Annotated in this window: 37 protein-coding genes (2 of these 37 only partly in view); 23 read left to right on the top strand and 14 right to left on the bottom strand. The window is 61.0% G+C overall.

Translation table 11 applies throughout. From position 1 onward, the window contains the following. The 4 genes in view from RAK1035_RS06705 to RAK1035_RS06690 are tightly spaced (each overlapping or abutting the next) and all read left to right on the top strand, a layout consistent with a single transcriptional unit that may run on beyond the window. A protein-coding gene (locus RAK1035_RS06705) for a branched-chain amino acid ABC transporter permease (protein WP_008281372.1) crosses the window boundary here: on the top strand, window positions 1-573 show its 3' portion. Its footprint begins 354 nt before the window's first position; 573 of the gene's 927 nt are visible here — the last part of the coding sequence; the start codon falls outside the window, past its left edge; its stop codon occupies window positions 571-573. After that, on the top strand, window positions 570-1502 hold the full coding sequence (locus RAK1035_RS06700) for a branched-chain amino acid ABC transporter permease (protein ID WP_008281371.1): 933 nt from the start codon (window positions 570-572) through the stop codon (window positions 1500-1502). The genes RAK1035_RS06705 and RAK1035_RS06700 overlap by 4 nt, the downstream gene beginning before the upstream one ends. Next, a complete protein-coding gene (locus tag RAK1035_RS06695; RefSeq protein ID WP_008281370.1) occupies window positions 1502-2224 on the top strand; it encodes an ABC transporter ATP-binding protein in 723 nt (240 codons plus the stop codon). The genes RAK1035_RS06700 and RAK1035_RS06695 overlap by 1 nt, the downstream gene beginning before the upstream one ends. Then, window positions 2208-2903 (top strand): ABC transporter ATP-binding protein, encoded by a 696-nt coding sequence (locus tag RAK1035_RS06690; RefSeq protein ID WP_008281369.1) that lies wholly within the window; start codon window positions 2208-2210, stop codon window positions 2901-2903. The genes RAK1035_RS06695 and RAK1035_RS06690 overlap by 17 nt, the downstream gene beginning before the upstream one ends. 167 nt (window positions 2904-3070) lie before the next feature. Here the strand turns inward: RAK1035_RS06690 and RAK1035_RS06685 are convergent, their stop codons facing one another. From RAK1035_RS06685 to RAK1035_RS20370, 3 genes are all read right to left on the bottom strand, one after another. Further along, complete coding sequence (locus RAK1035_RS06685; protein WP_008281368.1) at window positions 3071-18319, bottom strand: tandem-95 repeat protein; 15249 nt, start codon at window positions 18317-18319, stop codon at window positions 3071-3073. 1482 nt (window positions 18320-19801) lie between these two features. Further along, the gene (locus RAK1035_RS06680; protein WP_008281366.1) at window positions 19802-20581 is read right to left on the bottom strand and encodes an aspartate dehydrogenase; all 780 of its coding nucleotides are present in this window, start codon (window positions 20579-20581) and stop codon (window positions 19802-19804) included. After that, window positions 20578-20886, bottom strand: coding sequence for a hypothetical protein (locus tag RAK1035_RS20370; protein WP_157132406.1), 309 nt, complete (start codon window positions 20884-20886; stop codon window positions 20578-20580). The genes RAK1035_RS06680 and RAK1035_RS20370 overlap by 4 nt, the downstream gene beginning before the upstream one ends. A 427-nt stretch (window positions 20887-21313) precedes the next feature. Between RAK1035_RS20370 and RAK1035_RS06670 the strand changes: the two genes are divergently transcribed. The 8 genes from RAK1035_RS06670 to RAK1035_RS06635 all read left to right on the top strand — a co-directional run bounded on the left by RAK1035_RS06670 (window position 21314) and on the right by RAK1035_RS06635 (window position 30832). Continuing rightward, window positions 21314-21766 (top strand): hypothetical protein, encoded by a 453-nt coding sequence (locus RAK1035_RS06670; protein WP_008281364.1) that lies wholly within the window; start codon window positions 21314-21316, stop codon window positions 21764-21766. Between the two features lie 11 nt (window positions 21767-21777). Then, a complete protein-coding gene (locus RAK1035_RS20365; protein WP_008281363.1) occupies window positions 21778-22350 on the top strand; it encodes a hypothetical protein in 573 nt (190 codons plus the stop codon). Further along, window positions 22347-22961: an SCO family protein gene (locus tag RAK1035_RS06660; protein ID WP_008281362.1), complete on the top strand. Its 615-nt coding sequence runs from the start codon at window positions 22347-22349 to the stop codon at window positions 22959-22961. The genes RAK1035_RS20365 and RAK1035_RS06660 overlap by 4 nt, the downstream gene beginning before the upstream one ends. A gap of 285 nt (window positions 22962-23246) precedes the next feature. Continuing rightward, window positions 23247-24311, top strand: coding sequence for a DUF2793 domain-containing protein (locus RAK1035_RS06655; RefSeq protein WP_008281361.1), 1065 nt, complete (start codon window positions 23247-23249; stop codon window positions 24309-24311). Window positions 24312-24322: 11 nt separating this feature from the next. Continuing rightward, window positions 24323-24640 carry a hypothetical protein gene (locus RAK1035_RS06650; protein WP_008281360.1) on the top strand — a complete coding sequence of 106 codons (318 nt, stop codon included), beginning with the start codon at window positions 24323-24325 and terminating at the stop codon, window positions 24638-24640. Beyond that, a complete protein-coding gene (locus tag RAK1035_RS06645) occupies window positions 24630-24992 on the top strand; it encodes a hypothetical protein (RefSeq protein ID WP_008281359.1) in 363 nt (120 codons plus the stop codon). Before RAK1035_RS06650 ends, RAK1035_RS06645 begins: the two co-directional genes overlap by 11 nt. A gap of 196 nt (window positions 24993-25188) precedes the next feature. Continuing rightward, window positions 25189-28140, top strand: coding sequence for a choice-of-anchor L domain-containing protein (locus RAK1035_RS06640; protein WP_008281358.1), 2952 nt, complete (start codon window positions 25189-25191; stop codon window positions 28138-28140). 157 nt (window positions 28141-28297) lie between these two features. After that, complete coding sequence (locus RAK1035_RS06635) at window positions 28298-30832, top strand: calcium-binding protein (RefSeq protein WP_008281357.1); 2535 nt, start codon at window positions 28298-28300, stop codon at window positions 30830-30832. A gap of 21 nt (window positions 30833-30853) precedes the next feature. Here RAK1035_RS06635 and RAK1035_RS20635 read toward each other — a convergent pair whose 3' ends face one another. The 5 genes from RAK1035_RS20635 to RAK1035_RS06610 form a co-directional block, all read right to left on the bottom strand. Continuing rightward, on the bottom strand, window positions 30854-32764 hold the full coding sequence (locus RAK1035_RS20635; protein ID WP_008281356.1) for a glycosyltransferase family A protein: 1911 nt from the start codon (window positions 32762-32764) through the stop codon (window positions 30854-30856). 3 nt (window positions 32765-32767) lie between these two features. Then, on the bottom strand, window positions 32768-32983 hold the full coding sequence (locus RAK1035_RS06625) for a hypothetical protein (protein WP_008281355.1): 216 nt from the start codon (window positions 32981-32983) through the stop codon (window positions 32768-32770). Beyond that, on the bottom strand, window positions 32980-34284 hold the full coding sequence (locus tag RAK1035_RS06620) for a glycosyltransferase family 2 protein (RefSeq protein ID WP_112303065.1): 1305 nt from the start codon (window positions 34282-34284) through the stop codon (window positions 32980-32982). The genes RAK1035_RS06625 and RAK1035_RS06620 overlap by 4 nt, the downstream gene beginning before the upstream one ends. Before the next feature lie 132 nt (window positions 34285-34416). Continuing rightward, window positions 34417-36822 carry a YbcC family protein gene (locus RAK1035_RS06615; RefSeq protein WP_008281352.1) on the bottom strand — a complete coding sequence of 802 codons (2406 nt, stop codon included), beginning with the start codon at window positions 36820-36822 and terminating at the stop codon, window positions 34417-34419. Next, a complete protein-coding gene (locus tag RAK1035_RS06610) occupies window positions 36819-38405 on the bottom strand; it encodes an NADH-quinone oxidoreductase subunit L (protein ID WP_008281351.1) in 1587 nt (528 codons plus the stop codon). The genes RAK1035_RS06615 and RAK1035_RS06610 overlap by 4 nt, the downstream gene beginning before the upstream one ends. 99 nt (window positions 38406-38504) lie before the next feature. Here RAK1035_RS06610 and RAK1035_RS06605 point away from each other — a divergent pair, with 99 nt between their 5' ends. Next, window positions 38505-39380 (top strand): LysR family transcriptional regulator, encoded by an 876-nt coding sequence (locus RAK1035_RS06605; RefSeq protein WP_008281350.1) that lies wholly within the window; start codon window positions 38505-38507, stop codon window positions 39378-39380. Between the two features lie 88 nt (window positions 39381-39468). On the opposite strand, the gene RAK1035_RS20145 is transcribed toward RAK1035_RS06605, so the two are convergent. Next, complete coding sequence (locus tag RAK1035_RS20145; RefSeq protein ID WP_157132405.1) at window positions 39469-40839, bottom strand: hypothetical protein; 1371 nt, start codon at window positions 40837-40839, stop codon at window positions 39469-39471. Between the two features lie 228 nt (window positions 40840-41067). Between RAK1035_RS20145 and ttcA the strand changes: the two genes are divergently transcribed. The 5 genes from ttcA (at window position 41068) to yihA (ending at window position 46838) form a co-directional block, all read left to right on the top strand. Further along, window positions 41068-41937, top strand: coding sequence for a tRNA 2-thiocytidine(32) synthetase TtcA (gene ttcA / locus RAK1035_RS06600; protein ID WP_008281349.1), 870 nt, complete (start codon window positions 41068-41070; stop codon window positions 41935-41937). A gap of 45 nt (window positions 41938-41982) precedes the next feature. After that, a complete protein-coding gene (locus RAK1035_RS06595) occupies window positions 41983-43500 on the top strand; it encodes a putative bifunctional diguanylate cyclase/phosphodiesterase (RefSeq protein WP_008281348.1) in 1518 nt (505 codons plus the stop codon). A gap of 112 nt (window positions 43501-43612) precedes the next feature. Beyond that, window positions 43613-45448 carry a membrane protein insertase YidC gene (gene yidC / locus RAK1035_RS06590; RefSeq protein ID WP_008281347.1) on the top strand — a complete coding sequence of 612 codons (1836 nt, stop codon included), beginning with the start codon at window positions 43613-43615 and terminating at the stop codon, window positions 45446-45448. After that, window positions 45445-46188, top strand: a complete 744-nt coding sequence (locus RAK1035_RS06585; protein ID WP_008281346.1) for an MOSC domain-containing protein — start codon at window positions 45445-45447, stop codon at window positions 46186-46188. Before yidC ends, RAK1035_RS06585 begins: the two co-directional genes overlap by 4 nt. Beyond that, complete coding sequence (gene yihA, locus RAK1035_RS06580; RefSeq protein ID WP_008281345.1) at window positions 46188-46838, top strand: ribosome biogenesis GTP-binding protein YihA/YsxC; 651 nt, start codon at window positions 46188-46190, stop codon at window positions 46836-46838. Before RAK1035_RS06585 ends, yihA begins: the two co-directional genes overlap by 1 nt. A gap of 123 nt (window positions 46839-46961) precedes the next feature. Here the strand turns inward: yihA and ccrA are convergent, their stop codons facing one another. Beyond that, the gene (gene ccrA, locus RAK1035_RS06575) at window positions 46962-48248 is read right to left on the bottom strand and encodes a crotonyl-CoA carboxylase/reductase (RefSeq protein WP_008281344.1); all 1287 of its coding nucleotides are present in this window, start codon (window positions 48246-48248) and stop codon (window positions 46962-46964) included. 135 nt (window positions 48249-48383) lie between these two features. Beyond that, on the bottom strand, window positions 48384-49757 hold the full coding sequence (locus tag RAK1035_RS06570; RefSeq protein WP_008281342.1) for a 1-acyl-sn-glycerol-3-phosphate acyltransferase: 1374 nt from the start codon (window positions 49755-49757) through the stop codon (window positions 48384-48386). Between the two features lie 187 nt (window positions 49758-49944). On the opposite strand from RAK1035_RS06570, the gene RAK1035_RS06565 reads away from it, so the two are divergent. From RAK1035_RS06565 to RAK1035_RS06555, 3 genes are all read left to right on the top strand, one after another. Next, on the top strand, window positions 49945-51924 hold the full coding sequence (locus RAK1035_RS06565; RefSeq protein WP_008281341.1) for a protein meaA: 1980 nt from the start codon (window positions 49945-49947) through the stop codon (window positions 51922-51924). Beyond that, on the top strand, window positions 51921-52367 hold the full coding sequence (locus RAK1035_RS06560; RefSeq protein WP_008281340.1) for a GNAT family N-acetyltransferase: 447 nt from the start codon (window positions 51921-51923) through the stop codon (window positions 52365-52367). The genes RAK1035_RS06565 and RAK1035_RS06560 overlap by 4 nt, the downstream gene beginning before the upstream one ends. A gap of 114 nt (window positions 52368-52481) precedes the next feature. After that, entirely contained in the window at window positions 52482-53744 is a 1263-nt protein-coding gene (locus tag RAK1035_RS06555) for a sensor histidine kinase (protein WP_008281339.1), read from the top strand. 420 nt (window positions 53745-54164) lie between these two features. Here the strand turns inward: RAK1035_RS06555 and mepA are convergent, their stop codons facing one another. From mepA to RAK1035_RS06540, 3 genes are read right to left on the bottom strand one after another with little or no spacing between them, the layout of a single operon-like run. Further along, window positions 54165-55088: a penicillin-insensitive murein endopeptidase gene (gene mepA, locus RAK1035_RS06550; RefSeq protein ID WP_008281338.1), complete on the bottom strand. Its 924-nt coding sequence runs from the start codon at window positions 55086-55088 to the stop codon at window positions 54165-54167. Then, window positions 55073-56452 carry an MFS transporter gene (locus tag RAK1035_RS06545; RefSeq protein ID WP_008281337.1) on the bottom strand — a complete coding sequence of 460 codons (1380 nt, stop codon included), beginning with the start codon at window positions 56450-56452 and terminating at the stop codon, window positions 55073-55075. The genes mepA and RAK1035_RS06545 overlap by 16 nt, the downstream gene beginning before the upstream one ends. A gap of 56 nt (window positions 56453-56508) precedes the next feature. Next, window positions 56509-57054 carry an acyl-CoA thioesterase gene (locus tag RAK1035_RS06540; protein WP_008281336.1) on the bottom strand — a complete coding sequence of 182 codons (546 nt, stop codon included), beginning with the start codon at window positions 57052-57054 and terminating at the stop codon, window positions 56509-56511. A 129-nt stretch (window positions 57055-57183) separates the two neighbouring features. On the opposite strand from RAK1035_RS06540, the gene RAK1035_RS06535 reads away from it, so the two are divergent. Together RAK1035_RS06535 and recQ are read left to right on the top strand one after the other, a co-directional pair. Next, the gene (locus RAK1035_RS06535; protein WP_008281335.1) at window positions 57184-57471 is read left to right on the top strand and encodes a YggT family protein; all 288 of its coding nucleotides are present in this window, start codon (window positions 57184-57186) and stop codon (window positions 57469-57471) included. 79 nt (window positions 57472-57550) lie between these two features. Then, window positions 57551-57671, top strand: partial view of a DNA helicase RecQ gene (gene recQ, locus RAK1035_RS06530; protein ID WP_008281334.1) — the 5' end (the start) only. Its footprint extends 1916 nt past the window's final position; 121 of the gene's 2037 nt are visible here — the first part of the coding sequence; the start codon lies at window positions 57551-57553; the stop codon falls past the right edge of the window.

Below are 57671 nucleotides of genomic sequence, written 5' to 3'. Positions count from 1 at the left end.
GGCTACGGCCCGGATGCGCGCCCCGTCGAGGCACCGTTCAACACGCGGATTGCACTCCCATGGTTTGAACATGGGGCCGAGGGCTGGGCGATGATCTGGCCTTGGGGGCTGGGCACGACCACTTACAAACTGGCAGTGATCGGTGCAGCGGTGGTGCTGCTCTGCGCCGTCTGGGCCTTGATGACCCGCACCCGCATCGGGCTGGTCATGCGGGCCACGCAGGCGGATCGCGACATGGCGCTGGCCTTTGGCATCCCGGTCGAACGGGTTTATGCGCTGGTCTTTGGTCTGGGGGCGGCGCTGGCGGCGCTGGCGGGCGTGCTGATCGTGCCGATACAACAGGCGCATTACCTTATGGGCGCGGACCCGCTCTTGCTGTCGTTTATCGTGGTGATCATTGGCGGGCTAGGAAGCCTGCCTGGCACAGTGCTGGCGGCGGTGCTGATCGGCCTCAGCGACGGGATCATCTCGGTCTTTTTCTCGCCCACGCTGGCCAAGATATTGGCGACGCTGCTTGTAGGTCTGGTTCTGGTATTCCGCCCACAGGGTCTATTCGGGGGGCGCAGCACGTGAGGGTCTATGCCCTGCATGTCGGGCTGCTGGCTCTGCTCTTGGCGCTGCATTTCGTGCTGCCTGCCTATCACCACGGCAATCTGGCGCGGGTGATGGTGCTGGCGAGTTACGCGATGGGCTATAACCTCATGTTCGGGTACACGGGGCTGCTCAGCTTGGGCCATGCGCTGTTTTTCGCGGCGGGGATGTATGGGATGGGCCTCGGCGTGCAGCATCTGGGGCTGACACCGGCACCGGCGCTGATCCTTGGGGTGTTGGCCGGGGCGGCGGTGGCGGGCGTGTTGGCAGCGCTGGCGCTGCGCACGGCCGGGGTCGCCTTTATGATCGTGACGCTGATGTTCGCACAGGCGGGCTACCTCACCGTGCTCTATTTCGGGGCGCTGACGCGGGGCGATGAGGGGTTCGTGATCCAACAGACACAGCGGATGCTCTGGGGTATTGACCTGAGCGATGAGGGCAATCGCTATCTCGCGGCGCTGCTCTTGTTCGGGCTTTGCCTGATGCTTTGCCTCTGGCTGGTGCGGTCGCCCTTTGGCCGGGTGCTGGTGGCGATCCGCGAGAATGAAGAGCGGGTACGCATGCTGGGCTATGACGTCTTCGCCCATAAATTCGCGGTCATGGTGATTTCGGGGACGATGGCAGCGGCGGCGGGGGCGGCGTATGGCCTCTTGTTTGGCTATGTGGGGGCGACATTCGCCTCGGTGCAATATTCAATCTTTCCGCTCTTGTGGGTGCTTTTGGGCGGGGCGGGCACGGTGCTGGGGCCATTCATCGGCACGCTCTTCATGTTCTATCTGATTGATCTTAGCTCGGGCGTGACCACGGCCTATATGCTCATTGCCGGTGTGGCGCTGGTGGCGCTGACACTCTTTGCGCCGCAAGGGTTGATGGGCGACGTGCGGCGACGGTTCTGGCGGGGGATGCCGTGATGCTGCTATCCACGCGGGGGCTATCCAAGAATTTTGCCGGGTTGCGCGCAGTCGAGGATGTGGATTTCGACCTACCCAAGGGCGAGATTCGCGCCCTGATCGGCCCCAATGGCGCAGGCAAAACAACGCTGGTGGGCATGATTTCCGGGCGTATTCCCCCGACTGCGGGGCGGGTAAGCTTCGATGGGCAAGACATCACCGCCCTGCCCGCACATCGGCGGATGCAGTTGGGCATGGCCTATACGTTTCAGATCACCTCGGTTTTTGGCCGGCTCAGTGTGCGGGAGAACGTAGCCCTTGCCGCGCGTCGGCATCTGCATGGCGCGGCGGTAGAGACCGCTGTCGATCAGGCGCTGGCGCGGGTCGGGCTGGCAGAGCGCGCCGACCAAGAGGCGGGCGATCTGGCCTATGGGCATCAGCGCCTCTTGGAGATTGCGATGGGCCTTGCCCAATCCCCGCGCCTCTTGATCCTTGACGAGCCGACACAAGGCCTTGCCGAGGGCGAGATCGACAGCTTTCTGCGCCTGATCCGCGAGGTGGCGCAAGAGGCGACCATCCTGCTGATCGAGCATAACATGCGGGTGGTGATGGATCTGGCGGACCGGATCACCGTACTGGATGGTGGCCGGGTGCTGGCCGAGGGGACACCTGCGGAAATCCATGCCAACCGCGCGGTGCAGGCCGCCTATCTGGGGGGCGTGTCCGATGCTGCGGCTGGATAGGGTCTGCGCGGGCTATGGTCGCGCGCAGGTGCTGCGCGATCTGAGCCTAGAGGTGCAGGCGGGTGAAATCCTGTGCCTTTTGGGGCGCAACGGCGCGGGCAAAAGCACGACAATGCGCGCGATCATGGGGCTCTTGCCGCTTATCTCCGGGTCAATCTGGCTGGGACAGCAACAGTTGAGCACGCTACCCGCGCATCAGGTGCCCCGCGCCGGTGTGGGCTATGTGCCCCAGGGGCGGCGGCTCTTTACAGACCTGACCGTGGCGCAGAACCTTGAAATTGGCCTCATGGCGCGGCAAAGCGGGCCAGAGGTGCGCGCAGAGGTGCTGGCGCTTTTTCCCCGCCTGCGCGAGCGGTTGGGACAGAAGGCGCAAACCCTCTCGGGGGGCGAACAACAGATGCTCGCCATGGCGCGCGCGCTCTGCCTGCGCCCCCAAGTTCTATTGCTCGACGAGCCAACTGAAGGGTTGCAGCCCTCGATGATCGCGGCCATTCGCGAGGTGATTGTCGGGTTGCGGGCATCTGGCGTTGCGGTTCTGCTGGTCGAACAACGGGTCGATGCGGTGCTCGATGTGGCCGACCGGGTGGCGTTTCTCGAGAATGGCACGGGCGGGTCGGTGATGACCGCCCAGGCGCTGCGCGCCGACCGCAGCCTCGTGGATCGTTACGTCGGGGTTTAGCGCAGGTTGTACAAAAGGCACTTGGCTGTGCGCTTGTCGCAGAGGCGCAGGGGCACCGCGCATCTGTCGCTCGGATAGCCTGTCGGCAACTACCTATGGCTTCAAAAGGTCTCTGGTTTCAAAAGGATGCGCGATCTTAACGACGATCACGCATCCTTTTATGTTTTTTAGAGGAACTGGAAGTCGTCGACCCCCAGCACAGAGGCATCAACACCCTCCAACAGAATGATCTGACCGTTCACATTGATCTGCGCGCCTTCATCTGCCTGGGTAATACCCAACGCATCCACAAAGCCCTGCAAACCATTGCCCCCGTTGCTGATGTTCACCTCGCCGGTATCGGGATTGACGATACGGATCAACAAGCGGTCCGTGCCATCCTCGAAATCGGTAATAACATCAAGCTCACCGTCAACGAAGGCGCTGAAGACAAAGATATCCGCATCTGCGCCACCGGTCATGATGTCATTTCCAGCGCCGCCGTTGATCGTATCATTGCCGGTGCCGCCATCAATCACGTCGTTGCGCCCACCCCCAGCGAGGAAGTCATTGCCTGCCCCACCGCTGATGTCGTCATCGCCTTCACCGCCACCGATCTGATCATTACCAGCGCCGCCGTCGATCGTATCACGCCCGGCACCGCCGCCAATCTGATCGTTTCCGACCCCGCCATTAATCACATCGTTGCCAAAGCTACCAGAGATCGAGTCATTACCGTCGCCGCCGTCCAGTGTGTCGTTGCCAGCACCACCGGCAACCACGTCAGCGCCAGTGCCGCCCGACAGTAAGTCGTCGCCAAAGCCACCACCCATGGTGTCGTTACCATCGCCACCGTTGAGCGTGTCATTGCCCAGACCGCCCCCCAGAGAGTCATTGCCGGCGTCGCCGTTCACAACGTCATCGCCGTCCCCCCCTGCAACAGTGTCATTGCCGTCACCACCGGACAGGGTGTCATTGCCAGCTTCGCCAAACAACGAGTCGCTGCCCAGCCCACCGGAAATACTATCGTCTCCGTCAAGGCCACCAATCAGGTCATCGCCATCGCTACCGATCAGCGTGTCATTCTCATTGGTGGATACAGGCCCCTCATCGACGTCATTGACTGTCAGGCTCAGTGACGCTGTGCCATCAGGGGTCCCACCAACACTCGCATCATTCACAGTGACGGAAACATCGAGCTGCGCCTTGGTTTCAAAGTCAAGCGACGCACCAGCGCGCAGGAACAAGGCCGTTCCAACGATCTCGAACAGAGCCGCGTCAGCACCGGCCAAGGCCAGAGTGTTGATGCCCTGCTCATCATCCGACACGACGATGTCCGCAACCTTGATCCGAGACGTGGTGTCAGCATCTTCGTCTACGTCTGTGGTTACATTTGCGAGCGTTACCACCGGCGCATCGTTCACCGCGTTCACCGTCACATTGACCACGACCGTATCCGTGCCGCCGTTCCCATCCGTGACCGAGACCGTAAAGGCATCCGTCCCGTTGAAATCGGCATCCGGCGTATAGGTGTAGCCGCCATTGGCCGAGACCGTCACCGATCCGTTCGCCGGGGCACCGCCCGTGGCCAGCGCAAAGCTCAGGCTGTCGCCGTCCACATCCGTGGCCGTCACCGTCCCAGAGATCGCCTGATCCTCACCCGTGCTGATCGCCGCATCCGCCTGCGCCACCGGCGCATCGTTCACCGCGTTCACCGTCACATTGACCACGACCGTATCCGTGCCGCCGTTGCCATCCGTGACCGAGACCGTGAAGGCATCCGTCCCGTTGAAATCGGCATCCGGCGTATAGGTGTAGCCGCCATTGGCCGAGACCGTCACCGATCCGTTCGCCGGGGCACCGCCCGTGGCCAGCGCAAAGCTCAGGCTGTCGCCGTCCACATCCGTGGCCGTCACCGTCCCAGAGATCGCCTGATCCTCACCCGTGCTGATCGCCGCATCCGCCTGCGCCACCGGCGCATCGTTGACCGCGTTCACCGTCACATTGACCACGACCGTATCCGTGCCGCCGTTGCCATCCGTGACCGAGACCGTGAAGGCATCCGTCCCGTTGAAATCGGCATCCGGCGTGTAGGTGTAGCCGCCATTGGCCGAGATCGTCACCGATCCGTTCGCCGGGGCACCGCCCGAGGCAAGCGCAAAGCTCAGGCTGTCGCCGTCCACATCCGTGGCCGTCACCGTCCCAGAGATCGCCTGATCCTCACCCGTGCTGATCGCCGCATCCGCCTGCGCCACCGGCGCATCGTTGACCGCGTTCACCGTCACATTGACCACGACCGTATCCGTGCCGCCGTTCCCATCCGTGACCGAGACCGTGAAGGCATCCGTCCCGTTGAAATCGGCATCCGGCGTATAGGTGTAGCCGCCATTGGCCGAGATCGTCACCGATCCGTTCGCCGGGGCACCGCCCGTGGCCAGCGCAAAGCTCAGGCTGTCGCCGTCCACATCCGTGGCCGTCACCGTCCCAGAGATCGCCTGATCCTCACCCGTGCTGATCGCCGCATCCGCCTGCGCCACCGGCGCATCGTTGACCGCGTTCACCGTCACATTGACCACGACCGTATCCGTGCCGCCGTTGCCATCCGTGACCGAGACCGTGAAGGCATCCGTCCCGTTGAAATCGGCATCCGGCGTATAGGTATAGCCGCCATTGGCCGAGATCGTCACCGATCCGTTCGCCGGGGCACCGCCCGAGGCCAGCGCAAAGCTCAGGCTGTCGCCGTCCACATCCGTGGCCGTCACCGTCCCAGAGATCGCCTGATCCTCACCCGTGCTGATCGCCGCATCCGCCTGCGCCACCGGCGCATCGTTGACCGGCAACAGATCCAGCGTGGCGCTTGCTGTGGCCGTCAACAGCCCGTCCGACACTGTGTAGGAGAATGTCACATCCCCATTGTCATTCAGGTCAGGCGTATACGTCCAAGTGCCATCCTCATTGTCGACCAGAGATCCATTGCCGCTGGTCAGAGCCAGAGCCGTGATCTCGAGCACGGCACCCGTATCCACATCGCTGGCACCTGACAAAAGCTGCGCTTCGGTGATGATCCGAACCGTGTCTTCATTGGATGCAAGAAGCGTGACTTGTACGGCTGTCGGCGCGTCATTATCGCCGGTCACCTGCACGGTGACGGTTGTTGTCGATTGTGCCGAACCGCTGTCTTGGACGGTATATTGGAACGTCGCTGTCGAGGTCACACCCGCAGCCAGACTATCCGGCGCGGTGAGCGTGTAATCGCCATTGGCGCTGAGGTTCACCACGACCCCGTCAATCGTCGTGATCCGGAACCCGTCAGCCGTTGCAACCGCAGTCGCTGTGACAGAGCTGCTGGCGTCCACAATGGTCGGGATGTCGTTGATATCGACATCCGTATCATTCGCGAGAAGATTGCCCGTCACAGAGGCGGCCGTATCTTCTGTCGCGGTGATTGTGTCAGGCGCAGCCAGGATCGCGTCGTTGACACCCGTGATAGTGACCGAAACCGTGGCCGTATCCGTGCCACCATTCCCATCACTGACCGTGTAGGTAAAGCTGTCGACCGCAGTCTCGCCCGCCGCCAGTTCATTGAACCGAGCGGTGGAAGAGGTGAGGTTATAGAACAGCTGCCCATTGGACTGCAGCGTCACCTCAGCGCCCCAATCGGTAGTGATGACACCGGCAGACGCGCCGACGGTTGCCGATCCACCAACAGGCTGCGCCCCATCCGCCAGATCCGCCAGCGCAGTTACGCTGAGCGTGTCATTTTCGGGATCGCTGTCTGCCGTGCCGATGCTCAACACGTTGAAGGCAGACGCGAACGATCCCTCGGTCACACCAAAGGCATCATTGACGGCAATCGGGCTGTCGTTCGTTGCCGTGATAGAGACCGAAATGGTCTGCTGCTCGGCGGCAGCCCCATCACCATCCGTCAGATCGAGCGTGATCTCGCGCGATGCAACGGGCGTGGCGTCGGTGGTCGCATAGCTTAGCGCGTTGATCACCGCCTGCACATCCGCCGCAAAGGCCGCGGCAAGGAAGCTGACCGAAAGCGTGGCAGTGCCTTGGCCCGTTACCGTGCCGACCTGCGTGCCACCGACCGAAACCGCACTATCCACAACGCTGACGCTGCCAGAGGTGTCAAGATCAAGAAGGTCGGTCGCATCGCCGTCCACCACAGAGGCCGTGAAGGTGCCGGTGTCATAATCCAGACCATCCACATCGGTCAGACTGGCCTGAGCCGCGATCAGTGTCGCAACAGGCGCGGCTGCATCGACCGCTTCGACATGGGTCGCCGCAACCTGGCTCGACACATCAATCTCGGTCGCATCGTTCACAGCTGTAACCGTAACATCGACAACCTGCGTGACAGACCCACCCAGACCGTCCGAGACCGTCACAGTAAAGCTGTCCACGCCGTTGAAGTTCGCATCAGGCGTATAGCTCCAGGTGCCGGTGTTCGGGTCTACGGTAACGCTCCCGTTTGCGGCGCTATCGCCATCCTCGATGGAAAACCCGAGGATCGCCCCGTCATCCACATCATCCGCCACAATCGTGCCGGTGATTGCACCCTCATCTTCTGCCCCGGTGCCGGTGATGTCCGACTCGGCCACCACAATAACCGGCGCATCATTGGTGCCGCGCACTGTGAAGGTGATCGTGCCCGTATTGTCGCTCAGCCCCTCGCTGTCAGTGACGGTAAAGCTCACCACAACCGAGATTTCTTCATCGACATCCAGCGACTGATAGACCTCCGTCGCCGCGTTAACACTGAATGCCCCGGTCTCGCCGCTATAGGAGATACCTGCCTCGGCCTGCGTGACCACATTGCCCTCGACGGTCACGCCGTCGATGGACAGAGAGGACGGATCAATGTTGCCATCCACATCGGACGCAAAGACCGACAGCGGAATCTCACCAAAGGCTTCGCCAAACTCTGAAACGACGATGCCGTTAAAGACTTCGTCCTCGATCACAACCGGGAAGGTTTCTGCCGGAACCTGATTGGCAACAGGTGCCTCGTTCACATCCGTCACCGTCAGGGTGAAGTCTGTCGTTGCGTCTGGCGTATCGCCAACCGTCCCGTCATCGACCTCGACAGTAACGTTAAAGCTATTGTCCGCCCCTGCATCGGCTGGAGCCTCGAAATTCGGAGCCTCCCCAACATAATGCAGCTCAAGCCCGGTATCCGTGCTCACCACCGCGAAGAAGGCGGCATCAGCCCCAGTCAACGTAACACCGTTTACCCCAAGCGCATCGTCCGTGATGGTGATATCCGCCACTTTGATGCCGGACCCGATGACCGAATTTTCAGCCAAGGTCGACGTCGTGTTGTCAAGGCTGACCGCTGTGGGGGCCTCGTTCACATCCGTCACTGTGATTGCAAACGCCTGTTCCGTCATGTTGGTGCCATCAAAGGCCTCAACCACAACATTGTAGATGTTGTTGCCACCCATATCGGTCGGCATCTCGAAATCAGGTGCGCTGACAAATTCGAGCGTATAAACCCCCTCGTCCTCAACAACGCGGAACGCCGCCTGATCATCCCCACCAACGATGGTAAAGCTGATACCAGATTGATCGGTGTCTACATCGGTGGCAGACAACCGAACGACAGAGGTTTCGTTCTCCGCCACGCTTTGTGCGGCGTTGATTGCAAACACAGGCGCTGTGTCATTCGCATCCAAAATCGTGATCGTGAAGTCTTCGGTCGAGGTGGAACCGTCTGCGCTCATCGCCTGCACAGTGATCGTATGGCTTTCTGCGGTTTCGAAATCCGGGCGTGGGGCCATGGCTGCTGTCGAAAGACGCACTTCGCCTGTCGCTGCATCAATCTCGAAAATCCCACCGGCGCTATCGGTCAAGCTATAGGTAACGCCATTGGTGGTTGCATCTGCATCAGAGGCGGACGCCACAATACCGACCAGAGTACCGGGGCCTGCGTTTTCAGAAACCTCATTCGCAGCGGCATTGCTATCCACCGGCGTGGTCACGTCGAACTCATTCACATCATTGATCGTGATTGTGAACGTCGAGGTGACACTTGCCGCACCATTGGCCGGTGTTGCCTGGACGTCGATGGTCAGAGAGCTGCCTGTCTCCCGGTCGATGTTTGCGCCCGAGGCGACGGACACAACGCCCGTTTCGGCATCAATGACAAAGTTTGTGGCACCAGTGCCCCCGACGATGGCATAGGTTATTGCGCCAGATGTAATATCCGCATCGGTTGAGGCGGCGGTAATTCCGACCGTCCCCAATGCGGCATTCTCATCAACGCTCCCACCCGCCACACCGTCTGCATCCACCGGAGCCGTGGTCAGGTTATCGTCCACATCCGTGACGTTGACGGTGATCTCTTGCGTATCGGTGCCACCGTTGCCGTCGCTGACCGTCACGGTCAGAACGTGCTCAATGTCGGTTTCCGCATCCAGCGATTGACCCGCCACAAGTGAGATGTCGCCTGTGGTGGCATCAATCTCAAAGAGACCAGCATCGTTCCCTGCGGAAATGCTGTAGCTCAGCACATCGCTCAGATCGACATCTGTTCCCGAAGCGGTCGCAATGACCGTGGCTGCATCAAGATCCTCTGCAACCGTGACCCCATCCGCCGCCGAGGCGACAGGGCTGTCATTGGTGCCGGTGATCGTGATCGTCACGGTCTGAGTGTCGGTTGCACTGTCGGTCTCGGACAGGTCGTCTGCGGTCAGTGTATAGGTGACCACCAGCGTCTCACCCGCAGCGAGGAAATCGAACGCCGCATCGCCAGAGGCGCCCGATGCAAAGGCCCACGTAAAGTCAGAGCCAGTGCCATCCGCACCCAAAACCACGGTGTCGCCAAAGCCGGTCTCCGCCGCAGTACCCGCCGCCAGTTGCATCATCGCGGCAAGTGCCGCGCTGTCCAAAGGCACGGTGCCCGCAAAGGTCCCACCAGATACCACCGCCCCGGTCACCGAAACGGTCACCTCATCTCGCGTATCCTCATCGGAAACCGACAGCGTGCCAGAGGTTGTGATGGCCGCATCCATCGCCCCATCCGCGGCCTCAGTTGCGGCACCTGAAATCGCCAGACCGCCCCCCAAAGCCCCGGCAATCACCGGTGCATCATTGGTTCCGACAATCGCAATCGAAACCCGCTGAACAACCGATCCCCCATCACCATCGTTGACGGTGATGTCATAGACCTGCGGGCTGGTGCCGAGCGCTTCACCTTCGGCCAGCGCATTGAGCGTGGCATCGGGAATGCTGAAGGTCCATGTGAATGTCCCCTCATCCACGGTTTCGCCCGAGGGTGAAAACTGGATCGTTCCCACAAAGCCCGGCGCAAGCGCCGCAAAGCCAAAGCTGGGGATGCCATTGCTGTCGACATCGGCAAACGAAATGGTGCCAGACACGACAACCAGATCGCCCTCGTCCGCCTCCGCCTGCTCCTTGGCGGCCACATTCACCACACCTTGGTCAACCTCAGGATCGGTTCCGGTAATGGTCGGGTTATCGTTCACACCGTCAATGTTGATCACCAGCCCGGTCTCGGACGTGGCCCCTTGCGGGTCTGTCGCGCGCAGCGTGGTCGTGATGATGGGGTTCTGATCAGCACGCAGACTGTTGATACCCGCATCATTCGGCTCAAAGCTGTAAGCGCCACTCGATTGCACCGTCAGCGTGCCCAATTCCACACCATTCAACGGGGCTTCGGTCACGACCGCGTTGCCGACACGATCAAAGTAGAAGGTTTGCGATGTGGCACCTTCTGCAACCTCCTGCCCTGCAATCGAATACACCATCGCGTCGACATGCCCGCTGTCGCGGTCTGTGGCAGACAGAGTCCCCCCTTGTGCTGCAAAATCATCCGCAGCGGCTGTGTCGGTGATGTTGATGGCATCGACCGAGGCCAGTTCCGGCGTGTCATTGGCCGGGGTGATATCCACCGTCAACGTCGCGGTATCGAACGCACCGTGCTCATCCGTCACAACAATCGTGAAGGTCTCATTCGGTTCGGCATCTGCGGCCAGCCCCTGCAACTTTGCCGCATCAGGCGTGTAAGTATAGCTGCCATCAGACAAGACCGTCAGCGTCCCATACTTACCCTCTAGGGAAGTCTCGCCCATTACGGGTTCTTGGCCGCTGATCGCGTAGGTCAGAACCGCCCCATTATCGACATCCGACCCAACCAGCGTATCCGAAACCGAAGACAGCGTGTCATCGCCAGCCGTATCGACAATCGCCGGTGCTGTCGTCACGTCCTCCAGAACCGGGCCGTCATTTGCCCCGGTGATGGTGATCGTCGCGGTCTGAGAGACCTCCCCGCCATTTCCATCCGTCACCGTGTAGCTATAGGTGATCACTGCGCTCTCACCCACCGCCAGTGCGGTGTAGGCATCGGGATCAACCGTCAGGCTGTTGCCATCCATAGACACCGTCACGCCGCTGTCGTCACCGCTGTCAAGCATCAGGCCGGACACAGTGAGCACGTCGCCCGTGTCGACATCCGACGCACCGCTCAGGAGATTGACAGTAAAGCCCTCTGCATCCTCGGTCTGCTCTGCCGATACGGGCCCCTCCACAACCGGCGCATCGTTGACCGGATTCACCGTGATCGTCACCGTGTCGATGTCGGTCAGTGCGCCACCCTCGCCGGTGCTGCCGCCATCATCCGTGGTCATGGTCAAGGTCACATCGCCATTCGCATCCTGCGCGGGCGTAAAGACCGGAGTGGTTTCAGTCGCCAGATAAGCGTTGATATCCGCCAACGTCCCGGTCAGCGTGATCGAATTCGTCCCCGACCCCGCAACCGTAACCGAACCAGCCTCCAACGCCGCAATCGTGCCTGCGCCGTCTGCGACCGCAAGGGTCACGGTAATCGTGCCCTCACCGGCGTCTACATCCGACACTGACAACCCGGTCAGCGCCACAGCGGTATCCTCGTCCGTGCTCAGGGTCTCGGGCACGGTGTTCACCGGGGCATCGTTGACCGCGTTGACCGTGACGCTGACCTCTACCGTATCGGTGCCACCATTGCCGTCGGAAACCGCGACCGTAAAGGCATCCGTCCCGTTGAAATCGGCGTTCGGAACATAGGTGTAGGTGCCATCTGTGTTCACGGTGACAGACCCGTTCTCCGGGCTACCACCATCCGCAAGCGCAAAGCTCAGCTCGTCGCCGTCCACATCCGTGGCCAGCACCGTGCCGGAAATTCCCACCGCATCCTCATCGCCGCTGATCTCAACGTCAGACTCAGCAACATCGATAACCGGCAGGTCATTCGTGCCAGTGATGGTAAAGGTGATGTCTTGTGTATCGGTGCCGCCGTTGTTGTCCTCAACCGTCACCGTATAGGTGATGCTCAGAACTTCTCCGGCAGCGAGGAAATCAAACTGCCCATCGGTGATTTCAAACGACCAACCAACCGTGTTGCCAACCGCATCAGAGGCGTTTGCCGCCGTAGCATCGAAGGACAGGGAACCTGTGGGTCCTTCATAGGCTTCATCAACCTCAGCATCCAATGCAACCGAGGTCACTTCCGCCGTAACGGTATGGGTATCTGCACCACCCGCGCCCCCGCTGGCCGGCAGGGTCGAGGTGTCGGCATCGTCAAAGCTGATGGTGCCGGTCAGCGTCTGCGTAGTCACAGACCCGCTGGCGACATCACCCTGATCTTCGGTCAGGGCCAGGTCGCCGGTTGCCGCGGTGATCACCGGCGCGTCATTCGTGCCGGTAAAGGTCAGCACGATATTGCGGCTCGTGGTGGCCGTGCCATCCGAGATCGACACTTGGTAGGATTGAGTAAAGGTCTCGCCTTCAGTCAAAGTGTCGAGCACAAGATCATCGAGGTCGAAGCTATAGAACACCTCGCCAGCCTCAGCGACCGATGTGCCGGTCGGCGCAACAAAGCCCGCCGAGAATGTGCCGACATAATTCGCCAAAAGCGCGGCACCCTCACCAACGTCTTGCACAGGTTCAACTGTAACCTGAAGCGCCGAAAGATCGCCCGGATCAACGTCATTGAACGTGATCGAGCCATTTACAGTCGGGCGCGCGGCATTCTCGCCTGCGTCCAAATCCGGCAGCTCGGTCACAGAGGCCGCAAAATCATCCTCTTCCACGATATAGGGCGCATCATTCGCACCGGTGACACGGATGACCGTTGTCACTTCGTTATCGGTCGTGGTGATGCCGTCCGGCGAGGTGGTTGTGACCGTATAGGTCAGCGCCACATCAATGAATTCACCAGTGTCCAACGCGTCAAACACGGCGGCATTGCGGTCAAAGGTGACAACTCCGTTCAAGGCGTCGCTAAGGTCAAACGCCGCTTGGGCATCCGACGCAACAAATCCTGTGGGGATATTGCCCGAGGCGGACACGCTGGTTGTCCCGGTGATCGCGCGGGTGTCGTTGGCGTCCAGTTCGGTGACCGTGGTTACCCAGATTTCATCATCGCTATCGTCACCGGTGCCCAGCAGGTTGACGGTAACGGTCGCTTCAGGTGTCAGTGCAACCTGATCCAAAACGCTGTTCTCGTCGATGACCAGCGCGTCACCTTCGGCAAACTCATTCGTCGCATCGGCCACAACAACCGGCGCATCATTGGTGCCGGTGATCGTGATCGTGACTTTTTGAACGGCAGAGACCGAATTTTCATTGCCGTCCTCATCCGTGCCGTCAAACGCTCTGCCATCATTCACGGTGACATCATAAACCACCGTCAGCGTCTCACCGGCCCCTAGGAAATCGGCAAGGCTATCAGCAAGGCTAAAGCTCCAGTCGACTTGCCGCGGATCACCAAGGTTGATGGCAGCAGCAAAGGCCGCATCCAGCGCCGCCTCTAGGTCCTCGGGCAGCGGCGTCACATCCGACGCAGTGCCAAGATTGTCGGCCCCATTCACATCCGTCCATGTCACAGAAACGCGGCTCGCAGAAACGCTGTGCGCATCCGAAAAATCGGCATCGGCGATGCTCAACGTGCCTGCGGTAACCAGGGTTTCCCCCATCAGGCCGGTTGATTCCGTCAACTCACCTGTGGCTGAATCCCCATCCCCGATCACAATCTCGGGCCGGTCATTGGTGCCGTTGACCGTTACGGTCACGGTTTCGGTGTCGGTCGCGTCGCCGTCATTGGCAGTCACGGTAAAGTTGAGCGTGATGCTCTCGCCCGCAGCAAGATAGTCGAACGTTTCGCTGCCGCTATCAAAGCTCCAGGTGATCTGACCGCTTGCATTGCCAGCACCCGTCTCAAGCGGGGTACCGCCGCTGATGGTCATCATGCCCTGAAGCGCCGCGTCATCCTCTTCAAAGCCGCCCAATGTGCCCGATGCCGATACGGCAGTCACAGATATTGCAACCGAATCATTCGCATCCACATCCGATACGGTCAGCGTGCCGCTGGCAGTCAGGTTTGCAGCATCGGATTCCAAAACGTTGCCCAAGGTTGAATCCGGACCCAACGGACCCGACAATTCACCCCCGAAGAGTTCAATCACAGGGGCATCATTGCTGCCGGTCACAGTAACTGTGACGGTATCCTCAGAATATCCACCCAGCCCATCGGCCACGCGCACAGTGAAGGTGTCGGTAACTACGACACCCGCGGCGAGCGCCTGCGTGTCTTCGTCGCGATCGTCCAACTGATAGGACCACTCACCATCGCTGTGCAAAACAAGGAAACCATAGGTGCCAACGGCCTCGGCGGCGGAACCATTGGCCACGGAATGCTCGATTGCCTCGCCGTTCACCCCGGTGATCGACCAGATCACCTGATCCGTACCTCCGGTGTCAACATCCGACACCGAGAAGCTGCCAGAGGCGTCCGGATCACCCGAGGAGAGTGGCCCCTCGGGCTCAAGTTTTGGATCCGCGCTGCCGTCTTGCTCTGTGACCGAGGTATCGGCCCCCTCATTCGCAACGATCACCGGCGCATCATTGGTGCCGTTGATGGTGATCACCACATCTTGTGTGCTCGTTGCACCCCGGTCATCGGTCACGGTAACCGTGAAAGTCTCCGAGACGGATTCCGAGTCGTGAAGCGACTGAACCGCTTCGGCGGTGTTATCCAGCGTGAAGGTCCAATTGCCCGAAGCATCTACCGCAAAACTGCCGTAAACCCCTTCAACAGTCAGGGAATCTGTCTGTGCTTGGCCAGCCATGGTATCAGCCCCAGCGCTCCAGATCAGATCGACCGGTGCATCCTCGGCATCCACATCATCCGCGCTCAGCGTGCCGGTTGCGGTGGTCGGTGGGGTGTTGATGGCTTCGTTCTCGGCGTTGACGCCTGCCTCCTCGACCGTCCCAACGTCCTGCCCTTCGCCAAAGCTGATCACCGGCGTGTCATTCGCGCCCGTGATGTTGACGGTCAGCGTCGCGCTTGCCTCATTGCCCAGGCCACCGCCATTGTTGGCGATGGTATAGTCAAAAACCTCGGTTACAGCTTGATCGGCATTCAGCGCCTGTGTCGCGGCCAGCGTGTTATCCAGCACGTAACGATAGCTGCCATCGGCACTGACAAAGAGCGACCCATAGGTGCCTGCGATCTCGGTTTCACCCTCGACGGCAACCGGTACGCTGGTTTCGCCAAAGGCGATCTCGCTCACAACCAAGGCTGCGGCTTCGCCATCATCGGCATCGGTCCAATTGCCATCCGCCGACAGATTGCCTGTGGCTTCTGCTGTGCCTTCACCACCATTCTCGACGCCGCCTGCTTCGACCACCGTGGTCGCGGCAGTGCTGCTGGCTCCGATCTGCGGCACGTCATTCGTGCCGGTAATGGTGATCGTCACAACCTGCGTATCGGTCGCGTTCGCGGTCTCGGAATCGTCCGTCGCCGTCAGCGTATATTCCAAAATCAGCGTTTCGCCCGCAGGCAGGAAATCAAACGGCGAGCTTTCCGGGTTGCCCGCGCTGAACTGCCAGGTGAAATCCGAGCCCGCAGTCGCATCCGCCGCCATCGCGGCAGTCTCGGAGCCGAGGAGGCCGACAGTGCCGTCGCCCGCCACGACCTCTAGCATCGCCAGCAGGGTGGTATTGTCGAGCGGGTTCGTGCCCGCAAAGCTGCCCGATGTCGCCACCGAGGACACTGCGACCGTCACCGTGTCGCTGGTGTCGATATCTGCCACGGTCAACGTGCCCGTCGCCGTCAGCGATTGGTCACTGCTGCCGTCATCGACAACCTCAGTCAGATCCGCCGAAACGGCCGTGCCGGAAATCACCGGCGCATCATTGCTGCCTTCAATGGTAACCACGATCCGCTGGACAAAGCTCAGGCCGCCAACAGTTTCGGTCGTCGTCACGTCATAGACCTGCGTGATGCTCTCGCCATCTGCCAGCGCATCGACAATCGCCATCTGGGCCGCCAGGGTCGTCGGATTGGTGATCGGTGCGCCGATGTTAAAGGTCCATTGCACCGTGCCATTGCCATCGCCCTGAATCGGATCAGAGAACCCCGCCTGGAACACCCCAAGGAAGGTGCCATTGGTGCTGGAAATATTCGACACCGTGACCGAGTGGCTATTGGCCACATCGTCGTCATGCACACCAAAGGTGCCGGTGGTGCCAAAGGGCGTGGCATTCTCGCCAAGCACCCCATCTTCGCGCTCGGTCACCGTTCCGGTCAGATCATTCTCACCCGGCACCAGTTCCGGCGCATCGTTCAGATCGGTCAGCGTGATCGACAGGACCGACGCCGTGGTATTGCCCGCGTTATCCGTACCGGTCACGGAAATATCAAAGCTCGGGCCGTTCTCTTCGAGGTCAAAGAACCCGCGCGCGGCCTCGGTGTCGATGATCTGGACCATGAAACCGTCCTCGCCATCGCTGACAATCTCGACATGTGCGTTAACCGCCGCTTCCCCTGTCAGGGCATAGGTCGTGCCATCAGCACCCGACAGCTTGGCCAGAACGATGGGCGTGCCAGTGGTCGCAGCATTCTGATCGGGGATTTCGGCAATCGTGACAGACTCGGTCTCAGAGGCTGTGCTCTCGGTGTCAATCGCGGTGCCGGTCGCCACTTCGGACACAGCAGAGATTACATTGCCTGCCACGTCCTGCGCCCCCGAGACACCCACTGTGATCGCGGCCAGATCGACATTCTGATCCACAACCGTATAGGTGATTGTCAGGCTCAAGCCATCCATCGACCATGCGCGCTCGGCTTCTGTAAAGCTGCTGGCAGACGCCGTATCCAGAGTGACCGTCGGATCAACAGCCGTATCCATCGCTTCGTTGAACGCAATCGTCAGCGTGACAGAGCCATCGACATCACCGTCAATCACAGTGCCTTCAACGCCAGAGCCCCCCGCAAGGGTCACGGACGCAATCATAGGGGCGCTGGCGTCCAGATCAAAGCCGTTCGACTGAACCTGCGCCGTATTGCCCGCCGTATCGGTCACGTCCAACGTAACCGAAAGAGTGCCGTCGCTCAGCGCATCCATTTGCATGGAATCAAGCGAAATCGGGCTGGATGACACGCTGGTCAGCCCCGCAACAACAACCGAGCCGCCACCAGTGGATGTGATCGTCAAAGTCCCTGTCGCATCGGCATCAATGCCGCTGAATGCAACCTGAATTGCCTCTCCTGCGTTGAAGGTCGAGTCGTCCACCCCTGCGCCCTCAAACGCGACAGAGAGGTTCGGCGCGGCATCGGCAATCGTGTCAAGAGCAATGGTATCGGTTGAAGTTGCAACGTTGGTGCTCACATCCGTCACCGTCACCGTTGCCGTCAGCGTGCCGTCCGACAAAGTGTCGAGTTGCGCCGCCGAAAGGGTCGCCGTGGCGCTGCCATCGGTAATCGCGCCAAGGGTTGCTGTCACTGTTGTGGTGCCATCCGAGACGGTCACCACAACCGATGCCTGATCGGCATCAATACCAGTCACGGTCAGCGTTTGATCGCCTGCGGCATCGGTCGCGTTCAGCACGGCATCGCCATGATCAAAAGCAACCGCAAGGTTGCTATCCGCATCGGCCGATGTATCCGAAAGCAGCACACCATCCGCGAAGCTGCCTTCAGTGACGGTCAAACCGCCGAAAGCACCAATCTGGGTAGCGTCCCCCCCCGATGGTGCTCGGGCCGTCAGGAAAACGTCCTGACCGCCGGTATTCTCCCAATAGAGCACCTCGACATTGTGCAGGCCTGCGGTGAGGTTGACGACGGAAGATGTCGACCAACCAAGATTGATACCAGTGCCCGAAAATCGCTGCGCAACAATCACACCGTCGATAAACAGAACAAACCCATCATCAGCGTCGTGACCAAAGGTCCAGTTACCTCCTTCAAAGAAATCTACAACGCCTTTGAAGCGCACAGCAAAACCGTCCCCCGTCAATCCAGACAAATTGGGATCGAACAAGCTGACGGTCTCGGACGTAGTGGACGTAGTGGTGCCATTCAAAAGCTCAAATGCGAGCTCGTTCGTATTGATGGTGCCGGCGGACGTTGCGTATTCAACTGAAAAAGCCATTGGTGATGCTCCTGCTTTATTTTTTGATGCCGCGCTCTGCGGCGTGATCTGTGCTTACGCAAGCGGTGGGTGATGCCCCGCTTGCGCCATGAAATTTGAAATTATTGAGGGTCGCGCTTTGCCCGCGCGCGGATGGCAACATCTGCCAATTGGCCTAAGAAACCCGCACAATCGTCAACGTTAGCCATTGGGAATTCTCCTGATCGGTCAGTAAGGAACTGGTCCGGCGGCACCATGATGGAGGGCCGGGATAAGCGTGATGGAAGGACAAGGGACGCTAGACTGCCTGCTTCCGGACTAGCCCGGCAACAGGTCTGCCGTGGTCTTGCCTGCGTGTTGTCTAAGGCTTGGCCCGTCGCGCGCGCCTGAGCTGGGGTCACTGTATAATGCCAAGGCATGGACCGAATTCGGCCCGCCAGTGGCATCTGCTGCTCCCGGGCTACCGCGTAACCCTCTGCACAAATTCACATGCAGCTTGGGTCTTACGGAAGATAGCCCTGAACCTTGGGCCATTGATCGATAGCTAGTAATTTCGTGCCTCCCCACCTGACGCCAAGTTCAGACTGAACTCCGGCCGCAGTCTTCCATCCGCATAAAGCGCCTAAGCACCTGAAAATGCGGGTTATTACCGTGTAATTTTTAGTGTTTTGTTTTGGTGCTGATGAATTCTAGGACAGTGATGAAAATCCATATCTTGAGATTGAAACAGTCGGTCACTCACACTCGAACATTGCTCAACGCTACGAAAGATACTCGTTAAGATCGAAAGATAGCTCACTCCACTCGAACGTAACCATTTCGCGCCCCAGCAAACAAGAATGAAACTTGCATTTGTTATGTTTTTTAAACAAAAAATGCTTTCTGAAACCCAAAACTTGCGAATTTTCAATTCTAAGGAAAGTTAAAAATTTGTTAATACCGCATAAGCTGAAAATCTTTTCTGAGAACCCGATGGGGCGTCCCCCCTTTCGTTTCAGGTCAATCGCTTTTTCAGTCACCAAAACACGCCTTGATTCAATGGATTAGAAACCTCCCTGAGATGTGCTTTGGTCCGTCAGCTCTCCCAGAACCTGTCAGCCCAGAGCTGTCTCTGCGCCCGCGCCATGCTGAAAGTTTGGCTTTACATATAAAAATCAGATACTTACTCAGGTCAGTAAAGAAACTACCTATGATTGTTCAGTGAACTGAAATAATCCACACGTCCGCCCAGGTTGTTTGGCGCATGATCAAGTACCGTTTTGGCATTATGATTTACACGAATTGCTGTCCGGCTGGGTCATATCTATTCGCCCCCCTATCGCGCCAGAGCATGAAGCATGAAAAAGCCATTCTTGGCATAGGATCGCAAGGTGCGGCCAACCGCCCGATACACATCCACGCCCCCCTGCCTCCCAAAGGGTCAAGCTGGGCGACCATTTCGCCACACGCCGCAGGCTGATCGCGCTGCAAGCATGGCCGAGTTTTGCACAGCCGCTCGCGGCATCAGATCACCAGCGGTCCGGCCCGGTTCTCGATCAACCGCACCAGCGATAGCGCCGTCAACGCTGACGATTTCGGATTGCTGGCAAGGGGCAGGTTATCCAGCACAATCTCCATCCGTCCAAAGTCGCCCTGTGCTGTCACGCGATGACGGTTGCCCGTGGCATCGGGATCGGCGATCAGGCGAAGCTGGGTTTGGTCGGGGCCTAACCCCGCCAGCGCAGTGATCAGCGCCACATTGGCATTTTGCGGAAAGCGCCGCGCCGCCTCGCGGGCTGTGCCATCGAAAAAGCAATGCTGCGCGGTCAGGCCAGACAGGTCACACAGGCGTTCCGCCTCGGTCCCGCGCCAGGCAGGGGCAGGTTTGACAATCTCGTGAACCACTGACGCCAGCGGCAACCGCGCCGCCGCCGCCAGCGCGTCAATGCCACCCAGCGCCCCCGGCGGAATCAGCACTTGCCGCCTGTTGCGCCGCGCAACGTCCAAAAGTGCCTCAAGCGTTCCCTCATCGGCAAAGGCCGAGGTTGAGGCAGGCACGAAATCGGCCCCCGCACTCAAGGATGCAAGGCCCCATGGCATCACCGCCGCCCGGCCCGCCGCCTCAACCACCAGATCGGGTGTCAGCGCGGCCAGCGCGGCAGGGTCATCAATCAGCGGCACGCCAATATCACGCGCAGTATCACGCACAGCAACCCCAACCAGATCGACCGGCGCGGCGCGCGCCTTCAAAAGGCGCGCAACCTCCGATCCAATGGCCCCCCAACCAACCAGAACCAGTCTCATCCTATAAACCCCTCGCTCGGTCGATGGCACAGGGGCGCTGTCGCAGTCATCCGGCGCTCATTCTGGCTGATACCGGCAATGTCCAAAACCACCCAATGCAACGTCGCTTGATCCTTCATGTACAGCCTTTGCTGGCCTTTGGTGCGCCACACGATCAAACCATCCTCGCCGCCATATGTCTTTAGCGAAATGAAGAGAACAAAGAACACCGGCACGAAGACCCGCGTCATCGACAAAAACGCGCCCCGCCTTCCCGCAAAGAAAGCCCTAATGGGGCGGCCATTTTCACAGCATATCTCGCTCAACGGCATCCTATGCGCAGTTTGCAGCCCTCCACCGGCTAAACCGCCAAATCGAATGTCATGACTTATAGACCAACAAAATTTGAAATTCCGCTTCCGAGACAAGCGGCCGATCACACGGCTAAACTGACTGGCATGTGCTCGGGCGGGTCGAATGTTTCCAAGACTGGCACTCCAGATAAAATATATACCTTTCCATGACATCCCCGCCAGCAGCCGCGCGATATGCTGGCGTCCAGAACCACCCGGCTTGACCGCGTCACATCATACACAGCCCCCCGGTTGGCGCGAGATATTCGACGTTTCCGTCGGCGCGGACTGGCTCGCTTGGGTCATTCCTCACCAAACCTGACAGAAACTTTATTTGGCTGTTGCAAGCAATGAGTGGTTAGCTTCGCAGACAAGACTGCGTAGCCTGAGAGGTAGAACCATGCGCAAGCAACTATTTTTGGCGGCAATGATGCTGCCTATGCCTCTGGCCGCTCTTGCGGCCGAGGGTGAACGCGTTCAGGTCCGGGGCGAGATCATTGATACCTGGTGCTATTACTCTGGCGTGATGGGCGGCCCGGACGCGGTGACCGGCTCGGCGCATCACACCTGTGCGCTCTGGTGTTCGGCTGGGGGCATCCCTGTGGGCCTGCTGGGCGATGACGGTCAGGTCTACATGGTGCTCAAGATCGCGGGCGACGACGGCTCTGCCGGGGGCGATACGCAGCTGCGCCTTGCCAGCCACGAGATTACGGCGGATGGCCTGCTCTATCATCGCGACGGGCTGAATTATCTGGTGGTAGAGGAAGTGGTCACCGATCACGGGATCACGAAACTCAACCACGAGGATTACGGGGTAGTTCCGCCGTTCGCCATTCCAAAGCCAGCTCAGTGAGGGGACGCACAATGAAACATGTTCTGATGATGCTCGCGTTCACCGGCATGGCACTTCCTGCTGGCGCGCAGGATTTCTCCCAAGGGTCCGAGGCGAAAACATGGAACCTCTATGCCGAGCAACCCGCGCGGTTTGAGGCCAAGGTGGTGGATATTCTGTGCGAACTGACCGGCGATTGCCCGGCAGATTGCGGTGGCGGGGTGCGCCAACTGGGTTTGCTGCGCAACGCCGACAACGTTCTGGTCTATCCCAACAAGAACGCGCAGGCTGCGTTCTCAGGGGCGGCGGTTGACATATTGCCATTCTGCGGCAAGCAGGTCGAGGTTGACGGCCTGTTGATCGAAGATCCCGATCTTAAGGCGACGAACATCTATCTGGTGCAAAAGATCCGCGCTCTGGGCGATGCCGAATGGACCGCCGCCAACCGCTGGACGGACGTATGGGCAGAAAACCATCCCGAGGCGGATGGCAAGGGGCCATGGTTCCGCCGCGACCCGCGCGTCAACGCAGAGATTGCCGCACATGGCTACACCGGCATCGGCGTTGAAGAAGAACAGCAATTCATAAAGGAATTGTTTGAATGAAACTCCGAACTCTGCTGCTGGCCGTGGCATGTAGCGGCTTGGCATCTGGCGCATTGGCGCATGGCCCGGAAAAGCACGCAGCGCCGCCCGTCCTTGCGCCATCGGATTCAGTGACGGCACTGCCATGGAAACTGGGCGGCGCGTTCGAGCTTGTCGACCATACCGGCAAAACCCGCACCCAGACTGATCCGGACGGTCGGATGCAGCTTGTATTCTTCGGCTATGCCAATTGCCCCGGCATCTGCAGTGCGGCCCTGCCAATGATGGTGGACGCCGCAGAGCTTGTGAAACAGCGTGGCATTCCAGTCAGCCCGATCATGATCACCATAGACCCGGAGCTGGACACGCCCAAAACGATCGGGCCCGCCTTGGCTGAAATCTCGACGGATCTTATTGGCCTGACCGGCAATCCCGAGGCGTTGAGCAAGGCCTATCGTGCGTTTCAGATCACCTTTGAAAAGGTCATGGATCATCCAGAATATGGGCCCATCTATGCCCATAGCAGCCATATCTTTCTGCTCGACGCGGACGGAAAGGTATTGACCCTCATTCCGCCGGTTCTGCCAGCAGAGCAGTTCGCAGACATCGTGATGAAATACGCCGGAAGCTGAAGCCTGTTCAAAGCATAAAAGGCCCACGCACTCTCCGGGGCGCTCTTGGGCAAAATCGGTGAGGGGCTCATCTCGACGTTGCCGCTGCCAACGCCGACCTCATTGGTGTGCCGCAGGTGCGGTCTTGCCATCTGATCGGTGCTGGTTGCGGCAATGCTACGGCCGTCCAGCCGGACATTTTTTAACTTATAATCAGATAGATAGTCCACCATCGCCCCATTTGTTAAGGGGTTGGTAATCCCGTTTCCCGAGTCTCTCGTCTGCGCAACCGTTCTGGAGAGACCGATGTCGGATGTATCAGCCCGCCTAGACCTGCCATTTATCGCCCCGTCACAGGCGCAAAAGCATGTGACCTATAATGAGGCTGTGCAGCGGCTGGATCTTCTGGTCCAGATGGCGCTGGACGGGTTCGAGGCCACCGAACCGCCCGCCGCCCCCGAGACCGGCGCGCGCTATGCCCTTGGCCAAGGGGCGATGGGGGCCTGGGCCGGGCAGGATGGCCAAATCGCCGTCTTTCTCGGCGAAGCCTGGGGCTTTGTTGCGCCGCAAGAAGGCTGGATCGCAACCGCGCGCGGCTCTGCTGATCTGCGCCTCTATCGGGATGGCACGTGGCGCAGCATTCCAGAGCGGGTTGAGAGGCTTGGCATCGCCACCGATGCCGATGCGCTCAACCGTCTGAGCGTGGCGGCAGAGGCGACCTTGCTCACCCATGCAGGCGCGGGGCATCAGCTCAAGATCAACAAGGCCGAAGCGGGTGCCACCGCAAGCCTTTTGTTTCAAACCGGCTTTGCCGGGCGCGCGGAAATGGGCATCGCCGGGCAGGATGATTTTTCCATCAAAGTCACCGCCGATGGCGTCAACTGGACCGAGGCGCTGCGCGTCAATGCCCAGACCGGGCGTCTCAGCGGCGCCGCCGTGCAATCGTCGGCCAATGACACCACGCCGGGGCGGGTTTTGACCGTTGGGGCCCAAGGCGCGGCACTCGGCGCGGATGTCTATCGCAAGGCGAATATCCTTGGCACCGTGTCGATGTCTGGCGCCGTGCCGACAGGGGCTGTGATCGAGCGCGGCAGCAACGCCAACGGGCGGTATATTCGATTTGCGGATGGCACGCAGATTTGCACTGGCACTCTCACATCAGACGGTGCCGCGGAAACGGTCTGGACCTATCCGGCGGTCTTCGCCGGGGTCGATGGCCTTGCAATCACTCCAACCATAGGCGCGCCGCGGTTCGGGAACCCGACGACGATCGGGGTGAGCAACGCCTCCCTGACGTTCAACACCTGGACAGTTGGGGGCATTCGATCATCGGTTTCAACGCGGTTGTTTGCCCTTGGCCGCTGGTCCTAAAGGAGACACGCATGCAAATCACCCTATCCCCCACCCGCCGCGACACGCCCCTTATGCTAAGCCGCGCTGGCGACACACTCACGCTCAATGGCGAGGTGTTCGATTTCTCGCCACTGCCCGAGGGCGCGACCCTGCCACCCGAGGCCATCGCAAGCGACTGGTTCGCAGGCCCGGTCGAGCGTGTGGGCGGCACGCTGCGCCTCACGCTCGTGCTGCCGCACGGGGCCAACGCGCCGCAAGAAACGCTCTTCCCCGCACCCCTCACCCTTACGGGCAACGGCCCCGTGGCCCTGCCGCCCTACGAGTTGGAGACCCCCGATGCAGATTGATTTCGCCCAAGCCGTCACCGCCGAGACCAAGGCCCAAGCCGCCGCTTTGGCGCGCGCCACGTCGATCAAGACCGACTGCCGTGCGCGCATCCTTGCCGTCGGCTCCGAGGCCACGCAGATGAACATCGCCCAAGCCGGGATCGTCTTCACCGCCGCTGTGCTGGACGGTGCACCGCGTACCGTTGCCCTTGCCGCCTCTGGCTTGCGTGACGGCGATCTGACGCTGGCGCAGGGCTGGAAAGCATGGGTCGCGGCGATGCAGACCGAATGCCGCCGCGCGATTGACAGCGGCGAAGGCCCGGTCTGGCCCGACCTGCCCAAGGGCGTCGCAGACCTCGCCGCAAGGTTCTGAGCCACCCGCCAAGATGGCTGTTCAACACCGGCCTGTTGCTGCGCGCCCCCTCTCGCGGCAACAAACTCGGCGTATAACATTGAAAATCACGTCTTCCCGTCTAAACTCTGGCTGTGGGAATCGGTTCACGTTTTTGTGATGTCCATCCGAAAGCCCACTTTTTAATCTTTATTTCCATAGTCTTGGGGGCTTAGACATGGCAACGCTTTTCACCTTAACGGGGTTTCAGTTCATTACGGCCGGGGACAGTATCGTTGGCCTTCAACCAGCGACACTGGAGTTGCTGGGAAGTGATGATCTGCAATTCACCTATACGTCGACCACCGTTGATCCAACAGAGCCTGAGGGCGATCTTGTTGTGACACAAGGCGACCTCTTCGAGACGCGCTTAGAGGATCTTGATCCCGACTTTTTCGAGAGCCAGTTCGAGACGATTATGGCCGAGGTCTCCTTTGATGGCGCGATGGCGCAGTTCATCGGCTTCACCAATGACCTGTCCGGCGAAACCTTCCTGTTCCAACTGGATAGCGTGCCGCTCTTTGCAGGCCCCGTTCCCACCGAGACGGAACTTGCGGCGGTCGTGGCGGCTGCCGGGTTTGCTGATATTCCACCCGGCGGCCCCTTCTCTCCCGGTGTTGCCTTCTCGCCCAATGCGATTTCCGGCGTTGCAACCGCCGAGGTCGAGCTGTTTCCGGCCACCAATGGCAACGATACGCTGATCGGCTTTGGCACGGATGATGCGATTTCGGGTCTCGATGGCGACGATTTCATCAACGGGCAAGAGGGGCAGGACACCCTGCTTGGCGATGGCGGCAACGACAGCCTGTTTGGCAATGACGGCAATGATCTTCTGAATGGTGGGCTGGGGGCTGATATCCTCGACGGCGGCTTTGGGCTGGATGTGATCCAAGGGTCAGCGGCCGAACTTGACGGCGATAGCGTGACGCTCGCCTTTGGGGACGAGATTCGCATCACCGGGCTTACAAGCAGTTCCATCGTCAGCATCAGCGCAGATAGCCTGACTGTGTCGATTGATATCGATGGCGACGGCACAGAAGACGCGGCCTTCTCTGTATCGCCCTTCGAATTCGGCGCGACCCTCGTGCAATCGGTTGAAGAGGGCACGACCACTCTGCGCTTCTCCGACGCACCCACCGCAGGCATTGGCCTGCCCATCATCGGGCCGTCGGGGTTCGATCAGATCGCAGACGTTCTGGTCTCTGACCCCAATCTGACCCTGACCAATGTCGCGTTCACCGGCGCAATCGAGGGCATCGCGCTCTTGCCCGATGGCTTTGCCATCAACCGGCTCGAGGATCTGGACGGCGACTTTCAGTTCGAGACGGTAACTCCCGTGGTCAACCTCGAGCGCGGCGTGTTCCTGACAACCGGCAGCGGGCCGGGCTCTGGCAATACCTCCGCCTCCTTTTCCGAGGTCCTCGATGAACCCGGCGATGCCGATCTCGACGAGGCGGCGCGCGATGCCTTCTCTGGGGCAGGGCGCACCAATGACGCCTCCGTCATCACATTCACCTTTGACGCGACAGACATCGGCGATGCCCCGGCAGTCTCGTTCGACCTCTTCTTTGGCTCGGATGAATTCCCGGAATTCGTCAACAGCCAGTTTGTCGATATCGCAGCCGTTTTCGTGAACGGACAGAATTTTGCGCTCTTCAACAATGACCCCGGTCAGCCCCTCTCGATCGTCGGAGAGAGCATCAATACACCGGGCAACTTCTTTAACAACAACGGCGTCAACGACTCCACAAACCTCTTTACCGGGCAGTTCGACACTGAGTATGACGGATTTTCGCGGCTGATCACCGTGATTGCCCCCGTTCAAGCGGGGCTGAACGAGATCAAGATCGGGATCGCCGATACCGGTGACTTCGTCTTTGATTCCGGCCTTTTCATTGGCAACATGCAGGCCTCCAACTTCAACTCCAGTGGCAGCTTTGTGAATGTCCCCGGCTCGACAGGGTCGGATCAGATCAACGCGACCGGCGCGCCGGAACTCATCATGCTTGGCGGTGGCGAAGACACGGTCAGCGGCACAGCCCAACAACTTGATGGCGACATCATCGACAACTGGCAGGATGACGACCTTCTGGAAATCCTCGGAAGCGTGTTCGGACTCGATGACATCGTCGTGACCCTTGGCTCTGCCATTCTGGACGTCGACACCGATGGCGACGGGGTGGCCGATACGACCATCACGCTCGAGGGCGATTTCAGCAATGCCACCTTCAATGTCGAGAACTCGGGCGGCAATACCACGATCAGCAGCACCGGGGCGCAGCCCGAGTTCAACATCGTGAACGGCACCGCCGGGTCCGAGTTCCTGCCGGGAACGCTGGATAATGACAGCATCACGGGCGGCGACGGCAATGACTCGATTCCCGCCTCCGATGGCAATGACATCGTGTTTGGCGGCCTTGGCAACGACAACATCGGCGGTGGCCTTGGCAATGATACCATTGATGGCGGTGAGGGCGATGACATCATCGGGGCCGGGTTCGGAGACGACTCCGTGACCGGCGGGGCTGGCAATGACGTGGTCGCAGGCGGTGCGGGCGACGACACGCTCGAAGGCGGCGACGGCAACGACAGCATGTCGGGCAGCTTTGGCAATGACCTCATCGACGGCGGTGAGGGCGCGGATGATATCGGCGGCGGCACCGGGCGCGACACGATTGACGCAGGTGCGGGCAATGACAGTGTTGGTGGTGGTGAAGGCGACGACAGCATCCTTGGCGGCGAGGGCAATGACTTCCTCGCGGGCGGCGGGCGCAACGACACCATCGACGGCGGCGCGGGCAATGACACGATCAATGCAGGCGCTGGCAACGATGTGATCACCGGCGGAACCGGGGCCGATCAATTCGTCTTCAGCGCCTTCTTCGATGGCGAGGCGGATGTGATCACCGATTTCGAGGACGGTTTGGACAGTTTCTTCATCCGCCGCTTCGATCCCGATACTGGCGTTGAAAACATCAACAACGGCGGCAACGGTCTGGCGGGTTTCGTCACGGCGATGAATATCGTCGACGTGGCGGGCGGCGCGCAGATGACGGTGAATGGCAACACGATCCTCGTCGAAGGCATCACCGCCGCGCAGCTCACCGTGGACGATTTCACGTTCCTTTAAGCAGTCATCAAGTCAACGAGAGGGGCGCCATCGGCGCCCCTCACCTATTCAACCCTAGGATGCAATATTGGAAACATTGGGAAAAACGTTGGATACACGGGTTCGTGATTGCTACAGTCCCCGGAGCATTTTGGAACTAGCCTAAGAAGGAAACACAATGAATTTGTTTACAACCAGCGGCATCGCCGTACGCAGAGATGGCTCGCCCGCCGACAACGTCATTGAAGTCCGGGCCATAGAACTTGAGCTGTCCATCACCGGCGATGTTTTCAACTACCGCAGTCTGGGGGTATCCGACCCCGAAGAGATTTTGCCGCTGATCGAATTGAACAATGAAGACGATGTGACGATCGCACGGATCGACGGTATTGATCTTACGGGGCCTGCTGCGGATACCGTCGATCTTTCTTTGGGCTTTATCACCACGCCGCAGGGCACAGCGATCATCATCGCCTTCTTCGATAACTCCTCAAATACGGATTATGTTTTCCGGATTGGCGGCGATGACACGGTGATTTTGCCAACGTCGGTCGCCGGCTTCAATGCGCTCGACGCCTCGATCACGAATGGCGGGCAGGTTACGTTTGGGCCCTTTGCCCCAAACCAGAACATCCAGCTCACCAGTTTTGAAAACACCACCAGCGAACTCTTGCCCGATGGCGAGCTGTTCACCGGCACCAATGGCAACGACACCCTTCTTGGCGGCACCGGCAACGATACGCTGAACGGGTTGGACGGCGATGATGTGCTCGACGGCGCAGGGGGCAATGACACGCTGGACGGCGGCGCAGGCAATGACCAACTCATCGGCGGTGCAGGCTCTGACCTGATCCGCACGGGCGAGAACAACCCCGACTTCGGCGACTTTGTCGTGGGCGGCAGCGGCAATGACACGGTCGACTTCGGTGGTCTGGTTGATGGTTTTGCCGAGGTCAGCTACGGCAATCTTGCATCTGCGATCACCGCAACCATCGACGGGGCAGCCAATACCGGCACCGTTGATAAGGGCGCACAGGGCTTCGACACCCTGCTTGACGTCGAAAACCCGATGCTCTCCGGCTTCGCCAATGGCGGGCTGCGTATCCGGGGCACCTCTGGCGATGACGTGTTCAACTTCAACACCGCATCCAACCAATGGATCAGCGCCCGTGGCTTTGGCGGAAGCGACACCTACAACCTGACCGGCGCAGGCCTTGTCCAGCTCGATTTCCGGGGAACGGCGGTCACGGCCGATCTCGTGGCTGGATCGATCACCCAAGGCGGCAACACCAGCACCGTCAACGGCACCGTGTTCGAGCTTCGGACGGGCAACGAGGCCGACTCGGTCACCGGCGGCACGGCAGATGAATCCTTCCGCGTCGGCGGCGGCAATGACACTGTCGATGGCGGCGCCGGGTTTGACCGGCTGCGCTATGACGATTTTGGCGTGACGGCGGTCAACGCCAACCTCGCCACCGGCATCGTGACGGGCACAGCCAATGGTGTGGCCTTTACCGATACGATCTCCAATATCGAATGGCTGCGTGGCAGCACTGGCAACGATATCCTCATCGGTGACGCCACGGCCAACCGGCTTCAAGGGCGGGACGGCGATGACCGTCTTGTGGGCGGTCTCGGGGATGACACGATCGACGGCGAGGGCGGCACAGACACCGCCGTGCTCGCCGTGGCCCGCGCCGATACGCAGGTCTCCGTGATCAACGGCGGCATCCGGATCATCTCAAGCGAGGGCACGGATTTCTTCACCTCGGTCGAATTCTTCCAATTCGACGATACCCTCATCAGCGCGGCTGATCTGATCAACGGGACGGGGATCACCGGCGAGGTGATCGTGGGCACCGATGGTGACGACTCGCTGATTGGTACGGTCAATGATGACACGCTCGCGGGTGGCGACGGGAATGACAACATCGACTCGGGCGGGGGCGGCAACAACAACATTTCCGGCTCGGATGGCAATGACACGCTCTTTGGCGGGCCGGGGGATGACAGCATCGGTGGCGGCCTTGGCGATGACACCATCTTTGGCAACGGCGGCAACGATGTGCTGGGCGCAGGCTTTGGCAATGATTTCGTGTCCGGTGGCAACGGCAATGACGTGGTCGCAGGCGGCGCTGGCGATGACACGCTCGAAGGCGGCGACGGCAACGACAGCATGTCGGGCAGCTTTGGCAACGATCTGATCTTTGGCAATGGCGGCGCGGATGATATCGGCGGCGGCACCGGGCGCGATACGATTGATGCCGGTGCAGGCAATGATAGCGTTGGCGGCGGTGAAGGCGACGACAGCATCTCGGGCGGTGACGGCAACGACTTCCTCGCTGGTGGCGGCCGAAACGATATAATCGACGGCGGCGCAGGCAATGACACGATCAATGCGGGCGCTGGAAATGACACGATCACCGGCGGAACCGGCGCAGATCAATTCGTCTTCTCGTCCTTCTTCGACGGCGAGGCGGATGTGATCACCGATTTCGAAGATGGGTTGGACAGTTTCTTCATCCGCCGCGTGGACCCGGATACCGGCGAGACCAATATCACCAATGGCGGCAATGGTCTGGCGGGGTTCGTCGCGGCGATGAACATCGTCGATGTCGAGGGCGGCGCGCAAATGACGGTGAATGGCAACACAATCCTCGTCGAAGGCATCACAGCCGCGCAACTCACAGTGGACGATTTCACGTTCCTCTGATCGGGCGTCTGGTCAGCGCCCCTACACTGTCTCTGCTGGCACCTCTCCGGGTGCCAGCATTTTTTGTCCGTCTTCCCATACAACCGGCAGATAGCGATGCGGCTCGGTCACGGCCTGTCCAGGCAGGCGACGGTACCGGGCAGAGCGCACCACCTCACCATGGCAAAGCACCCGTACCGCCTCTCCGTCCACCAGATCACGCAGGGCAGGATGCAGCAATAGCCCCGCCTCCTCCGGCATCGACAGATCATAAAGCGGCACCAGACCCGCGCTGCGCCCCGCCGCACGATCCTCGGCCAACCAACCAAGCAGCGCCTCCACCCCGGCATCCCGCACCGTCATCAGCCCCGCATACACCCGGTCACATTCAACCTCTGCCCTCCCAGAGCACAGCCGGGCAGGCGCGGGAAAGGGGCGCGCGCCACCGGGCCGATACCACAGATGCGGGGCACGCGCATGGTGGTGCATCTGCGCCTCATAATACTCGCGCCGCGCCCCGTAATAGAACCAATCCATGCCGGTTGCCCCGTCCCCCGTCGCGCTGCCCTCGCTGGCCCGTTGCAGGGCCAGCGGGCCGGTGTCGGGCGAGGCAACCGCCCGCGCGCCAAAAAGATGCTGCACCCGGCGCAGCAATTCACTATCGGCGGACACGCGCACCGCGTCCCATCCCCCCAGACAATCGCGCACCAGATCGGTGGGCAGCATCAGCGAGGTCATATTCTCGAAAATCAGGGCGCCTGTGCCGGTCCAGCGACAGGGGCGCAAATCGGGCATGGACCGCGCCTGCTGGCTCAGACAGCCGACAAATCCGGGATTGCCAAGCAGGAATTCCACCTGACAGCGCAGCCGGTCAGGATGCGACCAATCATCGGCATCGTGCAACGTCAGAAACCGCCCCTGCGCCTCGGCCAACCCGGCATTGCGCGCACCATAAGCGCCCCGGTTCTGGTCCAACCGGATCAGGCGGATGCGCGGATCACGCGCCGCATAGGCCGCCACAATCGCCGCCGTATCATCGCTGCTGGCATCGTCGATCACCAAAAGCTCGAACGCCCGCCAACTTTGCGCCTGCATCGCACGCAGCGCCGTTTCAATCGTCGCCGCACTGTCATGTGCCGCCATCAGCACGCTGACAAGCGGCCCCTCCTCTGCCCCCGCAGCGCCCGATGTCGCTGGGATCAGCCGGTCAAGCAGCGCCGCCGCGCCCTCTGCCAAGGCCACCGGCGCATGACCAGCCAAATCCAGCGCCGCATTGAGACAGGCCAGCGCCTCGGCCTCGGACCCCGCCCACCAGATCCGCGCGAGATGCAGAGCCGGGGATTTCGGCGCATCCTCTGCCATGGCCTCTGCCGCCGCCCGATCCCCATCTCGCGCCGCCGCAATCGCCATCACCGGGGCCAACCGCGCCAGCGCCGCACCCGAAATCTCTTGGCGACGTGCCAGCCAGGCACGCGCCTCCGCGCTCTCTCCACGCTGCAAGGCCATAAGGCCCAGCGCCTCTGCCGCCCCGGTAGCGGCCTCCGGCCCCATCTGCCCCTTGGCCATGTCCGCCAGCGCCGCCCGCGGCCCAGCCTCAAGCCCGCCGGTTTCCAGCAAATCGCGCAAATGCTTGAGCCGCCGCAGGGGTGCGGGTACGCGCGCAGGCCCCGCACCGGGATGTGCCTTGCGCCCTTCAGCCTGCCCAGTGGTCAGAAAATGCGTGAACGGATCAAGCCCCGCCGCCGCGACATCGGGATTGGCCGCAAGATAGGCACGCGCCGCGAACTGCGGCCCCGGATCACGCGCCAAAAAGACCCCGATCCATGCATAATGCGTGGCGGGATCAAGCGGCAGACGCGCGACATCCGGATAGACCCGCCCATACCAGCCCGCGTCAAACCATGCCGACCGGCGCAACCGCGCGACCGCTTCGGGATCAACATCGGGCCGCATGGATCAGCGCCGCCGCGCGCGCAACCGCGCCAAAAGACCAGAGGGCTCAGGGGAAGCACGAAGCGCCTCCAACTCCAAAAGCCGCGCACTCAGCCGCGTGATCTCATCCTCGCGCGCGGCCAGCGTTCCACGCAGCGCCTCAACCTGTTCCAGCAGCAGCCGGTTCTGGGCGCGCAACGCGGCCATGCCCCGCGCAATATCATCCTCTGGATCGGTCATGGCCCCTCCGGAATACTGCCCTGTTTGGCGCGAATATGGGCAAGGTTCGGCCCCAACGCCTCGCGCGTCGAAATATTATCAAGGCCAAGACTGTCCACCACATGATGCCCGGTAATGACCGGCAGCGCGACCGGGTCCGACAGGGCGGTATACCGCAGGATCAGATCCCAATCCACCAGCCGCGTCAGGGCCGTATCAAACCCACCCAGCGTCTCGACCAGCCCACGCCGATGCACAAAACTGTTGAGGTCGATGAAGTTCTCTTCGGCCAGTGCGGCCCGGTCAAAACTCTGAAACAACACATCGCTCCACCCCTGCGAAAGGTTGTGCCGACAAATCGCGGTATAGGCACTCCGCGCCCCCGGCACCGCCAGCAATCCGCCCACCGCATAGAGCAGGTGATCCGCCTCCCAGTAATTGTCACTGTCGAGATAGGCGATCACGTCGCCCTGCGCCCGCGCCAGCCCAGCATTGCGCGCCGCCGACACCCCCGCATTCTCCTGCCCAAGCAGGACAAGCCGCCCCGCCGCCACAGGCTCTGGAAACCGCTGCTGCAACAGCTCCAACGTGGCATCGCGGCTGCCATCGTCGATCACGATCACCTCTTTGGGCGCATAGGATTGCAAAAGCGCAGAGGCCACCGCCCTCACAACCGTATGCGCTCGGTTCCAAGTGGGCAGGATCACGCTAACCTCCGGTCTCTGCTGCCCCAAAAGCGCCAGCGCCTCGGCGCGCGCCACCTCTCGCAGGTCGCGACAAGACCGGGGCGCGGGGCAGGTCTCGATCAGCGCTCCCAGAGTTCCCCCCCCTTGATCCAACCATCGCGGCGCGCGCCCCTCCGCCGCCCCGCTTGAGAGGTAATGCGCCAGCGGATCAACCCCGGCAAAGGCCACATCCGGATTACTCGCCAGATACTCCTCCGGCGAAAAAAGCATGGCGCGCTGCGCCTCCGGCAGATCAGGCAGCACCTGCGCCAAAAGCAGGCCCAGCGCCCGCGCCCTGCCCGACAGCCTGTCCGCCTCTTGCGCTTTTTGCGCCGCGCGCAGGGTCAATAGCTCGAATTGCGCGGCCTGCGCCGCAATTCGGCCATTCAACCCATCCTGCGCCATACGCATCAGCAGCGCGCCCAGAAAATCCGCTAAGGGCGTTGCCCCCTCCTGCGCCTGCACCCACGCCTGCGCCGCCTGTAACTGCGGCCCAAGTGCTACCGAAGCTGCCCCGGTCTCATCGGTCTGGGGCCGCTCCAGAAACCGGCTGAGGTCCGCCAACATCTCTGGCATGTCAGGGGGCGGCACGGGCATGACACAAGCCTTCTTTCCGGTCGGACATCAGTCCGGGGATTGCGGGTCAGGACCACGGCCCAAAGCGGGCGCAATCCTGTCCAAGGTTTAATGCGCCCCTTCCCGCGCTGCAATCTTTTCCCCCGGCTGGCCTCAGGCCGCCGCGCGAATGCCCCGTTCCTCGCGGCAGCCCTGCCACTCCAACCCGCCCCGATAGCGCTGCACGATCCGTCCCGCATCATCCAGCAACATCAGATGCAGCCACCGATTGTCAAACAGCGCACGCAGATCGGGATGCCGCGCCAGAATACCCGTCACCGCCTCTGCCGGGGCCGCAACACACACCGTCAGGCGCAGCGGTTCATGCATGAACTCCGCCCCGTCATGCACAGACTGCCACGGCAGCCCCACCCGCAGGGTGCCGCCATTGCCCTCGACCACGCCAACCCCGCCGGTCACATTATGCAACAGCTTGTTGCCCGCGCCGAACACCTCGGGCGCGACCACCGATCCATAATATTGCAGGCTGATCCAGCTTGCGACAACGACCGGCGCGGTCAGGATCAATTCCAGCACACCAAAGCCGTCGTCTTGCCGCCAGTCATAGTCGTGCAGAAAGGCCCGCCCCCCCAACGGCTTGCCCCGCGTCCGGTCGCGCGGTGCCGCAACAAAGGCGTTGCACCCCGCCAGCCCCCATTCGGGCCGGGTTTCGGCCCAATCGGTGCTGCGTGCGCCAATATCGCCCCCCTTGCCCGCACGCGGCAGGCGCAGCGCACGCTCCGTCCGCGCCAGTGCCCCCGCCTCTTGCAAAACCATCTGCGCGCGCTCCAACAGGGCCGGGATCACGGCACAACCGGGGTCTTGCGCATAGAGCGTCACCGCATCCGTGGTCGTATCATGCATCCCCGCGACAAAAACCGTATCATGAGGAATGTCGATCCCTTCCGCGATCAGCCCGGCACGCACCTCCGCCTCATTCAGCAGCCCCGCCAAAAGCCGCGCATTGGCATCGCCGGGATAACCACCACAGGCCCCGCAGTGCAACGCGCTGGCATGCGGGTTGTTCACCACACGCGCCCCATGCCCCACCAACAGCACCAGAGGCGCGAAATCCCCGGTCAGCGACATCGCCCGCAGAATGGCCGCAGCCGTGGCAATCCGCTCGGTCAGGGTAAATTCGGCGCTGAACTGTGGCGCAGGGGGGATGTTGTGGCGCGGGGCCTGTCCCAAAGCATCCCGCAAGAGTTTGCCCAGATAGACCGGCCCGGTCGCCTCGACAAAGGCAAAGGACGACACCGCCGCCAGCTTGAACCGCCCCCAGGCCCGCGCCGCCCGCGCTCCGAACCGTGCGGCCTGATCGGCACCCGCCGCGCTCGGGGCTGTGGCCGTGCTCGACAGTTTCGGTGCCAGCAACACTGGCAACCGCGCCTCGATCACATCCGAAGCGAAATTGCGATGCCCATGCGCCAAGCCAAAGAACCCCGCAAAGCCAAGGGTTTGAATGCCGGGATCCAGGCTTTCCAGCGCGCGCCGAAACACCTCGGACCGCACGTCGATACAGAACGCCGCCTGAAGCGTGGGGCGCGCCTGCACTTTCTCGGGCACCTCCGCCTCCAGCACCTCGGCCAAATCGCGCTGCGCCGCCCGCTCTGCGGCCTCTTGCAACACACAAGCGGCCAGCTGCGCCGGTGTCGCGCATGCCGGCGTCGCATGGGTGGCGCGTATGTCCGCCCAACGTGCCGCAATCTGATCGCCATATTGCGCGAAGAGCGCTGCTTCCCAAACCAGACGGATCGTCAAAAGGTCCGTCGTAATCGGCTCTGCCTGCCCGTCCATCTCGGCTTGCCACAACCGTTGCCGCGCCAGTTGCGACCAGCCCCCAAGCCCCAGCAAAAGCTGGTGAAAATAGCTCTCCGCCGCGCCCGCCTCCAAACCCAAGGCGTCGCAGGCCAGTGACAGCGCCACCCGCGCGCGTCCCGGCTGTGCTGCAACGCGCGCCGCAAACCCAGTCAGACCCGAGATTTCCGGCGTCAGATCCCGGCTGGCAAAAATCTGCCAGCTTTCATAGGCCCCGCGCCCCGCCGTGACCTGCCAGAGCGCTTGACCCGCATCGAAATAGCCTGCCGCCCACGCGCCAATGCGCGCCTCGATCAGGCCCGGCCAGTCCACGCCCGACACCTCCTGCGCCAGATGCGCGAGGGTGGGCAATGCCTCGGGCGTCTCTTGCTCCGCCTCCGCCGCCGCCTTCAACGCAGCCACCGTCGCGGGCGCACCCGCAGGGGCCTCCGCCAGCGCCGCCTCAAGGTCAGCCGCAGTGATCCGCCCCTCGGCAATCCGCGCGCGATACCAGGCATTCGGCATCGTCACCCGCAGGCCCGCGATCCGGCCCAGCTTGGCCGATACCTGCGCCAAACTCTGCCCCGTGTGCCCAAGGAAGGGATTGACCGCAACGGTCGCCTCCAGCGGCCAGAGCGGCGGAATAACGCGGCTCACCTTCTCCGACAGGGCAATCAGTTCCAGATGGGGGCCGGTAAACCCGGCATGCGTCTCGCTCTTCATGATGCCGCTCCCTTGCGCGCCCGTGGCCGCGACCAGACCCGCAACAGGCGGTCCTCGACGGCATTGATGTAAAATCCGTTGGTGATATGCACCCGCAGCCCCTGCGCCGCCGGATGATGCGCCCAGAGCGGCAGGGTCGATTGCGCCACCGCCACCGCGCCGAAACTGACCAGCGCCAACAGGATCAGCGCCCATTCCAGCGGCCCCGCCACAGGCGCAGGCGGCAAGACACCAGCGGTCAGCCATTCCGCACCCCGTTGCAGCGCAAGATACGCCACCGTCGCCAGCACCGACATCTGCGCCGTGCGCCGTGTCAGCGCGCGCGGGGCCGCATCCGCCAACCCCTGCGCCAAAAGATAGGCCACACCAAAGATCAGGATCGCGCCCAGCGCCACCGCCTGAGGCGATTTCGCGCCAAACCCGATCAGCGCGCCCGAGGCAAGATAAACCAGCCCATAAATCGTGATCGCCAACCCAAAGGCCCGCGCGACAGAGCGCAGCCCCGGCACCGCCACCGGCCCCGGCCGCCGCTGCGCCGCCACCCGCTCAATAGCGCCGCCCGCCGACAGGAACGCATGCGCCTTATATAGCGAATGCGCCACGATATGCAGCAGGGCGAGCGGAAAGAGCGCCAGACCACATTGCAGGATCATGAACCCCATCTGCGACACCGTGGACCACGCCAACGAGACCTTGACCGTCGGTTGCGTCAGCATCACCACCCCGCCAAAAAGCGCGGTAAACCCGCCGATCCCCACCAGCACCGCCAGCACCAGCGGCGACAACAGCAGGACATCGGCAAACCGGATCAACAAAAACCCGCCGCCATTCACCACCCCGGCATGCAGCAGGGCCGAAACCGGCGTGGGCGCCTCCATCACCTCGGTAAGCCAGCCGTGGCTCGGGAATTGCGCCGATTTCAGCAGCGCCGCCAGCGCCAAGAACCCCGCCGCCGCCGCTGCCAGCGCGCCGCCTTCACCCAACCGCGCGGCACTCAGGATGCCCGCGATCTGCGTGGTTCCATAGGCCGCAACCAGCAGCAGCGCCGCACCGATCAGCGCCGCATCCCCCAGCCGCGCAGTCACGAATTTCTTATAGGCCGCGCGCTGCGCCCCGATCCGCTCGGGGTAAAACAGCAGCAAACGATGCAGACAGAGGCTGGTGGCGATCCACGCCCCCACAAACTGCACCACCGTGCCCGACAGCACAAGGATCTGCACCGCCGCCAGCGTCGCCAAAAGCCACAGGGCAAAGCGGGCCTGCCCCGCCTCGCCATCCAGATAGGTGCGCGCATACCGCGCAACGACCCAGCCGATAAAGGCCACCAGCATCAGCATCACGGCGCTGACCACATCCACCCGCACCGCGATCACATGGCCCAGCACGCCGGGCGCAGCCCCATCGCCCGCCCCTGTGACCATCAGGATCACCGGCATCGTCAGCGCCACTAGTAGCGCCACAAGGCCAGCCCCTTCCGCCAGCCACGCGGCGCGGCGCGGGGTGATAGTCCGCTGTGCAGGGATCAGGACTGCGGCAACGATCAGAACGACAGGCGCAAGCAGGGGCAAAAGATGGATCGGCATGTAACCTCCGGGGGCAAATGGCTCTCCCGGTGATAGGCAAAACCCGATCATAATAAAAATTCATTGTTCCAAACAAATCATTCTTCTAAACAGAACGATATGACCGAAATGAACTACAACCATCTGCGCTATTTCTGGGAGGTCGCCCGCGACGGCAACCTCACCCGCACCGCGGCCCGGCTCAACCTCTCGCAATCAGCCCTTTCGGTGCAGATCCGCAAGCTCGAGGATCGTCTGGGCCAGCCCGTGTTCGAGCGGCGCAATCGCCAATTGCACCTGACCGAAGCGGGGCGCATCACGCTCGACTATGCCGAAACCATCTTTGGCGCAGGGCAGGAACTCATCGCGACGCTGCGCCAGACCGGTCATGCGCAACAGGTGCTGCGTGTGGGGGCACTCGCCACGCTGTCGCGCAATTTCCAGATCGAATTCCTGCGCCCGCTCTTGGGCCAGCCTCAGATCGAACTTGTCCTGCGCTCCGGCACCTCGATCGAATTGCTCCAGGGGCTAGAGGCGCTCAGCTTGGATGTCGTGCTCACGAATGTGGCCCCCAGCGCCGATGCGCTCACCAGCTTCATCGTGCATCCCGTGGCGCAGCAGCCCGTCAGCGTGATCGGCACCCCCGCCCGGATCGAGGCCGCAGACAGCCTTGCCGCGCTGCTCAGCGCCAATCCGATCATCGTGCCCACGCTCGAATCTCCGGTGCGCGCCGGGTTCGACGCGCTCTGCGCCCGCCTCTCGATCCGCCCGGTGCTCGCCGCCGAAGTCGATGACATGGCCATGATGCGCCTTCTCGCGCGCGAGGATATCGGCCTTGCGGTGCTGCCCCCCATCGTGGTCAAGAACGAACTGGAATCAGGCCTCCTGCAAGAGGCCGCCCATAGCGTCGGCCTCACCGAACATTTCCACGCCGTCACCGCCAAACGCAGATTCCCCAACCCCCTCCTCGCACAGCTTTTTGATCGGGTGTTGTGAGGGCGGACATTCTAGCTCTCTTGAAAATATGAAATGTTGACAGTGTCTTGCATGCTTAGCGCAACCTTGAACTGTCAATGGCGCTTCATCATGCTTGCCGCAACGATATAAGATATTCAGTAAAACTATTCGGTCCATGTCCCCAATGGTGATCATCAGGAAGTGGCAAACTTCGAAACAGTAAGAGAAATGCCAACGCTTCAACAGCGAAGGTACACCGGACGTAGTCTTCAAAATCTTCCTGTCCCGCATGGTCAAATTTCCGGTGAGCAAAATTTCCACGGATTCGGAATGCTTTGTGAAGGTCTCTCAGAAACCTTTGTTTTAGCGTAGTATTGTCTTCTGTCACGGCTTGGTCGATTAAGCGGCTTAAGAACTCATTTCGACTCTCGGTTCCTAGCCGTTTGATTGCTCCTTTAATACGCTCGCCTAAATCAAGGCCCAGCTCTGACGCCTTTTCCTCAGCCGCTCTTGCGATTTCATCAAGCGAATGTTCAATTTCTAAATCTAGCTGCTCAGCACCGGGAATTGACTCGAGCCACTTACACGCATTCAAAATGCGGTTCCGGTCAAAGCTATTTCCGGCTTGCCTAGCTAAACAAAGACCCAAGAGTGCCGGCCTCCAAGTCTTCCAATGATCGATAAAAAATACAAGGCAGTCACATGTTGACTTGCGCTCTGCCTCATCGAAACAGCGCAATACGCTGGACGGTCGAATTTGACTGGAGCTGTCGATTTGCGCCAACGTTCCACTTGGCCAAATTAGCTTGAATGCCGCTGGGAAAGTTCCACCATTGACTAAGGTTTGCTCGTCATTTTTGTCTGGAACAATCGAAAAGTTTCCAATCCGCACCGCGACACCTGAAGCCATAGTTAAAAAAGTTGTAATGAGTGCCACAAAATCGCTCAGATCTTCAATCCGTACAGCATCCCTAAATTGCACTCGACCAGAAATATCTGAGATTCCAAAACGCCCGTCTTGCCAAGTAAGCAGGTATCCAAACGTTATCGTTACACTTTTATCGCTTGCCGAGGCTTCGACGATTTTTGCATCTGGCGGCTCTTCAAATTCTGCTTCCAATATCGATTGCTTTAAATCGGGCGCTTCAAAAAGTCGATTTGTGTCCGACAAACGGAAATTGAACTCTTTTATTCGATCACAGTCGTCCCAAGGTCGAAAACCGACGATGGCTTGACGAACATCGCAGGTCACGAAATTGCAGACGCTGCTACCGTTAGAGGAATGTCCACTCGAACAAGACATCGGCTCGATGGTGCAATACTCACTGTCCTCAAGTTGAAGCACAATACGTTCACGATTTTGATAATGAATGAACTTCTCAAACCCGACGATGTTTAAGTTAATATGTTCCGGTGAGAAAAAAATCCGACCAGCGCTCTCTATTCCCTTAAAAACCACTCTGCAGAGCAGAGTTTTTGAATCGTAATTGTTTTCCAAGAACAAACCTCCGCGGAGCGCATATGCTGTGCATTTATCAATTGGTTGAAGGATCCCATTGTGATGGTCGCTAAGTCAAGACAACCCCGATGCACTCCTTTGAGCATACCTTACATCCACTGTCCCTTGTCCACGGAACATGACCTTCAGCGCTCGTGTTGTACATCTGCCTAACACGCTCCCTCCCCCCCACTTGCCTGCCCCCCGTAAAACCCCTAAAGCCAGCCCATGCTAGACGAGTCCGAAGAGATCCATCCGCTATTCCACGGCGCGCCCAGCAGCACCGAATTCAAAAAGCTGCGCAAACGGATCGTGCGCCATACCCGCGAGGCGATCGAGCAATATGGCATGATCGCGCCGGGCGGCAAATGGCTCGTGTGCCTCTCGGGTGGCAAGGATAGCTACACCCTGCTCGCCGTACTCTACGAACTCAAATGGCGCGGCCTTTTGCCGGTAGAGCTTTTGGCCTGCAATCTCGATCAGGGCCAGCCCGGTTTCCCGGCCACCGTCCTGCCGGATTTTCTCAGCCGTATGCAGGTGCCCCACCGCATCGAATATCAGGACACCTATTCCATCGTCATGGACAAGGTGCCTGCCGGGCGCACCTATTGCGCGCTCTGTTCGCGCCTGCGCCGGGGAAATCTCTACCGCATCGCCCGCGAAGAGGGCTGCACAGCGGTCGTGCTCGGCCATCACCGCGATGACATTCTCGAAACCTTCTTCATGAACCTCTTTCACGGTGGGCGGCTTGCCACCATGCCGCCCAAGCTGGTGAACGAAGAGGGCGATTTGTTCCTCTACCGCCCGCTTGCGCATGTCGCCGAAGAGGATTGCGAGCGGTTCGCCCGCGCCATGAATTACCCGATCATCCCCTGTGACCTTTGCGGGTCTCAGGATGGGCTGCAACGCCAGCAGGTCAAACAAATCCTCGACAGCTGGGAAGCGCGCAGCCCCGGCCGCCGTCAGGTCATGTTCCGCGCGCTGATGAACGCGCGGCCCTCGCATCTGCTTGATCCCAAATTGTTCGATTTCGCGGGCCTGACCACCGAATCGATAAAATCCGACGCAAATCCCGAAGGCTTGCCCAAACTCCGTTAACCCCCACCGCGCTAGGCTCATCGCCAGATTGCGGGACAAGGGTTGATGGTCACAGCAGGGCAAGAACGGATTGCAGGGATTGCGGCACGGCTGCGCGCGCGCCATTGGCCGCAATCGCTGGCGCTGATCGCGGCGGCGGGTCTGGCAACCCACTGGTTCGGGCTTGCGGCCCTGCTCTTGGCGCTACCGCTCACCCTTCTGGCGCTTGCCCTATCGGACCGCCGTCAAACCCCACCCCTGACGGATGAGGCCGCGCGCAGCGCGCCCCTGCGCGCCGCCATCGCCGATAGCCTCTCCAACACGCGGCAGGGGGGCACACGCACCGCCTGCCTGCTTCTTCAGATCGACGAATTCGAGACGCTGACGCATCGCCACGGCCTTGCCGCCGCCGACCGTGTGATCCTTCAAAGCCTTGAACGCCTCGCGCGCATGCTGCGGCCCGCGGATCAGCTTTTCGATCTTGGCGACGGGCGGCTTGGGGTGCTCTTGGCGCCCAAGCCCGGCCTCACGCTGGGCCCGCTTCTGGCCTTGGCCGAGCGGCTGCGCACGGCACTGGCAGAGCCTATCGCGCTCGATGCCACCACGCTGCATATCTCGGCCTCGCTGGGCCTTTGTCTTGATGCACAGGCCCCCGCGCGCACCGCCACAGCCCTTTATGACGCCTGCCACACCGCCCTGCATGAGGCGCAGCGCCACGGGCCTGCGGCGATCCGCGCCTATGGCCGCGGCATGGCCGCACCTACGCCTCCGCCGCGCGCACTTGCACAAGAGGTAACAACAGCCCTGCAAGAGGGGCGGCTAATCACATGGTTCCAGCCGCAGATTTGCACCGATACCGGCCAAATCACCGGGTTCGAGGCGCTTGCACGTTGGCAGCACCCCACAGCAGGCTTGATCGCGCCTGCGGAATTCCTGCCGCTGCTCGCCGCCTCGGGCCGGATGGAGGTGCTGGGCGATGCCATGCTCGCCAATGCGCTCCGCGCCCTGCAAACATGGGATCACCTCGGCCTCGATATACCCTGCGTCGGCCTCAACCTCTCTCCCGAGGAATTGCGCAATCCCACCCTGCCCGAGAAATTCGCCTGGGAGCTGGATCGCTGCGACCTGCCCGCCCATCGGCTGGTGATCGAAGTGCTGGAAACCGTGGTTGCCACCTCTGCCGACGATGTCATCACCCGCAATATCGCGGCACTGGCACGCATGGGCTGCCCCATTGACCTTGACGATTACGGCACCGGCCACGCCTCGCTCGCCACGATCCGCCGCTTTGCCGTCAACCGGCTCAAGATCGACCGGTCCTATGTCACCGCCATTGACCGCGACCCGGACCAACAGCGCATGGTGGGGGCCATCCTGTCGATGGCTGACCGTCTTGGCCTCGCCACACTTGCCGAAGGGGTCGAAACAGCGGGCGAACTTGCCATGCTCGCGCAACTGGGCTGCGCCCATGTGCAGGGCTTTGGCATCGCCCGCCCCATGCCCCTCGCGGCAACGCCCGACTGGATCGCGGCGCATCGCGCCAAACTCGGCCCCTTGCCCCGGATCGCCCGCGCCAAGGGCTGAACCCTGCGATGAATCCCCGCGCCTTGGGGTAAAATCCCCGGAATCCCCTTGACCTTTGCCGCCGCACTCTGTTGAACCGCCCTGACATGTAATACAGGGATGGCCATCGGCGATGGATGATCAGAACAAGAACCTTATCTTGGCAACAGCACTTAGTTTCGTCGTGATTCTAGTGTGGTTCGTGATGTTCCCACCACCCGAACCTGCCCCGGTCGATCCCAACGCCGCCGTACCCACGGCGACCGAGAGCCTGCCCACCCCCTCGGCCACGGGCGGCGCAGAGGCGACCACCGCCACAACCGCAGCCCCCGTGGCAGAGCCGGACGCGCCGCGCCTTACCATCGACACGCCCAGCCTGAAGGGCACGATTTCCCTGCAAGGGGGCCGGATCGACGACATCTTCCTCAAGAATTACCGCGAGACGATCGACCCGGCGTCAGAGATCGTGCGCCTGATGGCCCCTGTCGGCAACGAAACACCCTATTACGCCCTTTATGGCTGGGCGCCCGGCGCTGGCCTGACCCCCGATCAAGTGCCCGGCGCGAACACGCTCTGGCAGGTCGAGAGCGGCGAAAAACTGACGACAAGCACGCCCGTCACCCTCTCGTGGGACAATGGCGCAGGCCTGATCTTCCGCCGCGAACTCAGCGTCGACGAGGATTTCATGTTCTCCGTCCGCCAGTCGGTCGAGAATACCGGGGCAACCGCCGTCAGCCTTGCCCCTTACGGTATCCTCGCCCGTCATGGCCGCCCCGCCGACCTCAAGAACTTCTTCATCCTCCACGAGGGGTTGATCATGATGGCGGATGGCACCCTGTCGGAAATCGACTATGACGATGTCGAGGAATACCCTTTCAACGCCCGCGAAGGTGCGCCCGCCGAAGTCACCCAAGTGACCGAGAATGGCTGGATCGGCTTTACGGATCACTACTGGATGACCACCCTCATCCCCGCAGCGGGCAGCTCGTTCAAGGCGGTGGCCAAGTTCGATCCGCAACGCGGCATCTATCAGACCGAAGCCGTGCAACCGACCCAAACGGTCGAGCCGGGCCAGACCGCAAGCGCCGAAACCCGCCTCTTTGCCGGGGCCAAGGAATGGGCGACGATCCGGCACTATCAGAACGAACAGGGCGTTGACCGCTTTCTCGATTCCATTGACTGGGGCTGGTTCTTCTTCCTGACCAAACCGATCTTTGCGGTGCTGCATTGGCTCAATGCCCTGATTGGCAACATGGGCTGGGCGATCATCGCGCTGACGCTGCTGATCAAGGCGCTTGTGCTGCCCTTGGCCTATAAATCCTACGTCTCCATGGCCAAGATGAAAGACCTCCAGCCGCAGATGGAGAAGATCAAAGAGACCGCTGGCGATGACCGCCAGAAACTCCAGAAAGAAATGATGGAGCTCTACAAGCGGGAAAAGGTCAATCCGGCGGCGGGCTGTCTGCCGATCCTGCTGCAAATTCCCATCTTCTTCTCGCTCTACAAGGTGATCTTCGTCACGCTCGAATTGCGCCACGCGCCTTGGGTCGGCTGGATCAAGGATCTCTCGGCTCCCGATCCTTCGTCGCTCTTCAACCTCTGGGGCGTGCTGCCTTGGGCCGCGCCGGAACCGGGCTCGATCATGGCGCTGATCTTCATTGGCATCCTGCCCTTGGCTTTGGGCATCTCGATGTGGTTGCAGCAGAAACTGAACCCGTCACCCACCGACCCCACGCAAAAGATGATCTTTGCCTGGATGCCTTGGGTCTTCATGTTCATGCTGGGCAGCTTTGCCTCGGGCCTCGTGATCTACTGGATCGCCAACAACGTGATCACCTTCTCGCAGCAATACATGATCATGCGCAGCCAAGGCTATAAACCGGATGTGTTCGGCAATATCACCTCGGGCTTCAAACGAGAGAAACCCGCGGCCGAATCCACGCCCAAAACAACACCCAAGAAAAAATGACAGAGGTTCGCGCCCTCTGGCGGCATCCGATCAAGAGCCACGGGCGCGAAGCGCTGAGCACCGTCACGCTGACCGCCGGGCAGGCCATGCCCGGCGACCGTCTTTGGGCAGTCGCCCTCGAAATCGCCCGGCTGACGGACGGCGAATGGGGGCCTTGCGTCAACTTTTCGCGCGGGTCCAAGACCGGCGCACTCATGGCGATCAATGCGCAGTTGGATGAGGCGGCTGAGACCGTCACCCTCACCCATCCCCACCGCCCCGATCTGACCTTTCATCCCGATCACGACGGGCAGGCGTTTCTCGATTGGGTGCGCCCCCTGATGCCACCCGAGGGCACGCAGCCCCTGCGCCTCTACCGGCTTGATGGGCGCGGCTATACCGATACCGACTACCCGTCGGTGAGCCTGCTCAACCTCGCCTCAAACGCAGACCTCGCAGACAAGATGGGGGCCGATGTGTCACCCCTACGCTGGCGCTGTAACATCCATCTCGACGGGCTTGCCCCTTGGGCCGAATTCGACCTCATCGGTAAAACTCTGCGCCTCGGGACCGCCGAAATGATCGTGCGTGAACCGATCCGCCGCTGCTTGGCCACCACCGCCAACCCGGCGACCGGCGCGCGCGACCTCGACACGCTGGCAGCCCTCAACAAGACCTGGGATCATCAGGATTTCGGCATTTACGCCGAGGTGATCACCGGCGGCACCATCGCCCTTGGCGACCAGCTTGAGGTGCTGTGATGCAACTGCGTTTTCCCATCGCGCCAGAGCCTGAGCACGAGATTTCCGAACAGGGCCGCAAGCTCTTTGCTGGGCCGGTTGATTTCGTCAAAGGCGTCGTCGCCATGTCCGGCCTGCCGCCCGCCGACCGGCTCGAGGTCTGCTTTGCCGGGCGCTCCAATGTCGGGAAATCCAGCCTGATCAACGCGCTCACAGGCCGCAAGGCGCTTGCACGCGCCTCCAACACCCCCGGTCGCACGCAGGAAATCAACTTCTTCGCATTGGGCGAGAGCCACTATCTCGTCGACCTTCCCGGTTATGGCTATGCCAATGCGCCGCTCGCCGTGGTGCAAAAATGGCAGGCGCTCTTGAAGCAATACCTGTCAGGTCGCCAAACCCTGCGCCGCGCCTTTGTGCTGGTCGATGCGCGCCACGGCATCAAAACCGTGGATGAAGAGATCATGTCGCTCCTCGACGCCTCCGCCGTGACCTTTCAATGCGTGCTGACCAAGACGGATAAGATCAACGCCGCCGACCGCGACCGCGTGTTGGACCAAGTGCGCGCCAAACTTGCCCCGCATCCGGCCGCCTATCCCGAGCTGATCCTCACCTCCAGCGAGAAATCCGAGGGGCTGGCCACCCTGCGCGCCACCATCGCCACGCTGGAATAGGGCGCGCCCCTAACTCGGTCACGCCCCGGGGCCTCTCCCGCGCCACACCCAACCCCTTCAAAATAGATCGGCCCGCGAACCCCTCCTGATCCGCGAGCCGCTCCTCCCTTTGCCAGACGCGCCTTACCGGCCGGCGTCCAGCACATCCTCCACCGTGCGCAGCCCGGTGCGTGGCGCCTGCACCAACACCGCCATATTGCCCGGCTTATGCTCGTTGCGCAGCATCTTGATATGCGCCTGCGGAATCTCTTCCCACGGGAACACCTCGGACATACAGGGATCAAGCCGCCGCTCGACCATCAGCTTATTGGCCGCCGCCGCCTGCTTGAGATGCGCAAAGTGGCTGCCCTGCAAACGCTTTTGATGCATCCACATATAGCGCACGTCAAAGGTACAGTTGAAACCGCTCGTCCCGGCGCAGATAACCACCATGCCGCCCTTTTTACACACCAGCGATGACACCGGGAATGTCGCCTCGCCGGGATGCTCGAACACCATATCGACGCTCACACCCTTGCCGGTGATGTCCCAGATCGCTTTGCCAAACTTGCGCGCCTCTTTCAGCCAATCGTTATACTCAGGCGAATTCACCTTGGGCAGTTGCCCCCAGCAGTTGAAATCCTTGCGGTTGATAACGCCCTTGGCCCCCTGATCCAGCACGAATTGCCGCTTGCTCTCGTCCGAGATGACGCCAATCGCGTTGGCCCCGGCGGTATTCGCCAGCTGGATCGCATAAGAGCCCAGACCGCCCGACGCGCCCCAGACCAGAACATTCTGACCGGGCTTGAGATCATGCGGCGCATGGCCAAACAGCATCCGATAGGCGGTGGCCAGCGTCAGCGTATAGCAGGCACTCTCTTCCCATGTCAGATGCTTGGGCCGCGGCATCAATTGCTGCGCCTGCACGCGGGTGAACTGCGCGAATGACCCGTCTCCGGTCTCATAGCCCCAGATGCGCTGCGTGGGCGAAAACATCGGATCGCCACCGTTGCAATCCTCATCGTCACCGTCGTCCTGATTGCAGTGGATCACCACCTCATCGCCGACCTTCCAGCGCTTGACCTTGTCGCCCACCTTCCACACGATCCCAGAGGCGTCAGACCCCGCGATGTGATAATCCTGCCCGTGCACATCAAAGGGGCTGATCGGCTGGCCCAGACCGGCCCAGACACCGTTGTAGTTAACGCCCGCCGCCATCACCAGAACCAGAACCTCTTGGCTGTCGATATCCCAGACATCGACCACTTCTTTTTGAAACGACACGTCGGGTTCGCCATGCCGCTCACGGCGAATGGCCCAAGCGTACATTTTCTTGGGCACATAGCCCAAGGGCGGCATTTCCCCTACCTCATACAGGTCCTTTTCGGGGGCGTCGTAGGGCGCGATGCCCGTCTTGGTATCCAGGGCCATGGTCAACCTCCTGTCTCAGAATGCCGCAATGCAGAATCGTCCGTCTTGCCCTGAAATACAAACGGCTAAGTAATAATGCAATAGCATTTGGTGATTTTTTGTAATTTTATAACCGAGCGGATGCAGAAAATCCGCCTATCCCCTGCTGCGCCCGCAAAATAGATGGTCGATCGACGCGGCATAATAGGCCACCACCGGCCGCTCTGCCTCGGTGATCACAAAGGCACCCTGCCGTTCTTCAATCATCCCGCGCTCGCGCAGCACCTGAATCCCGAACCGCGCCGCATATCCCAAATCCTTGCGCGGCAGATGCACATGCGCGCGCGGCACCGCGCCCAGCATCTCCGCCACCGCCGCATCAAGAGCGTCTCGCGTCAGCGGCCCCTCGGCCTGCATCAATGCCCGCGCCACCAAGGGCACCGGCAACACCGGCACTTCCGCCCCGATCCGCGCCATCAGGGCCCGCGCCAACCCCCTTAGCCCTGCCTCCGGATGGTCGCGCTCAAACTCCGCCAAAGACATCGGCGCGCCAAAACTCACCGCCGCATAGCCATGCCGGTGATAGCGCCGCCGCAGCCGCAGCCACACCTGCCGGAGCACGAATCCCGCAACGACAGAAATCCGCGCCGGAAACCGCCGCCCGCCCGCTTCCGCTGCGGCCACCAACAACCGATCCTCGAAGACCCGGTCATAATTGATCGCCACCGGCACAAACACCACGTCGCGCCCATCGGGGCTGCGCTCTTCCACCATATATTTCAAGAGGCCCAGCTTGGGCGGCTGCAATCCCCCCGTCAGGCTCAGCCCGCCCTCAGGAAACATCGCCTGTGTCACGCCCCCATCCGTCGCCATCCCGACATAGCGCGCCAGCACCCGGCGATAAAGATCACCGCGCGATTTGCGCCGGATGAAATAGGCTCCCATCGCCTTGATAAGCCGGCTCAGCGGCCAGACCCGCGCCCATTCCCCCACCGCATAGCTCAGCGCCGACCGCTCTGCCGCCAGCCATGTCACCAGCACATAATCCATATTGCTGCGGTGGTTCATCACAAAAACCACCGTCGCTTCGCGGTCTACCGCCGCCAGCGCCTCTTCGTCGAAATGCCCCAACCGCACCCGATACAGCGACCGGCTCAGCCATTTCGCCAGCTTGATCGCAATGCCGAAATAGGCGGTGGCGGAAAAGCTTGGCACGATTTCACGCGCATAGCGCTTGGCCTGCTCAAACGCCACGTTTTCGGGGATGCCCTCGGCCTGCGCATGGGCAGCAATCGCGCGGCTCACTTCGGGATCATAGATCAGCCGCTGGATCATGTCATAACGCCGTGCCAGCTTGAATGGCTCAATCGGGCGCTGCAACCGCGTGTTCAGCCGCGCCACCGCCCGCTCCAGCCTGCGCCGCAGAAACCATCGCACCGACGGAAAAAGAAAATGACTGGCAAAGGTGACGGCCGCAAACCCCACCAACAACACTAACGCCCAGAGCGGCATGTCCACGGTCTGTCCCATAGCGCCACCAAATCAGGGTTTTTGGTTTTGGTAAATGGCAACATCATCCTCGGGCTCGACCCGAGGACCTCCCCAAAAAACCTCCCACCCACATGCCGCAACGCAGCGAATTGACAGCGCAACCTTCTTGCCTATACCCTCCCTCGAAACGTAACAAAATTGCGCACCCTGATTCACGAGGCCCCGTATGTCGCAGCCGCAGCAAGACCGCCCCAAGGACAAGCCTTGGCTCATCCGCACCTATGCGGGCCATTCCACCGCCGCGAAATCCAACGCTCTCTACCGCGCCAATCTTGCCAAGGGGCAGACCGGCCTGTCGGTGGCCTTCGATCTGCCCACGCAAACGGGCTATGACAGCGATCATATCCTCAGCAAAGGCGAGGTGGGCAAGGTCGGCGTGCCCGTCTGCCACTTGGGCGACATGCGCGCGCTCTTCGCGGATATCCCGCTCGACCAGATGAACACCTCGATGACGATCAACGCCACCGCGCCGTGGCTTCTGGCACTCTATATCGCCGTGGCCGAGGAGCAGGGCGCCGATGTCACCGCCCTGCAAGGCACGGTGCAGAACGATCTGATCAAGGAATATCTCAGCCGGGGCACCTATATCTGCCCGCCCGCGCCCAGCCTGCGGATGATCGGCGATGTGGCCGAATACTGCTACACCAATGTGCCCAAATGGAATCCGATGAACGTCTGTTCCTACCATTTGCAAGAGGCAGGCGCCACGCCCGAGCAGGAACTGGCCTTTGCCCTCGCCACCGCCATCGCCGTCCTCGACGAATTGCGCCCCCGCGTGCCCGCCTCTGATTTCCCGGCGCTCGCGTCGCGGATTTCCTTCTTTGTCAACGCGGGCATCCGGTTCGTGACCGAAATGTGCAAGATGCGCGCCTTCGTTGATCTCTGGGATGAAATCCTGCGCGACCGCTACGGCGTGGACGATCCCAAACACCGCCGCTTCCGCTACGGCGTGCAGGTCAACTCCCTTGGCCTGACCGAGCAGCAGCCCGAGAATAACGTCTACCGCATACTGATCGAGATGCTGGCCGTCACCCTCTCGAAACGCGCCCGCGCCCGCGCGGTGCAACTGCCCGCCTGGAACGAGGCATTGGGCCTGCCCCGCCCTTGGGATCAGCAATGGTCGATGCGGATGCAACAGATCCTCGCCTATGAAACCGACCTCTTGGAATTCGATGACCTCTTCGATGGCAACCCCGCTGTGGATGCCAAGGTCGAGGCGCTCAAGGATGGCGCACGGCACGAATTGGCCAATCTCGAGTCCATGGGCGGCGCGGTGTCGGCCATCGAATACATGAAGTCCCGTCTGGTCGAGTCGAACGCAGACCGCCTTGGCCGGATCGAGCGGAATGAGACCATCGTTGTCGGCGTCAACCGCTGGCAGGCGGGCGAACCCTCGCCATTGCAAACCGAGGATGGCGGCATCATGACCGTTGATCCAGCGGTCGAGGCCGAACAGGTCGCGCGGCTCAATGACTGGCGCGCCGCGCGCGACACTGCCGCCGTAACCTCCGCACTTGCCGCCCTGCGTGCCGCCGCCGCAGAGGGGCGCAATGTGATGGAGCCGTCAATTGCCTGCGCCCGCGCCGGCGTCACCACTGGCGAATGGGCCGCACAGATGCGCGCCGTCTTTGGCGAATATCGCGGACCAACCGGCGTGTCTGCCAGCCCCTCGAACCGGACCGAAGGGTTGGATGACATTCGCGCTGCCGTCAGCGCGGTTTCCGACCGGCTTGGCCGACGCCTCAAGTTTCTTGTGGGCAAACCCGGTCTTGATGGCCATTCCAACGGGGCGGAACAAATCGCCTGCCGCGCCCGCGATTGCGGCATGGATATCGGATACGAGGGCATCCGCCTCACCCCCGAACAAATCGTCAATGCCGCGCTCGAGGATCGCGCCCATGTCGTCGGCCTCTCGATCCTCTCAGGCAGCCATATGCCGCTGGTCGAGGATCTGATGGACCGTATGCGCGCGGCTGGTCTGGGCGACGTGCCCGTGATCGTCGGCGGCATCATCCCCGAGGATGACGCCCGCCGCCTGCGCGAAATGGGCGTGGCACGGGTCTACACACCCAAGGATTTCGAGTTGAACACCATTATGATGGATATCGTCACGCTGGTCGATCCGCAGGCCGTGGCAGCGGAATGACCGCGGCCCTCACCATCCGCCAGGTAGAACCCGCTGATCGTCCCGCATGGGGCGATCTCTGGCGCGCCTATCTCGATTTCTACGAAACCACCCTGCCAGAGCAGGTTTATGACACCACCTTTGCACGCCTCCTCTCGCCGGATCACCCCGACCAGAACGGTCTGATTGCGCTTCTGGCCGGTCGCCCGGTCGGGCTCGTGCATTATATCTACCACGCGCATAATTGGCGTGTGGAACAGGTCTGCTACCTTCAGGATCTCTACGCCGCCCCCGAAGCGCGCGGCCTTGGCGTGGGCCGCGCCCTGATCGAGGCGGTCTATGCCCGCGCCGATGCAGATGGCCGCCCAACGGTTTACTGGATGACGCAAGAGTTCAACACCACCGCGCGTCAACTTTACGATCGCATCGCCACCGTGACCCCATTCATCAAGTATAGCCGTTAACCGCTGATCCGCTCCGGCCCTGCAACCTTTCGGTGGCGTGGTCCGGGGCATCTCGCCTATGCTCGCAGGACGTGCCTTTCGTTTCATCCCCATAGGTCCGCCCATAGGCCCGCCATGACCGACCCGGCTAAATACCGTCGCCAGATCGAGATCCTCCGACACGCGGATGCCACCTCCGTGACGGAAATTCTCACGCGCTACGCCATCGTCATCGGCGCGGCGCTCCTTTTGTGGATCAGCACGGGGCAAACCCTCATGCTGATCTGGGGGTTTGTCTATACCGTGCTCAACGGTGTCTATATCTTCGTGCTGCGCGCACCCAATTTGCCCAAGACGCGCGGGGCCTATTGCGCGCTTTTTCTGGCGAGTATGATCATTTCCACGTGGTATGCGGCAATGACCATCTATCTCACCACGCTCGACAGCCGGGCTTATGAATTCATCGGCATTTGCGGGCTGATCGGCCTTGGCCTCTACAATCTCAGCCGCCATACCGATCTGACTTTTCTGGCGCTGTGGGATACGCTCTTGCTCACGCTCTGTGTCATAGGCATCGTTCTGGCCTTTGTCGCCAAGACCGAGACCCAAAGCCATCAGGTCGCCATCGTCTTTGCCGGGTTCGGCATCAATGCCTATTACATGATGACCTATCTCTCGATGATGCGCACCCGCGCGACCCTGCGCAGCGCGCAAGAGGCCGAGGTGCAATCGCAAAAGATGCGCGCGGTCGGTCAACTGACCAGCGGCATCGCCCATGACTTCAACAACATCCTGACCGTGATCCGGGGCAATCTCGATCTCGCGTCGGAACTGCCCAATCTGGCAGAGCGCGAACTCATGCTGGACGAGGCCCGCGCCGGCACAGACCGCGCCGCCCATCTTGTTCGGCAGTTGCTGGCCTTCTCGCGCAAATCCCAAATGATGCGAAGCGATATCGCCCTTGGCCCCTTTCTCGAAGACTTCGCGGTTTCGCTGCGCCGCCTTTTGCCCGAAACGGTGCGCATCGCCCTCTCTGGCACACTGCCAGACCTCAGCCTGCGCGCGGATCGTCAGCTGTTGGAAACCGCGCTCTTGAACTGCGCCATCAACGCGCGCGATGCGATGCACCCCGAAGGCGGCATTTTGCGGCTCTCGGCCGTGGTCGACACAGCCGCGCACGAGGTGGCAATCCTGATCGAGGATACCGGCCCCGGCGTGCCCCCCGCCATGATCGACCGCATCACAGAGCCTTTCTTTACCACCAAGCAGGTGGGCGAGGGCTCAGGTCTCGGGCTGTCGATGGTCAAGGGCTTTGCTGAACAATCCGGCGGGCGGCTTGAGTTGCGCAATCACCCCTCTCACGGGCTACAGGTCGCGCTGATCCTGCCACTGGCCTGACACGGGCAAACCCCCTTGCAAGGGCCCGCACCCCGGATCTGAACCGCGCCTCAGGCCGCCCCCCTTGCGCGCGACGGCAGGCAGAGTACGGAAATGCCGCACGACCTTACATAATCCCCTTACACACCTTACGAAGCTTACACGCTGCGCCATCCAAATCAAAAGGGCCGTCCCAACCGGGAACGGCCCTCTAGAAGTCGCGGAGGTGGGCCGGTTAGGCGCACCAATTCAGGTCGTTTTCACCTCGGGGCTGCCCTAGGCGATCACCTCCCAAACTGTTCCGACACCTCGCTCCAATCCCTCTATAGACACTGGACCACCTCCTTTCGCTTGTTGAACTTACCCATAGGTTGCCACAGATTTTGCGCTTGTCAAAACAAAATCATGTGGTGCCCGCAAAATTTCTCGCATCATGCTGATTTATTCGGCTTGTAAAACGGCGACGCACTGCCCCGGCAGATCCGCCATTGTCAATTCGCGCTTGGGCTTGGGCGCAGGCGCATTGGGATCAGGTGGCGGCGGATTGAGGATATTGCGCACCCACTGTTCCGCCTCTGCACAGCCATCCCCCGGCGGCATCGCCTCCTGCGTCACGCAACCCGTTGTTCCGCTTGGACAATTCAGCCTGACATGAAAATGATAATGATGCCCATACCACGGCCGCACCTTGCGCAGCCACTCCCGATCACTGCCCTGTTCATCCTTGCACATCTGCGCCTTGGCCCCGGCGAAAATGAAAATCCGGGCTGTGCGCGGGTCCTTGGCAGCGGCTTTGACGATCTCGTGATGGGCGCGGGTCCACTGGCTGTTGGTATAGGCCCCGTTCGCCTTCTGCATTGAAATAGAAGAGATATTTTCTCTCTGCGCCACGCTGAGGTTTAGATTATCCGCCGGTCTTAGCCAGATATCGGCATCCAAACCCATCTGATGGCTGGCATGTCCCGTCAGCATCGGCCCACCCCGTGGTTGACTGATATCCCCCACATAGAGGCCGCTCCACCCCGGCTGCTGCGCCGCAACGCGCGACAATTTCTGAACCAGATCAATGGTTTCCGGGTGCCCCCAGTTGCGGTTGCGGCTCAGGCGCATGGCCTGCCACGTAGGCCCGCTCTCAGGCAGGGCCACGCCCCCCGCCAAACAGCCCTTGGCGTAGCTGCCATAGGCCGCCGGGCTATGTTCGGACGCACCCCGCTGCGCACCAAAAAGTTGTTTGGCTTGAATACCTTGCATCGACGCAGGGATGCTTTGGCTGGACAAAACGCCGGTTGCTTCGGGTTCCGGTTTAGACTGCATACAGCCCGCAAGCCCAAGCAAAAGCGCCGTGACGGCTACGATCCGACCCATGTTTCCTTGTCCCCTTCCGCTTTGACCCAGCGTAGCAGAACAAGGCCGATTACAAAAAGCAAAATCACAGGCGACACCCCGATGCGCGCCGACCCGCTGAGCGTGGTCACAAGGCCAATAAGTGCCGGTGCCATGAACGCCGTCGCCCGCCCCGAAAGCCCATAAAGTCCAAAGTTTTCAGTGGGTAAGGCCGGATCAGTATGCCGCACCATCAGTGACCGGCTAGACGCTTGCAGCACCCCGCCAAAGCCGCCGATCAATACGCCACAGCCGAAAAAGATCATATCCGGCAGCGTGGATCCCTCCGCCAAGGGCACCCCGAAAATCTGACTGCGATCCATACCCACCACGATGACGCAGACGCCGATCAAGGCCCAGATGGCGACCTTGATCACTGGCTTGGGCCCAAACCGCTTGTCCGCCTTGCCGCCCAACCAGCTAAACACCGCCCCGGCAATCGCCCCGATGATCCCGAACACCCCGACAGAGGTGATCGACCAGTTCAGCACCAGAATGGCATAGGTGCCGCCAAACCCGTACAATCCGTTAAGCGCGTCCCGGTAGAACATCGACGATCCCAAATAGGTGCTCAGGCTCAACCGATGCCGCAAGCTCTTGATTGTCTTCATTAATGTTCCAAGCGCCACCGCCACGCCGCCGCCATGCCCCCTTGGGCCCATGTCCCGCACCCATAGGAAATAGGGCACCATGAAGACCACGAACCAAAGCGCCGTGAATGGCCCCACGGCCCGCGTCCCTTCGCGCAGCGTGGCATCCAGCCCAAGGATCGGATCAAGCCCGATCAGGGTCTTGCCGCTTCCTTGCTCAACAAACAGCGCCAGCACGATCAAGAGCGACAGAACCCCGCCCAGATACCCAAAGGCAAAACCCGACCCAGAAATATCCCCCACCTCCTCCGGCTTGCCGAGCGAGGGCAGTTGCGAATTGATGAAAATCAGCGCGTATTCCGCCCCGACAAATCCGAACCCAAAGGCAATGAGCCCCCACCAAAGGTTTGATCCATCCGGCAACATGCCCCAAATCGCCGTGGCACCAATCACGTAAATCATTGAAAACACAATGATCCATGGCAATCGCCGCCCGGTGGTATCGGCAAAGGCCCCCAAAAACGGTGCCCCCAACCCGATGATCAGCCCCGTCGCCGTCAGACACCAAGACCACATCGCCTGTGCTTGCGCATCGGCCACTTCTTCGGGCAGGCCCGTGCCGATGAAATACTCTGACGCGACCGAGGCGAAATAGGGGCCAAAGATAAAGGTGACGAGCAGCGTGTGATAGGGTTGGCTGGCCCAGTCAAAGAAATACCAGCCCCAGATCCGCTTGCGTGGCGATACGCCTGTCATGCCCTAACCCCTTTTGTTTCAAAGGGATATGACAACCCTCACAGGCTTTGCGCAAGCTATTCCTGCGCATCCTGCATCGGTGGCCAAGGACGTGTGGCATCCGCAGCAATCCACGCTTGTGCCCAGTCCGGCAATGCGGGCGCCGCTATGTCTTGCCCTAATTCGGCCACCACGCGATCTGGGGCGATGATCCCCTCACGCCCCGTAATCGCCGCGCGTAACAAGATGTGGTTGGCACATTCGCCAGATGCTTTCCACATGGATTGCTCGACATAGACAAATTTGTCATCCCATGACAGCAACCGAGAGCGCATTTCGATCCGCTCCAACATGGTGATCCGGCGGCGATACCGCACACTCGCCCCGGCAATCGCCAAACCCCAGCGATTGCGCTTGAGCGCGCCAATCAGCCCCACACGCCCCGCCAGGGGTATTCGCCCCAGATCAAAGATCGTCAGCGTCCGACCATTGTTCAGCTCGCGCCACAGATCGATGTCCCAGGGCATGCAGATATGGTGCGAAACATGCGTCCCCGTAAGCGCGAGGCGCGGGGATTTGCGGTGCAGGAAAAGCTGCCACATCAGGCGCAGAACGGGGTACATCGGCAATCTCCTTCGCGGCTGGCTTGGCATTGCCACATTCATGCGTCAACCGCGACCGCGCGTCAGGCTTGCGCTTTGGCGCAGGCTTGCATAGGTCATAGGCGGCTAGACCCAGAGGATATTCGCCAAATGCAATCGCTTTTCCAGATCCTGATGCTCCTTCTCGACATCCTGTGGTTCTTTATCATCGCGCATGTGATCATGTCTTGGCTGATCAATTTTCAGGTTTTGAACCTGCGGCAGCAATTCGTCGCGCAGGTCTGGTATGGTCTCAATCGCCTGTTAGAGCCGATTTATGGCCGTGTGCGCCGGATTTTACCGCCAATGTCCGGCATCGACCTTGCACCGCTTGTTGTGCTGGTCGCGGTTTACGCGCTGCGGATCGTGCTGATCAACAATGCGGCGGCGTTTTACTGATCGCCGGGGCTTGTTCACCTAATCTTAGTGTGAAAAACCTCTTGTAAGAGCAGATATAGTCAAAACTTACAGGGGTCTCATGTCAGGCGCTGCCACGCTATTGCGCGATGTGTTCGGATTCGATGCCTTTCGTCCGGGGCAGGAAGAGATCATTCACACCGTCGCCACGGGTTGCAACACGCTGGCAATCATGCCCACGG

The organism is Roseovarius sp. AK1035 (genome assembly GCF_003288315.1).
Lineage (GTDB): Bacteria > Pseudomonadota > Alphaproteobacteria > Rhodobacterales > Rhodobacteraceae > Roseovarius > Roseovarius mucosus_A.
Note: the sequence above shows the minus strand (reverse complement) of the source record. Positions and strands in the feature narration are given on the sequence as shown.

Excerpts from the sequence above, each read along its gene's own strand:
- RAK1035_RS06695 (WP_008281370.1), top strand. The coding sequence starts at position 1,502 with ATGCTGCTATCCACGCGGGGGCTATCCAAGAATTTTGCCGGGTTGCGC.
- RAK1035_RS06690 (WP_008281369.1), top strand. The coding sequence starts at position 2,208 with ATGCTGCGGCTGGATAGGGTCTGCGCGGGCTATGGTCGCGCGCAGGTG.
- RAK1035_RS06685 (WP_008281368.1), bottom strand. The coding sequence starts at position 18,319 with ATGGCTTTTTCAGTTGAATACGCAACGTCCGCCGGCACCATCAATACG.
- RAK1035_RS06680 (WP_008281366.1), bottom strand. The coding sequence starts at position 20,581 with ATGAGACTGGTTCTGGTTGGTTGGGGGGCCATTGGATCGGAGGTTGCG.
- RAK1035_RS06670 (WP_008281364.1), top strand. The coding sequence starts at position 21,314 with ATGCGCAAGCAACTATTTTTGGCGGCAATGATGCTGCCTATGCCTCTG.
- RAK1035_RS20365 (WP_008281363.1), top strand. The coding sequence starts at position 21,778 with ATGAAACATGTTCTGATGATGCTCGCGTTCACCGGCATGGCACTTCCT.
- RAK1035_RS06660 (WP_008281362.1), top strand. The coding sequence starts at position 22,347 with ATGAAACTCCGAACTCTGCTGCTGGCCGTGGCATGTAGCGGCTTGGCA.
- RAK1035_RS06655 (WP_008281361.1), top strand. The coding sequence starts at position 23,247 with ATGTCGGATGTATCAGCCCGCCTAGACCTGCCATTTATCGCCCCGTCA.
- RAK1035_RS06650 (WP_008281360.1), top strand. The coding sequence starts at position 24,323 with ATGCAAATCACCCTATCCCCCACCCGCCGCGACACGCCCCTTATGCTA.
- RAK1035_RS06645 (WP_008281359.1), top strand. The coding sequence starts at position 24,630 with ATGCAGATTGATTTCGCCCAAGCCGTCACCGCCGAGACCAAGGCCCAA.
- RAK1035_RS06640 (WP_008281358.1), top strand. The coding sequence starts at position 25,189 with ATGGCAACGCTTTTCACCTTAACGGGGTTTCAGTTCATTACGGCCGGG.
- RAK1035_RS06635 (WP_008281357.1), top strand. The coding sequence starts at position 28,298 with ATGAATTTGTTTACAACCAGCGGCATCGCCGTACGCAGAGATGGCTCG.
- RAK1035_RS20635 (WP_008281356.1), bottom strand. The coding sequence starts at position 32,764 with ATGCGGCCCGATGTTGATCCCGAAGCGGTCGCGCGGTTGCGCCGGTCG.
- RAK1035_RS06625 (WP_008281355.1), bottom strand. The coding sequence starts at position 32,983 with ATGACCGATCCAGAGGATGATATTGCGCGGGGCATGGCCGCGTTGCGC.
- RAK1035_RS06620 (WP_112303065.1), bottom strand. The coding sequence starts at position 34,284 with ATGCCCGTGCCGCCCCCTGACATGCCAGAGATGTTGGCGGACCTCAGC.
- RAK1035_RS06615 (WP_008281352.1), bottom strand. The coding sequence starts at position 36,822 with ATGAAGAGCGAGACGCATGCCGGGTTTACCGGCCCCCATCTGGAACTG.
- RAK1035_RS06610 (WP_008281351.1), bottom strand. The coding sequence starts at position 38,405 with ATGCCGATCCATCTTTTGCCCCTGCTTGCGCCTGTCGTTCTGATCGTT.
- RAK1035_RS06605 (WP_008281350.1), top strand. The coding sequence starts at position 38,505 with ATGACCGAAATGAACTACAACCATCTGCGCTATTTCTGGGAGGTCGCC.
- ttcA (WP_008281349.1), top strand. The coding sequence starts at position 41,068 with ATGCTAGACGAGTCCGAAGAGATCCATCCGCTATTCCACGGCGCGCCC.
- RAK1035_RS06595 (WP_008281348.1), top strand. The coding sequence starts at position 41,983 with ATGGTCACAGCAGGGCAAGAACGGATTGCAGGGATTGCGGCACGGCTG.
- yidC (WP_008281347.1), top strand. The coding sequence starts at position 43,613 with ATGGATGATCAGAACAAGAACCTTATCTTGGCAACAGCACTTAGTTTC.
- RAK1035_RS06585 (WP_008281346.1), top strand. The coding sequence starts at position 45,445 with ATGACAGAGGTTCGCGCCCTCTGGCGGCATCCGATCAAGAGCCACGGG.
- yihA (WP_008281345.1), top strand. The coding sequence starts at position 46,188 with ATGCAACTGCGTTTTCCCATCGCGCCAGAGCCTGAGCACGAGATTTCC.
- ccrA (WP_008281344.1), bottom strand. The coding sequence starts at position 48,248 with ATGGCCCTGGATACCAAGACGGGCATCGCGCCCTACGACGCCCCCGAA.
- RAK1035_RS06570 (WP_008281342.1), bottom strand. The coding sequence starts at position 49,757 with ATGGGACAGACCGTGGACATGCCGCTCTGGGCGTTAGTGTTGTTGGTG.
- RAK1035_RS06565 (WP_008281341.1), top strand. The coding sequence starts at position 49,945 with ATGTCGCAGCCGCAGCAAGACCGCCCCAAGGACAAGCCTTGGCTCATC.
- RAK1035_RS06560 (WP_008281340.1), top strand. The coding sequence starts at position 51,921 with ATGACCGCGGCCCTCACCATCCGCCAGGTAGAACCCGCTGATCGTCCC.
- RAK1035_RS06555 (WP_008281339.1), top strand. The coding sequence starts at position 52,482 with ATGACCGACCCGGCTAAATACCGTCGCCAGATCGAGATCCTCCGACAC.
- mepA (WP_008281338.1), bottom strand. The coding sequence starts at position 55,088 with ATGGGTCGGATCGTAGCCGTCACGGCGCTTTTGCTTGGGCTTGCGGGC.
- RAK1035_RS06545 (WP_008281337.1), bottom strand. The coding sequence starts at position 56,452 with ATGACAGGCGTATCGCCACGCAAGCGGATCTGGGGCTGGTATTTCTTT.
- RAK1035_RS06540 (WP_008281336.1), bottom strand. The coding sequence starts at position 57,054 with ATGTACCCCGTTCTGCGCCTGATGTGGCAGCTTTTCCTGCACCGCAAA.
- RAK1035_RS06535 (WP_008281335.1), top strand. The coding sequence starts at position 57,184 with ATGCAATCGCTTTTCCAGATCCTGATGCTCCTTCTCGACATCCTGTGG.